Raw genomic sequence first — 57671 nt, 5'->3', positions numbered from 1 at the left:
GTAGGTCTCCGCGACGGGGACGATCAGGCGCCGCTTGTGCGTGCCGTAGTCCATGAGCACGACCTCCTCGGTCGCGCTCGCGCCCGTGAACTGGCGGCGCTCGTTCGCGTACCGCACGGCGATCGCCAGGCCGAGCTTCGACGCGGTGACGGCGGCGCCGTCGAGGGAGACGCGGCCCTGGACGAGCGAGCCGAGCATCGTGAAGAAGCGGCGCCCGGGGCTGTCGATCGGGCTCGAGTACGTGCCGTCGGCGTCGACCGACCCGTAGCGGGCGAGGAGGTCCGTCCGCGGCACGCGCACGTGGTCGAAGTGGAGGCGGCCGTTGTCGACGCCGTTGAGGCCGCCCTTCTGCCCGTCGTCCTCCCCGCCGACGCCGGGCAGGAACGGCAGGCGCCCCTGCTCGTCGCGCTCGCCCTGCGGGTCGCGGATCGGCACGTAGAACGCGTGCACGCCGTGGTCGACGTTCTTCGTGATCAGCTGCGCGAACACGACGGCGGCGGTCGCGTGCACCGCGGCGTTGCGAGGTAGTCCTTCCACGCCCCGCGGAACGGGGTGTGGACGACGAACTCCTCGGTCTCCGGGTCGTACGTCGCCGTGGTGCCGATGCTCGCGACGTCGGACCCGTGGCCGGTCTCCGTCATCGCGAAGGCACCCGGCACGGACAGGTCCATCGCGCCCGGCAGCAGACGGTCCTGCTGCTCCGGGGTGCCGAGGTGCAGGATCGCCGCACCGAACAGCCCCCACTGGACGCCCGCCTTGATCTGCAGCGACGGGTCGGCCGCGGCGAGCTCCTCGAACCCGGCGAGGTTGCCGCCCGGGTCGTCGGCGCCGCCGAGCCGCTCGGGGTAGGCGCGCCAGACCTGGCGACGCTCGACGAGCCCGTGCATCTGCTCCAGCACGTGCTCGCGGTGAACCTCCTTGCTCTGGCCCTCGACGCGCCAGAACGCCGGCTCCCCCGCGGTCGCGCGCGCTGCTGAGCGCAGCTCGGACCACCGGCCGAGGAGTGCCTGCTGGAGGGACGCGACGTCGACCCGGGCGTCGTCGCGCGGGGTGCTGTCGGCGTCCGCGCCGCGGGCGGTGGCGGGACGGTCGGACGTGGCGGTCATGGGATCTCCTTGGTCGGTGCCGGGGCCGCGGTCGCAGCCGTCGCGGAGTCGGGGTGGCGCGCCGCGACGGGGTTCGCGCCGGGGTTCTGGGAGAGCACGCCGACCGGCCCGGACCAGAGCCAGGACGCGACGCGCTCGGTGAGCTGCTCGCGGTCGGGGGTGCCGGGGGCGTCACGGTGGGCGAGCCACCACTCGCCGGCGCCCCGCACGAAGCCGACGGCGCCCGCCGCCCACGCCGCAGCGTCCGCCGGCGGGACGTCGGTGACGCGGGCGAACGGCTCGGCGACGAGCTGGATGACGGAGTCGAGGAACGCGGCGAGCGGTGCTCGAGGCCCGCCCGTCCCGACGCCGAGCGCCTGGCCGGCCGAGTCCTCCGTGCCCGCGACGGCGCTCGTGCGCGTGACGAAGTAGTAGACGTTGGGCGAGCTCTCGATCATCTCGAGGTAGACGCCGACCATCGCGAGCAGCGCACGCTTGGGCGTCTCGGCGGTCTCCGCCGCCTGCGTGAGCGCGTCGTGCATCTGCCCCACGACGGCCGCGCCGAGCGCGACCTGCAGGCCGGTCTTGTCGTCGAAGTAGCGGTACACGATCGACTTCGACGTGCCGGACGCCGCAGCGATCTCGTCCATGGAGACGCCGGGGCCGTGGAGGTGCACCGCCTTGCTCGCGGCACGGATGAGCTCGGCCCGGCGGGCCGCCCGGTGCTCGTCCCAGCGGGTGGAGCGGCCGTCGACCGGCTGCCCCGGCTCGGCGCGGCCGCGGGCCCGCAGGGGCGGGCCCACGCCGCTCGCGTGTGCGTTCACGTCGTCCTCCGTCGCGACGTCGGTGTCACCTCGGTGCCGTGAGCCGTGCCCTCCTTGCGGGGCGCGGCCGTGTGACCCGACTCACGATACCGAGAGTATCAGGTACTGTGGGTCGTGGACACCCGCCCGGTCGGCGCTCCCTCGCCGGCCGCCTGGAGGCGGGACCGGGAGCACCGGCCACGAGTCTCGGCCGGGACCCCCGGCCGGACCCGACGAACGACGCAGCGCAGCGAGTGCGGACGAGGAGTGAGGCGCAGTGGCCATGAGGAAGACGCCGGCGAACGGCTCGGCGAGCACGACCAGCACCGACCGACGGACGAGCGCCGGCTCCACCGGGCCCGTCGAGCAGCGGCCCGGCGTCCGGGACGCGTGGGTGATCGGCGGCAACCGCATCCCGTTCGCCCGCGCGGGCGGGAAGTACTCCCGGTCGAGCAACCAGGAGATGTTCACCGCGGCGCTCGAGGGCCTCGTCGCACGGTTCGGCCTGCAGGGCGAGCGCCTGGGCGAGGTCGTCGGCGGCGCGGTGCTCAAGCACTCGCGCGACTTCAACCTCGTCCGCGAGAGCGTGCTCGGCTCGTCGCTCTCGCCGCAGACCCCGGCCTACGACCTCCAGCAGGCGTGCGCGACGGGCCTGGAGGCGACGATTACGGTCGCGAACAAGATCCGGCTCGGCCAGGTCGAGTCCGGTGTCGCGGGCGGCACGGACACCGTGTCCGACGCCCCGATCGCCGTGAGCGAGGGGCTGCGCCGCGCGCTGCTCGAGGCGAGCCACGCGAAGACGATCGGCGCCCGCGTCAAGGCGTTCGCGAAGGTACGCCCGGCCGACCTCGCGCCGCTCACCCCGGCGACGGACGAGCCGCGCACCGGCCTGTCCATGGGCGAGCACCAGGCGATCACGACGGCGCGCTGGGGCATCTCGCGCGAGGCGCAGGACGAGGTCGCGCTCGCGAGCCACCAGCACCTCGCCGCCGCGTGGGAGTCCGGGTTCTTCGACGACCTCGTCACGCCCCACCGCGGCCTCGTGCGCGACCAGAACCTGCGCACGGACTCGTCGATGGAGAAGCTCGCGGCGCTCAAGCCGGTGTACGGCAAGCGTCTGGCGGGGTCCGGGTCGGAGGACTCGCCCGCAGCACCCACGATGACCGCGGGCAACAGCACCCCGCTCACCGACGGTGCCTCCACCGTCCTGCTCGGCTCGCGCGAGTGGGCCGAGCAGCGCGACCTGCCGCTGCTCGCGCGGGTCGTCGACGCCGAGACGGCGGCCGTCGACTTCGTCCACGGCCACGAAGGCCTCCTCATGGCGCCCGTGCACGCCGTGCCGCGCCTGCTCGCGCGCAACGGCCTCAAGCTCGGCGACTTCGACCTCTACGAGATCCACGAGGCGTTCGCGTCGACCGTCCTGACCACGCTCACGGCGTGGGAGGACGACGAGTACTGCCGCACCGAGCTCGGCCTCGACGGCCCGCTCGGCTCGATCGACCGCTCGCGGCTCAACGTCAACGGCTCGTCGCTCGCGGCGGGGCACCCGTTCGCCGCGACGGGCGGGCGCATCGTCGCGACGGCTGCCAAGCTCCTGGCCGGCAGGACGGCCGAGACGGGCCAGCCGGCGCGTGCACTCATCTCGGTGTGCGCGGCCGGGGGCCTCGGCGTCGCCGCGATCCTCGAGTCCGTGCCCGCCGCCGACCTGCCCGCCTGACCGGCCCCGACGACCGAGAGGACCACCCGTGACCGACTCCTACGTCAAGGCCGTCAACTCCGGCTTCACCAAGACCCTCGCGAAGAAGCTGGGCCTGCCGCGCCCGGCCGTCCTGCGCCGCCACCGCGAGGCGCCCCGCTCACCGTGGGCCCGGTGCTCGTCCTCGGCGGCACGCCCGGCGTGCCCGACGACGCCGACCGCGTCGCCACCGCCCTGCTCGACGGGTTCGGGCTCGACGTCCGCCAGAACGCGGACGACTCGACGCGCTGGGGCGCGATCGTCGTCGTGCTCACCCAGGCGCAGCGCCCCGAGGACGTCGCGGGCGCCGTCATGGGCCTGTCGGCCAACCTGCGCCGCCTCGCGCCGAACGGCCGCGTCGTCACCGTCTCGCGCGCCGCGTCCGACGCCGACGCCCCCGAGCTCGCCGCGACCCGTGAGGGCGTCGACGGCCTCCTGCGCTCGGTCGCGAAGGAGCTCCGCTACGGCGCCACCGGCAACGGCGTCCAGCTCGTCGACGACACCCCCGTCGACAGCACGTCCGTGCTCGCGACGCTCCGGTTCTTCCTCTCCGCCAAGTCGGCCTTCGTCGACGGCCAGCTCCTGCGCGTCGGCCCCGGCGCACCCACGACCCCGGGCGAGCCGACCGCGGAAGCCGGGACTGCGTCGTCGGTCACCTCGGGCGACACGGCCACCGAGGCGGGGGCGGCGGCGTCGGACACCTCGGGCGACGCGGACACCGAGGCGGGGGTGGCGGCGTCGGAGGCGAAGGGCGTGGCGGGCCTGGCGGGAGCGACGCGAGGAACGAGCGGCGCGGATGGTAGCCCGAGCACCGACGCCGCCTCCCCCGCCGGGCTGGGCACCGACGCGACGGACCCGACCGACCCCTGCACGGCAAGGTCGCCGTCGTCACCGGTGCGGCCCGCGGCATCGGCGCGCAGGTCGCCCGGACGCTGGCGCGCGACGCGCGCGGGTCGTCGTCGTGGACGTGCCGGCGGCGGGCGAGGCGCTCGCGCGGGTCGCGAACGAGATCCGCGGCACGGCGCTGCAGCTCGACGTGACGGCCGAGGACGCGGGGGCCCGGATCCTCGAGCACGCGCGGTCGCGGCACGGCGGGCTCGACGTCCTCGTGCACAACGCGGGCATCCTGCGCGACAAGCTGCTCGCCAACATGTCGGCGGACCAGTGGGACGCGGTGATCGCGGTGAACCTCGCCGCGCAGCTGCGCATCACGGAGTACCTGCTCGGCGCGAACGGGTTCTCGGACCGGCCGCGCATCGTCTCGCTCGCGTCGACGAGCGGCATCGCGGGCAACCGCGGGCAGTCGAACTACGCGTTCTCGAAGGCGGGCGTCATCGGCCACACGCGCGCGTTCGCGTCGCGCCTGGCCGAGCTCGGCGGCACGGCGAACGCCGTGGCGCCGGGGTTCATCGAGACGGACATGACGGCGTCGATCCCGTTCGTGCAGCGTGAGGTCGCGCGGCGCGTGGCGTCGCTGCAGCAGGGCGGGCAGCCGGTGGACGTCGCGGAGGCGATCGCGTTCCTCGCCTCGCCCGGTGCGGGCGGCGTGAACGGCCAGGTGCTGCGCGTGTGCGGGCAGAACCTGGTGGGCCGGTGACGGCCGCGACCAGCGCCCCCGCGCGCGTCGAGACGCTGCCCACGATCCCGGGGCTCGGCGGCCTGTTCGCGCGGGGCGTCGCGGGGTCGGCCCGCATGGCCGCGGCCGCGCGCCTGCCGGGCGGCGGTCCGCGCGACCTCACGCTCCCCGAGGTGACGTACCGCGTCGCGGGCGTACCGACCGGGAACGGTGCGGAGCCCGGCGGCCCGGGCAGCGAGGAGCACCTCGCGCGGTACGCGGACGTCGTCGGCGAGGTGCCGGGCGGGACGCTCCCCGCGGGCTACCTGCACGTGCTCGGCTTCCCGCTCGCCACCGCGGTCATGGTCCGCGGCGACTTCCCGCTGCCGCTCGTCGGCATGGTGCACCTCGCGAACTCCGCGTCGCTCGTACGGCCGGTGCGCCTCGGTGACGCGCTCGAGGTGCGCGCGTGGGCGCAGGACCTGCGCCCGCACCGGCGCGGCGTCCAGGTGGACCTCGTGGTGGAGGTGTCGGTCGAGCGGACGGACGACGAGCGCGCGGCCGGCTCGGGCCTGCCCGCGACGACGCTCGCCTACCGCGGGGTGTCGACGTACCTCGCGAAGGGTGTCCGCCTGCCCGACGGCTCGGCGCCGGACGGCCCCGGCGCGAACGGGTCGGCGAACGGCAGCACCAACGGCACGGACGCGTTCGTGCCGCCGCTGCCGACCGCGCGCTGGACGCTCGGCGCCGGGACGGGGCGCACGTACGCCGCGGTGTCGGGCGATCGGAACCCCATCCACACGTCGGCGCTCGGGGCGAAGGCGTTCGGCTTCCCGCGCGCGATCGCGCACGGCATGTACACGGCGGCGCGGGCGCTCGCGGAGGCCGGTCCGGCGCGCGGCGAGACGTACGACTGGACCGTGACGTTCGCCAAGCCGGTGCTCCTGCCGAGCACGGTCGACGTCGCGATCCGCCCGGAGGGTGCCGTCGCCGCGGAGGTGCGGGACGTCGTCGGGCAGGTCCCGGCCGCGGTGGCCGACGGCGCGGGCGACCCTGCCACGGGCCTCGCCTACCAGGGGTGGGACCGCACGGGTCGCCTGCACCTGTCGGGGCGTGTCACGCCCCGTCGCTGAGCGTCGTCGGCCGGCTCGGCCGGCCGCCCTGGGCGTGCGAGAACGGGAGCCCGAGCCTACGGTCGGGGGACCGACGAAGGGAGCACCTCATGGGTCTCGGAGACAAGATCGAGCACGCCGCCGAAGAGGCGAAGGGCAAGCTCAAGGAGGGCACCGGCAGGGCGACGGACGACGAGCGCCTCGAGGCCGAGGGTCAGGGCGACCAGACCAAGGCCAACTTCAAGCAGGCCGGGGACGACGTCCGCGACGCGTTCAAGAAGTAGTCGGTGCCGCCGCCCCGGGCGGCCACCACGACACAGCGACGAGGGCTCCGCCGAGCGGCGGGGCCCTCGTCGCGTCCTGGGTCAGGTCAGGCGGGTCCGTCCGGTGCGGGGCCGCACGCCGCGGCGTCGGCGAGGAAGCCGGCCGCGGCGGTCGCGAAGAGGCCCTCGAGCCCGGACCCGGCGGGGACGGGGCGCGGGTCGTCGACGACGGTCCAGCAGCCGTCGACCACGGCGTACCGCGCACTCGGCCCCTGCTCGACGTACGCGCGCACGGCGTCGACCAGCCGCGCGACCTCGGCGCCCGTCGTCCCCACGCCGACCGACGCGCGGATGGCACCGGCGTCGTAGCCGAGGCGCGCGAGCAGCGGGTGGGCGCAGAAGCGGCCGTCGCGCACGCCGATGCCGTGCTCCGCGGAGAGGTAGGCGGCGACGAGACCGGGGTCGTGACCGGTCACGGAGAACGTCACGACGCCCACGGGGTCGGTGGCGTCGGGCCAGACCGTGACGACCCGCACGCCCTCGATCGAGGACAGCCCGTCGACGAGCGCGGCGCGCAGCGCGGCCTCGTGGGCGTGGAGCGCGGCGGGGTCGAGCGCCGCGAGCGCGTCGCACGCGGCCGCGAGCGCCACCGCGCCGACGACGTTCGGCGACCCGGCCTCGTGCCGGGCGGGCGCCGTCTGCCACTGCGTGGCGTCGAGCCCCACCTGGCGCACGGCGCCGCCGCCCGCGAGGTGCGGCGTACCGGCGTCGAGCCAGTCGCGGCGGCCGACGAGCGCCCCTGCACCGAAGGGCGCGTAGGTCTTGTGGCCGGAGAAGGCGACGTAGTCCGCGCCCGTCTGCGCGAGCGAGAACCCGCGGTGCGGCACGAGCTGCGCGCCGTCGAGCACGACCCGCGCCCCGGCGTCGTGCGCGAGCCGCACGACCTCGGCGAGGGGCAGCGCCTCGCCCGTGACGTTCGACGCCCCCGTCACGGCGAGCAGCGCGTAGTCGAACCGGGCGAGCTCGGTGCGCAGGCCGGAGAGCGTCTCGGCGACGCTCGCACCACCGGCGAGGACGGTCGCGCCGCCGGTGCGCTGCCACGGCAGGAGGTTCGCGTGGTGCTCGACGTCGAGGACGAGCACGCGGCCCGGCGTGCCGTCGGGGTGCGGCGGCACGCAGCCGGCGAGCAGGTTGAGCGAGTCGGTCGTGTTGCGCGTGACGACGGTGACGTCCTCGTCGCGCGCGCCGACGAACTCCCCGATGCGCGCGCGGGCGGCCTCGTAGAGGGCGGTGGACACCTGGGAGAGGTAACCGGCGCCGCGGTGGACGCTCGCGTAGAGCGGTAGGACCTCGGTGACGCGGTCCGCCACCGCGCGCAGGGCGGGCGCGGACGCGGCGACGTCGAGGTTGGCGTACGGCACGCTGCGCCCGTCGACGACGGGGACGAGCGTGTCGCTCCCGACGACGGGGAGCAGAGCCGGCGCGGCGGCGACGTCCGGGGCAGCCGTCTGACAGTCGAGCTCGGCGAGTGTGGTCACGGCACGGTCCTCCGATGTCGGTCGGGGAGGCGCTCCCCGCGCTTGCCGCGCGCCGGTCGGCGTGCGGCCTGGTCGTCACCCGGGGCACCCCGCCGCGGAGGAGGGTTGCCGGCCAGCAAACCGGGGTTTCACGCTGGCACTCATGACCTGCGCACCAGGATGGGCGAGGCGCGCAGGGGTGTCAAGGAATGGGCAGCGTGTCTCGGATGATGGATCGACCTCGGGTCGACGGACCCTCGGGACGCGCGCCCACGGGGCGAGACGGCCGTCCCGGAGGCCGCGCGGCGTGCCGTACGATCCGAGGAACCATCCGGAGCGGCCGAGTGACGTGGCACGTCGACGCCGCAGCAACCCCCCGGGCTCGAGAGGGCCCCGGGCGAGGGTGCTACTGCCACGACCGATGGAGGAGAGCCATGAGCGACCCCGTGCAGGACCAGCCCGCCACCACGGTGCCCCAGGCCCGCCCCGCCGCCGGCTATGCCGGCGACGTCGACCCGCAGCAGGCGTGGGACCTGCTCGCCGCGGACGAGCGCGCCGTCCTCGTGGACGTCCGCACCGAGGGCGAGTGGCGGACGATCGGCGTGCCCGACGTCGCGGACCTCGGCCACGCGGTGCTGTTCGACGAGTGGGTCACGCCGCTCGGTCCCAACCCCGCGTTCCTCGACCGCCTCGCCGAGGCCGGTCTCGCGCCGGGCGACGAGCGCCCCGTCGTCTTCCTGTGCCGCTCCGGCCAGCGCTCGATCGGCGCGGCTCGCGCCGCGACCGCCGCGGGCATCGGGCCGTCGTACAACGTCGTCGAGGGCTTCGAGGGCGCGCAGGGCTTCACCGGGGCGCGCGACGTCGAGGGCTGGAAGGTCCGCGGCCTGCCGGTCACGACGTACGACGACGCCCAGGCCGCCTCCGCGGACGGCGAGGCCGCGCGATGAGCCCGGCGGGCGGCGTCGGGCACGAGGTGCCGGGCGGGGTGCCAGGCGGTTCGGGCCGCAAGCCGCTGCCCGCGAGCGCGCGGCCCGCGACGCTCGCCGTGCGCGGCGGCAACGCGCGCACGGACTTCCAGGAGACGTCCGAGGCGCTGTTCCTCACCCAGGGGTACACGTACGACCGCGCCGCCGACGCGGAGGCGGCGTTCAAGGGCGAGGTCGACCGGTTCGTCTACTCGCGCTACGGCAACCCGACCGTGCACACGTTCACCGAACGCCTGCGGCTCCTCGAGGGTGCGGAGGCGTGCCACGCGACGGCGTCCGGGATGTCGGCCGTGTTCACGTCGCTCGCCGCGCTCGTGCGGTCGGGCTCGCGGATCGTCGCGGCGCGCGCCTTGTTCGGCTCGAGCATCGTGATCTTCGACGAGATCTTCGCGAAGTGGGGCGTGCGGACGGACTACGTCGACGGGCACGTGCTCTCCCAGTGGGAGGAGGCGCTCGCGACGCCCGCGGACGTCGTGTTCTTCGAGACGCCGTCCAACCCCATGCAGGACATCGTCGACGTGCGCCGTGTGAGCGAGCTCGCGCACGCCGCCGGCGCCGTCGTGGTGCTCGACAACGTGTTCGCGACGCCGCTGCTGCAGAAGCCGCTCGAGCTCGGCGCGGACGTCGTCGTGTACTCGGCGACGAAGCACATCGACGGGCAGGGCCGCGTGCTCGGCGGCGCGATCCTCGGGAGCGAGGACTACGTCGGCGGGCCCGTGCAGACGCTCATCCGCAACACCGGGCCGACCCTGTCGGCGTTCAACGCGTGGGTGCTGCTCAAGGGCCTCGAGACGATGCCGGTGCGGGTCGCGGCGCAGAACGCCAACGCCGAGCAGGTCGCGCGATCGCTCGAGGAGCTGCCGGGGCTCGCACGCGTGCGCTACCCGTTCCTCGACTCGCACCCGCAGACCGCGCTCGCGCGCTCGCAGCAGTCCGGCGGCGGCACGGTCGTGACGTTCGACCTCGACGTGCCCGCCGGGACCGACCCCGAGACGGCCAAGAAGAGAGCGTTCGCGTTCCTCGACGCGCTCCAGGTCGTCGACATCTCCAACAACCTCGGCGACGCCAAGTCGCTCGTCACGCACCCCGCGACGACGACGCACCGCAAGCTCGGGCCCGAGGGCCGCGCCGCCGTCGGGATCGCGGAGACGACCGTGCGGCTGTCCGTGGGCCTCGAGGACCCCCTCGACGTGATCGAGGACGTCGAGCAGGCGCTGCGCGCCTGACGCGCCCGGCAGGAATGCCCGTGCCCGACGGCGCACGGTCGCCCTAGCCTGGCGACGTGCCCGCCTACGTCCGCCCGCCGGTCCCGCGCCAGGTCTTCCACGACGCCGAGGGTCGGCCGTACGAGTACGGCGAGCGCTGGGCGGACCGGGACGGCCCGCCGGAGGACGCGTACTCCGTCGACTCCCACCCCGAGCGGTTCGCGCCGGTGGTCGACGTCGCGGACGCGCTCGTGGCGCACCTCGTGGCGACGTACGACGTCACGGTCGAGGCCGCGGACCTGCGCGACGTCGACGTGCCCCCGCACACCGCCGAGGAACCGGCGCACCCGCTGCTCGCGGGGATCCGGCACCTCGCCCAGCCCGTCGAGCGCGTCGTCCGGCTCGTGCCCACCGCGGACGACGCGGCGCCGCTGACGGTCGTCGTCACCGGCTACCCCGGCGTGCAGGTGCGCGCGGGCGTGCTGCACGTGGACGCGTTCCCGGCCTGCGGGTGCGACGCGTGCGACGACTCGGCCGAGTCCCAGGCCGAGATGCTGGAGCACCTCGTGCTTGCCGTCGCCGCGGGCCGTTTCGGAGAAGGCGTGCGGCGGGCGTGGGACGACCCGCGGACCGTATGGGTGAGGTACGCGACGTGGTCCGACGACAACTCGAGCTACGGCGAGGGCCGGCGCCGCCGTCGCGGCCTCACGCCCGCTCGCCGACGTCTGGCCGCCCTGCCGAACGGCCGCTGGAGTGCCTGGCCGCCGCGCGCCTGACCGCGCCATGTCAGAACTGCCCGCTCCCGCACCGCCTCCCTGTGGAGGGAGTTTCGTGCGTGTCGGCGCGGCCCCGTAGCCTCCTCGTAGCGCGCGGCCTGGAGGGTCGCGCGGGACGAGAGACGACCTGACGACAGGGGGTTGGCCGTGCTGCACGTGCACCGGTCCGAGCGCGCCGACGCGCTCGTCGGACCGCTGGCGCGCGTCCTGGCCGACCCGCTGGACGACCCGTTCGCGACGGACGTCGTCGCGGTCCCCACCCGCGGGGTCGAGCGCTGGCTCGCGCAGCGCCTCTCGCACTTTCTCGGGGCGGACGGCGCCTCCGGCGTGTGCGCGAACGTCGACTTCCGCGGCCCGCGTCGCCTCGTCGAGCAGGTCGTGGCCGACCTGACGGGCGTGGAGCCGGAGGACGACCCGTGGCGCCCCGAGCGCCTCGCCTGGTCCGTGCTGGAGGTGCTCGACGCCCACCTCGGCGACCCGTGGGCGGCGCCGCTGGCGCGCTACGTCGGCGAGCCGGGCGACGAGGTGCGGCGCGCCCGCCGCCTGACGCTGGCGCGACGGCTCGCCGGACTGCTCGTCGACTACGCGCGGCAGCGGCCCGAGGTCGTGCGCGCCTGGTCGCAGCCCGCGCGGGGCACCGTGGGCGGCTCGGCCCACGCCGCCCCCGACGACCTCGCGTGGCAGCCCGAGCTGTGGCGGCGTCTCCTCGACCGTGTCCCGGCGCCGGACCCGGCGCGCCGGGTCGAGGACGCCGTCGCGGCGCTGCTCGCCGACCCGACGGCCGTCGAGCTGCCGCCGCGGCTGTCGGTGTACGGGCCGACGCGGCTGCCCGAGGACGAGCTGCGCGTGCTCCGTGCGCTCGCCGAGCACCGCGACGTCCACCTGTGGCTCGTGCACCCCTCCCCCGCGCTGTGGGACACGGTCGCCGCGCACGCGACCGCGCCCCCGCAGATCTCCACCGCCGGAGGGGCGGGGGGCGAGCGACCCCGCCGCGCCGACCTCCCGACGTTCGCCCAGCACCCGCTGCTCGCCTCGACGGCGCGCGACGCCGTCGAGCTGCAGCTCCGGCTCCACGGCGCCGACGAGTCGCACCACGCGGCGGGTCCGCCGCCCGCGACGCTGCTCGGCGCGCTGCAGTCCGCCCTGCGAGCGGACGCACCCGACGGCGCGCACGTCCTCGACCCCGCCGACCGGTCGGTCCAGGTGCTGTCGTGCCACGGCCGGGCGCGGCAGGTCGAGGTGCTGCGCGAGACGCTCGTCGGCCTCTTCGCCGCCGACCCCACGCTGCAGGCGCGCGACGTCATCGTGCTGTGCCCGGACGTGGAGACGTTCGCGCCGCTCGTCACCGCGTCCTTCGGGGCGGTCCCCGAGCTCGGCGAGGACGCGCACCCCGGCCAGCGCCTCCGGGTCAGCCTCGCGGACCGCGGTGCCGCGTCCGCCAACCCGGTGCTCGGCCTGCTCGAGGCGCTGCTGCGGCACGCCGACGGGCGCGTCACCGCGTCGGAGGTGCTCGACCTCGCGGCGAGCGCGCCCGTGCGCCGGCGCTTCCGCTTCTCCGACGACGAGATCGACCGCCTGCGGCAGTGGGCCGTCGACGCGGGCGTGCACTGGGGCGAGGACGGCGCGCGCCGGTCCAGGTTCGGCGTCGACCCGCGGGTGCGGCAGGGCACGTGGGACGCCGCGCTCGACCGCATCCTGCTGGGCGCCGCGATGGCGGACGAGGACGCCCGGTTCGTCGGCCCGGCGCTGCCGCTCGACGACGTCGGCTCGACGGACGTCGACCTCGCGGGCCGGCTCGCCGAGCTCGTCGCCCGGATGTCCGAGGTGCTGCAGGCCCTCGACGGCGTGCACCCGCTCCACCACTGGCTCGACGCGCTCGACCGGGCGGTCACGCTCCTCGCGGAGGCGCCGCCGACCGAGGCGTGGCAGGTCGGCGCGGCGCGGCGGCTGCTCGGTGACGTGCGCGCCGCGGGCTCCGCGCACGGCGACGTCCCGCTCCGTCTCGCGGACGTGCGCGCCGTGCTCGACGACCGCCTCGCCGGGCGCCCCACGCGCGCCGGGTTCCGCACCGGCGCGCTGACCGTCTGCTCGCTCGAGCCGATGCGCTCGGTGCCGCACCGCGTCTGTGCCTGCTCGGCATGGACGACGGCGTCTTCCCGCGCGGCACGGCGACGGCCGGCGACGACCTGCTCGCGCGTCACCCGGAGATCGGCGAGCGGGACGCGCGCAGCGAGGACCGGCAGATCTTCCTCGACGCCGTCGCCGCCGCGGGCGACCACCTCGTCGTCGTGCACACGGGCGCCGACGAGCGCACCGGCGCACCGCGGCCGCCGGCCGTCCCCGTCGCCGAGCTGCTCGACGCGCTCGACCGCGTGGCAGCCGCACCCGACGGGCGGCCCGCGCGCGAGCACGTCGTCGTGCGCCACCCGCTGCAGACCGTCGACGAGCGCAACTTCACGCCCGGCGCGCTCGGGTCCCCCGGGTCGTTCAGCCACGACGCCGCGGCCCTCGCCGGTGCGCGGGAGGCGCGGGCACGCGCCGAGCGCCGGCGCAGGGACGGCGACGACGCACGGTCCGTCGCGACGCTCGTGCACGCTCCGCTCGAGCTGCCCTCCGGCGGTGCGTCCGGGGCGGACGGCGCACGCGACGTCGACCTCGACGACCTGGTCCGCGTGCTCGAGAACGCCCCGCGGTGGTTCGCGCAGACCACGCTCGACGTCGGTCTCGTCGTGGACGAGGACGACGTGGACGACCGTCTCCCGCTCGCCCTGACGGGCCTGTCCGGATGGGGTGTCGGTGACCGGGTGCTGCGCGCCGCGCTCGCGGGCGTCGACCCGGAGCGTGCGAAGCAGGCCGAGTGGCGCCGCGGGCAGGTCCCGCCGCGCGAGCTCGGCCGTGCCGAGCTGCAGAAGGTCGTGCAGTACGTCGGTCCGCTGCGCATGGTCTCGGTCGAGGCTGCGCGCGAGGCCGACACGGCGGCGGGCCGTCCGGCGAGCGCGGACCTGCTCGGGTCGGCCGAGACGCTCGACGTGCGCGCGGAGCTCCCGGACGGCCGGACCGTCGTCGGCACCGTGCCCGGGGTGCACGGCCGGCGCGTCGTGCGGACCGAGTACTCGCGGCTCGGCCCGAAGCACCGGTTGCGCGCGTGGGTGCAGGCGCTCGCGCTCGCGGTGAGCGACCCCGGGCACACGTGGGACGCGGTGACGATCGGCCGCTCACCCCGCGGGCCGGGTGTCGCGTGGTCGACCCTCGCACCGCCGGACGGCGACGCCGCGACGGCGCTCCTCGCGGACCTCCTCGCGCTGCGCGACGAGGCCGCACGCGCCCCCCTGCCGTTCCTGCCGGAGGTCTCGCTGAAGTACACCGAGGAGCGGCGCACGTCCCCGGCGCGCGACGCCCTGATGCGGGCCGGCTGGCTGTGGAACAAGGGGTTCGAGCGCAAGGACCCGTACGTCGTGCTCGCGTGGGGTCGCGACGCCGTCCTCGACGACGTCGCCGGGCACGCCACCACGGCCGACCTCGGCCGGCACCCCGACGACCCGACACGCCTCGGCGCGCTGGCGCGCCGCGTGTGGGACCCCCTGCTGGACCACGAGCTGCGAGGTGCGCGATGAGCGGCCGGACGGCCGCCGCGGCGGCGACGAGCCCGACGCCCGGACCGGTGACCGGTGCGGCGGACGGTACCGTGCCGCGCCCGTCGACACCTCGGCGCTTCGACGCGTTCGGCGACCTGCCCACCGGCACGGTCGTGCTGGAGGCGAGCGCCGGCACGGGCAAGACCCACACGATCGCGACGCTCACGACGCGGTACGTCGCCGAGGGCGTCGCGACGCTGCCCGAGATCATGCTCGTGACGTTCGGTCGCGCCGCGACGTCCGAGCTGCGCGACCGCGTGCGCGAGCGCCTCGTCGCCGTCGAGCGCGGCCTGCGGGGCGCGGACCCCACGCGGCACCACGACCCGGTCGTGGCGTTCCTCGCGGCGGTCGACGACGACGAGCTCGGCCGCCGCCGCGCCCGGCTGCGGGTCGCGCTCTCGCAGCTCGACGCCGCGACGATCACGACGACGCACGGCTTCTGCCAGCAGATGCTGTCCGCGCTGGGCACCGCGGCCGACGTCGACCTCGCCACAGGGTTCCTGCCCGACGTCGCCGACCTCGTGGACGAGGTGACCGACGACCTGTACGTGCGGCTCTTCGCGGACCGTCAGGACCCGCCGCTCACCCCGCGGGACGTGCGGGAGATCGCGCGCACGGCGGTCAGCGACCAGGGGGCCGTGCTCGCTCCCGCCGACGCGCCCGACGGATCGCTCGCGGCTCTGCGGTACGAGGTCGCGGTGGCCGCGCGGCGCGAGGTCGAGGCGCGCAAGCGCGCGATGCACCTGCTCGACTACGACGACCTGCTCGTGCTCCTGCGCCGCGCGCTCACCGACCCGGAGCACGGGGAGACCGCCGCCGAGCGCGTGCGCAGCCGCTTCCGCGTCGTCATGGTCGACGAGTTCCAGGACACGGACCCGGAGCAGTGGCAGATCCTGCGCACCGCGTTCCACGGGCACCGCACGCTCGTGCTCATCGGCGACCCCAAGCAGGCGATCTACGCGTTCCGGGGCGCGGACGTCGTCACGTACCTCCAGGCGGTCGAGGACGCGCAGGAGACCGCGACCCTGAGCCGGAGCTGGCGCAGCGACGGCCCGCTGCTCGCCGGCCTGCACACCCTCATGGAGGGGACCGCCCTCGGCGACCCGCGCATCGTCGTGCGCCGGGTCGACGCCGAGCACGCCGACGCCCGCCTCGCCGGGGGCGCGCCCGTCCGCCTGCGCCAGGTCACGCGGCGCGCGTACCGCCTCGGCGGGTCGTCCGCGCCGTCGGCCCCCGACGCGAGGACGCTGCTCGCGAAGGACGTCGCGGCCGACGTCGCGGGGCGGCTCGCGGGCGCGCCCGGCGAGACCCGCGTGCTCGACGGCGACACCTGGCGCGGGCTCGAGCCGCCCGACGTCGCCGTCCTGACGCGGACGAACGCGCAGGCCGAGGCGGTGCGCTCCGCGCTCGTCGCGCTCGGGGTGCCCGCGGTCGTCTCGGGGCCGTCGAGCGTGTTCGGCTCCGCGGCCGCGCAGGACTGGCTCACGCTGCTCGCGGCGCTCGAGCAGCCCGGACTGCACCGCCGGGCGACCGCGCTCGCCCTCACGCCGTTCGTCGGCTGGGACGCCCAGCGGCTCGCGACGGCCGGCGACGCCGACCACGACGAGCTCGGCGACACGGTGCGCGCGTGGTCCCACCTGCTCGCCGAGCGCGGGGTCGCGGCCGTCGCGGAGGCCGCGGCGCGCCGCGGCGCGACGGAGCGCGTCATGGCCCGACCGGACGGGGAGCGGTACCTGACCGACCTGCGGCACGTCACGCAGGCGCTGCACGAGGCGGCCGCCACCGAGGGACTCGGGACGGCGGCGCTCACCGCGTGGTTGCGCTCACGCATCGCCGAGGTCGGGACCGTGTTCACCGACGAGCGGACCCGCCGCCTCGAGACGGACGCGGCCGCCGTGCAGGTCGTGACGGTGCACGCGGCGAAGGGCCTGGAGTTCGGGGTCGTGTACGTCCCGTTCGCGTGGGAGCGGTTCGAGCAGGAGGAGAAGGAGCTGTTCGCGCTCCACGACGACCACGGGCAGCGCGTGCTGCACGTCGGCGGCGTCGGTTCTCCCGGCTTCACGGACGCCCGCAACCGGTCGCGCGACGAGGAGCTCGGCGAGGACCTGCGCCTGCTCTACGTCGCGCTCACGCGGGCCCGCCACCAGGTGGTCGTGCACTGGACGCCCACGAAGCGCAGCTCCGGCTCCGGCCCGCTCACGCGCCTGCTCCTCGCGGACCGTCACCTGGACGGCGAGCCCGGCCGGCACGCCCGGCCGGACGCGATGCGGGACGACGCGGTGCGCGCCGCGCTCGCGGCGGTCGCCGCCCGCTCGGGCGGGACGGTCGTCGTCGAGCAGGTCGAGGCGCGGCCGAAGGGCACGCCGTGGTCGGCCGCCGCGCCGGGCGCGAGCACCCTGGAGCTGGCCCGGGCGGGTCACCTGCCCGACCGCGAGTGGCGCCGTGCGTCGTACTCCGCGCTGACCGCCGCTGCCCACCACGGCCCGGTCGGCGGCGTCGAGTCGGAGCCGGAGGACCCCGGCGTCCAGGACGAGCCCGAGGACGGCACCGCCGACGACGTGCCCGGGGCTCCCGAACCGACGGCGGCCCCCGCCGGCGGCCCCGGTGCCGACCTGCCGTCCCCGTTCGAGGGCCAGCCCGGCGGCACCGCGTTCGGCACGCTCGTGCACGAGATCCTCGAGTACGTGGACACGGCCGCCGACGACCTGGACGCCGAGCTCCTGGCGCGCTGCGCGCAGGCCGCGACGGTCCGCGTGCCCGGCGTCGAGCCCGTCGCGCTCGCCGCGGCGCTCGGTCTCGCGCTGCGCACGCCGCTCGGCCCCGTCGCGGGAGGGCGCACGCTCGCCGACGTCCACCCGCGCGACCGCCTGCCCGAGCTGGAGTTCGAGCTGCCCCTCGCGGGCGGGGACGAGACGCACGGCGTCCGCCCGTCCACGCTGCGCGACCTCGCCGGCGTGCTCCGCGCCCACCTCGACGACGACGACCCGTTCGTCCGCTACCCCGACCTGCTCGCCGCGCTCGCCGACGAGTCGTCGTCCGGCCCCGGACCCGGCACGTCGACCCGCACGGCGACCGGCTCCACCGCCGACGGCGTGCCGCTGCGCGGCTACCTCACCGGGTCGATCGACGCCGTGCTGCGCGTCCCCCGCCCGGACGGCGGGCGGCGCTACCTCGTCGTCGACTACAAGACGAACCGCGTCGGCCCGCCCGGCGTGCCCCTGACGGTCGGCGACTACCGCCCCGAGGCGACGCGCGACGCGATGCTCGCCTCGCACTACCCGCTCCAGCTCGTGCTCTACCTGGTGGCGCTCCACCGGTACCTGCGCTGGCGCGACCCCGCGTACTCCCCCGACCAGCTCGCGGCCGCCTACCTCTTCGTGCGCGGCATGGCCGGTCCGGGGACGCCCGTCGGACCGGACGGGACGCCCCACGGCGTGGTCGCGTGGACCCCGCCGCCCGGGCTCGTCCCCGCCCTGTCCGCCCTGCTCGACGGAGACGCCCCATGACCGCGCCCGGAGCCGCTCCCGCCGCCGCGCCCGTGGACGAGGGCGACCCGCGTCTCGCCGTCGGCGTCCGACCGTGGCTCGCCGCCTTCACGCCGCGCGCGTCGTCTCGGCGACCGACCTGCGCGTCGCCCTGCGGCTCGGCCGGCTGACGGGCGAGCAGGACGAGCGCGTGCTGCTCGCCGCGGCGCTCGCGGTGCGCGCGGTGCGCAGCGGGTCGGTGTGCGTCCGGCTCGACGACCTCGGCGCGCTGCGCCTGCCCGAGGACGAGGAGGCCGCGCGCGCCGAGACCGAGCACCTGCCCTGGCCGGGGGCCGAGGAGTGGGCCGAGGCCGTGGCGCGCAGCCCGCTCGTCGCCGCCGGCGTGGACAGCCCGGACGACCGGCCGACGCGCTGGGTCGGCGGGATGCTCTACCTGGACCGGTACTGGCGCGACGAGCTGGTCGTGCGCCGGGACGTCGACGGCCGGCTGGCGGCGCACGACCTGCCCGCGGACGACGCGCGCCTCACCGCCGCGCTGTCCCGTCTGTTCCCCGCGGAGCAGGACGCGCGCCAGCGCCTCGCCGCCGCCCACGCCGCGCACCGGCGCCTGACCGTGCTCACGGGCGGGCCCGGGACGGGCAAGACGACGACGGTCGCCCGGCTGCTCGCGGTCCTGCACGACGCCGCGGCGCCCGCCGACGGCTCCCGCCTGCGCGTCGCGCTCGCCGCACCGACGGGCAAGGCCGCGGCCCGTCTGCAGGAGGCGGTCCGCGACGTCGTGTCCGGGTTCGAGCCGGACGACCGCGACCGCGTCGGCGTGCCCGTCGCGTCGACCCTGCACCGTCTGCTCGGCCACCGAGCGGGCAGCCGCACCCGGTTCCGGCACGACGCGCACCACCACCTGCCGCACGACGTCGTCGTCGTGGACGAGACGTCGATGGTGGCGCTGCCGCTCATGGCACGCCTGCTCGAGGCGCTGCGGCCCGCGCCCGGCTCGTGCTCGTGGGCGACCCGGACCAGCTCGCGTCCGTCGAGGCGGGCGCCGTGCTGGGCGACCTCGTGCACCGTCCCCCGCAGCACGCCGCGCCGTCGTCGCCGGCGATCGCGGCCCAGGCGGAGCCCGCCCTCGCCGACGCCCCGGCGCCCGAGCAGGGCGAGGTGGACGACCGCGCCGCGCTGGGCAACGGCGTCGTCCGCCTCCGCACCGTCCACCGGCAGGGCAGCGACTCGTCGATCCTGCCGCTGGCAGCGGCGATCCGCGACGGCGACGCGGAGGAGGTCCTGGCGCTGCTGCGCGCGGGCGACGCGTCGGTCGAGTTCCTCGAGACGCCCGACGACGAGCCGGACGAGGCGACGCTCGCGGCCGTCCGCGCGGACGCGGTGGCCGCCGGGGAGCGACTCGTGGCCGCGGCGCGCGCGGGCGACGCCGCCGGCGCCCTGACGGCGCTCGCGCAGCACCGCGTCATGGTGGCGCACCGGCGGGGCCCCGCGGGCCGGGGCCGCTGGGCGGGCCAGGTCGAGGCGTGGGTCGAGCACGCGACGGGCCAGCACGCGACGGACTCCCCGTGGGTCCCGGGCCGCCCGCTGCTGGTCACGACGAACGACGCCGAGGTCGGTCTCTACAACGGCGACACGGGGGTGCTGGTCGCCGACGGCGGGAGCTCGAGCAGCGGCGTCGTGGCGGTGTTCGGCGACCCGCGCGCGCCGCTGCGGGTCCGCACGCACCGGCTCCCCCCGGTCGAGACGGTGCACGCCATGACCGTGCACCGGGCGCAGGGGAGCCAGTTCGACCGGGTCACGCTCGTCCTGCCGCCGGCGACCTCCCCGCTGCTCACGCGCGAGCTGCTGTACACCGCGGTGACCCGCGCGCAGACGTTCGTCCGCGTCGTCGGCTCCGAGGCCGCCGTCCGCACCGCGGTGACCACCGCCGTGCACCGGGCGAGCGGGCTGCGCGCGCCGCTCTCCGGGCGCTGAGCGACGTCGGCCGAGCGGCCGCGCACGTGTCCCGGGCCGCTCAGTCGAAGCCCGGGTACTCCCACGGCTCGACGTCGAACAGCGCGCGCGTCGCGGGGGCGCCGCGCACGAGCTCGTCCACGACGTGGCGGTGCAGCACCTCCGCGCCGCTGCGCGTGTACGCGCTGCTGAACAGCTCGCCGGGCTCGACGCGCGTGCAGTACATGAGCGGCATGCGGCCCTCGGACCGGTCGTACCCGACCCACCGCGTGTACACCGACAGCCCTCCGACGACGTCGAGACCGACGACGGACCGGTCGTCGCCCTTGAGCTCGTGCCAGGTCCGCTCGTCGATCGGCATGCCGTCGAAGTCGTAGAACAGCACCACGTCGGCGTGGAAGTTGATCTCCTCGTCCACGGTCGCCCCCTCGCCCCAGGGCCTCTCGTCCTCCGGCACGTCGTCGCGTCGTCGCGGTCGGCACACCGCCTCGTCCCGCGATCATGCACCCCACCACGGTCGGGCGCCATCGGGCGCGGAATACGGCCGGCGGGCGACGCGGTTGTCGCTGAGGATGAGCACCTCCGCCGGCGCTGCGGCGCCCACCAGCCCCCGCCTGTCCGTCCTCGACCTCGTGCCCGTGCGCTCGGGCCAGACGAGCGCCCAGGCGGTGCGCGCCTCGCTCGACCTCGTCCGTCTCGCGGACCGGCTGGGGTTCGAGCGCTACTGGTTCGCCGAGCACCACAACATGCCCGCGGTCGCGGCGTCCACGCCGCCCGTGATGATCGGGGCGGCGGCGTCGGTGACGGACCGCATCCGGGTGGGGTCGGGCGGCGTCATGCTCCCGAACCACGCGCCGCTCGTCGTCGCCGAGCAGTTCGCCGCGCTCGAGGCGATCGCCCCCGGGCGCGTCGACCTCGGGCTCGGGCGCGCACCCGGCTCCGACCCGGTCGTCACGCAGCTCCTGCGCATCACCGGCCCGACCGCCGACGTCGACCGCTTCCCGCAGCACGTCACCGACATCATGTCGCTCATGAGCGCGCAGGGCGCGCAGCTGCGCCTGACGAGCGGGCAGGTCTACGACGTCCGGGCGACGCCGGCCGCCGAGAGCGCGCCGACCGTGTGGCTCCTCGGGTCGAGCGACTACTCCGCGCGCCTCGCGGCCGAGCTCGGCCTGCCCTACGTGTTCGCGAACCACTTCTCGGGTCAGGGCGTCGACGAGGTCCTCGCGCTCTACCGCGACGGCTACCGGCCGAGCGAGGCGCACCCCGAGCCGCGCACGTTCCTCACCGCCAACGTGGTGGTGGCCGAGACCGCGGAGGAGGCGCACGCCCGCGCGCTGCCGCAGCTGCGGATGATGGCGCGCCTGCGGTCGGGACAACCGCTCACCGCACTGGAGACCGTCGAGGAGGCGCAGGCGTCACCGCTCGGCGCGCTCGCCGAGGACGCCGTCGAGTCCATGCGCTCGCGCTGGGTCATCGGCGCGCCCGACGACGCCGCGGCCGAGCTGCGACGGCTCGCCGGTCGCCACGGTGTCGAGGAGGTCATGGTGGTGCCCGTGGCCGCGTCGCGCGCGGACGAGCCGCTCGACGCGACGCCGGGCCGCGAGCGCACGCTCGAGCTCCTCGCCGGCGCACTCGTCGCGGACGGCGTCCCGGCCACCCCGGCGAGCGCCGCGCCGACCGCCTGACCCCGCCGGCCGCCGTCGGGCATCCCGGGGCTGGCGGACCGCCCGCCGCCGGCGGACCGCCGAACCCCGGGCCGTGCGCCCCTCACGGTGCCGAACCCCGGGTTGTGCACCGTTCTCCGCGCCGATCGGCGCGCAACCCCGGGTTCGGCACGGCGCGGCGCGGGGTAGCGTCGCCGTCATGACCACGACGTTCGACGACGCGACCTGGCACTCCTCCGAGGACGGCTACCCCACCGAGCTCGGGGCGGACGCCGCCGCGACCCACGTCGGGGTGTTCCTCGCGTGGGCCGTGCTCGCCGGCCACGCGTCGGCCGGGCTCGAGCGCGACGCCGCGGACGCCGTCGCTGCGCTCCGCGAGCGCACCACGACCGGTGGCCGGCTCGTGCTCGACGTGTGCGACGGCCGCCTCGACGCCGACGCGCTCGACGACGACGCCGCCGCGTTCGCCGCCGCCTACTACACGGGCGGCGACGACGAGGACGAGGAGGCCGGCCTCTACCTCGAGGACTACGTCGACGCGGTGAGCCCGGGCGACGGCGACCCGCTCGACGTCTACCGCGTGCCCGACACGTGGGACACGTACGACCTCGTCGGCCCGCTCGTCGACGCCCGCTTCGCCCAGTGGCAGGACGAGGGGCGTCCCGCCGTCCTGCGCCACCGCGCCTGAGGCCCGCCGTGCCCGCACCGGTCCCGGTCACGCGTCTCGCCTCGGTGCTGCGCGCCGACAACCCCGGGCCGATGACGCTCGACGGCACCCGCTCGTACGTCGTGCGGGCACCAGGTGCCCGCACGTGCGTCGTCGTCGATCCCGGGCCGGACGACGACGCACACCTCGACGCGCTCGCCGCCGCCGGCCCGGTGGAGCTCGTCCTCGTCACGCACCGGCACGCCGACCACACGGCCGGGTCCGTGCGGCTGCGCGCGCTCACGGGCGCCCCCGTCCGCGGCGCCGACCCCGCGCACTGCCACGGCGGCGAGCCGCTAACCGACGGGCAGACGATCGAGGCCGCCGGCGTGCGGATCGACGTGCTCGCCACCCCCGGCCACACGGCGGACTCGGTCTGCCTCGTCCTGCCCGACGACGGTCCGGTCGCCACCGAGGACGACGCACCCGGAGGCGACGTACCCCGGCACGTACCGTCGGGCACGGTGCTCACGGGCGACACGGTCCTCGGGCACGGCACGACCGTGATCGCCGCGCCGGACGGGTCGCTCGGCCGATACCTCGCGAGCCTCGGCCGGCTCGAGGCCGCGGCGGCGGGCCGACGGACGACCGGGCTCCCCGGCCACGGTCCGGTGATCGACGACCTCGGCGAGCGGGTGCAGGCGTACCGCGCCCACCGTCTCGAACGCCTGGCCCAGGTGCGCGCCGCACTCGCCGACCTCGGCCTCGCGCCGGACGACGATCTCGCCGTGGCGCGCGTGACGGCGCACGTCTACGCCGACGTCGACCCGTCGGTGCTCGGCGCGGCGCGGCAGAGCGTCGCGGCGCAGCTCGCCTACCTGCGCGACGCCTGAGCGTCCGAGGTCGAGTGTCCGACGCCCACGGCACGATGGAGCGCATGACGACACCTCGGCTCGGCATCGCGTTCGTCCCCACCCACGCCCCGGAGAGCCTGCGCGCGCTCGCGACGGCGGCGGAGTCCGCCGGTCTGGACGACGTGTGGGTCTGGGAGGACTGCTTCAAGCAGAGCGGGCTCGCGTCCGCGGCGGCGGCGCTCGCCTGGACGGACCGCGTGCGCGTGGGCCTCGGCCTCATGCCGGCCCCGCTGCGCAGCACGGCGATCACGGCGATGGAGGTCGCGAACCTGGGCCGGATGTTCCCCGGACGGTTCGTCGCCGGCGTGGGGCACGGTGTCCAGGAGTGGATGGGGCAGGCTGGCGTGCGCGCCGACTCACCGCTGACGTTGCTGCGCGAACACACGGAGGCGCTGCGTCGCCTGCTCGCGGGCGAGGAGGTCACGACGGCCGGGCGCTACGTGACGCTCGACCGCGTGCGGCTCGACTGGCCGCCCACGGAGCCGGTGCCGCTGTGGCTCGGCGGCGTGGGTCCCCGGTCGCTCGAGCTCGCGGGCGAGCTCGGCGACGGTCTCATCCTCGCCAACGCGTACACGCCGGAGGAGGTCCGCGACGTCGTCGAGGTCGCGCAGGCCCCGGCGCGCGCGGCGGGGCGGTCGGCCTTCGACGTGCAGGCCACGCTCATCGCCGCGACCGGTGACGGTGCGCAGGAGCGCGTGGACGGGGAGCTCCCGCTGTGGGGGCGCAAGCCCGGAGAGGGAGTGGGCGCCGCCGGGGACGCCGCCACGATCGCGGGTGCGGTGCGCGCCCTCGCGGGCGCGGCGCGACGGCGGTGGCGGTCCAGCCGACCGCGGACGAGCCGGACCTCGACGGGTTCCTGCGATTCCTCGGGAGCGAGGTACGTCCCCTGCTCACGGCCTGAGCGTCGGCGGCGGGTCACGCCCGGCCGCACCGGGCAGCCGTCGTCAGCGCGCGGCGGTGCGTGCGCGGCGGCGTTCGCGCAGCCCGTGCACGAGCGCCGCCGTCGCGGCCACGAACGCCACCGCGGCGACGGCGAGGGCCAGGCGGACCGGGAACGTGGCGTACAGATCGGTCACCTCGGCGACGGGGATGCCCCAGCCGGTCGCGACCTGACGTGCCTCCGCGGCGAGCTCACCGGCGCGCCCGGGGACGTGGGCGACGGCGCCGAGGACCCATCCCAGCAGCTCCCCCAGCAGGGCCGGGACGGAATATGCGCTGGTCAGGGCGTAGATCACGCGGGCACCCTACCGGTTCACGACGACGCGAACCAGGACAAACCCCTGGCGGCTCCACCGGCGGCGTCGCGACGACCGAGGGGGCGTGAGGTGTCGGCCGCTCGCCGGACCCTCAGCGCAGGAGCTTGGCGAAGCAGAGCGCGATGCCGTGGGCGTCGCGGTCGTACGGCGCGTACGGCAGCACCGTCCGGAACCCGAGCGACCGGTACAGCCGGATCGCTCCCGGCTGTCGGATGCCCGTCTCCAGCAGGAGCGTGCGCGCGCCGCGCCGCCGGGCCTCGGCCTCCACCGCGGCCAGGAGTGCCCGGGCGACGCCCGACCCGCGCGCTCCCTCGCGCACGAAGACCTTCTTCACCTCGAACGCCTCGCCGTGGACGGCCCGCACCTCGTGCGCGACCTGCTGGAGCGAGGCGCAGCCCACCGCCGCGTCCCCGCGCCGTGCGACGAAGGTCGCGACCGTGTCCTCGCCCAGGCGAGCGTCGACGGCCTCGAACCCGCCCGCGGCGTCGAGTCCCGTGAACAGCTCCGGGTAGAGCGCGGCGGACGACGTGTCGTGCATCTCGCGGCGCAGCGCTGCGGCGTCCGGATCGTCCCAGGCCACGGCCAGCACCTCGACCGCGGCGGGTGCGATCGAAGCACGCGCGCCCGTGCCGTGCGCGCCCGCGGCACCGCTCGTCGGGCCGACCGGCGCGGGGCGGCGTCGCGCCGCAGCGGAGCCGTCGTCGTGCAGACCGGCGAGGTCCAGGGCGAAGCACCGCGACAACGGGTCGCCCGCGTAGTGCCCGTAGGTTTCAGTGGGCGTGTAGCCCAGGTCGAGGTAGAGGTCGACGGACTCCGGCTGACGCGTGCCCGTCTCGAGCACGAGCCGCCGCAGCCCGGACGTCGCGGCGTGCGCGTGCAGGGCCTGCATGGCCGTCCGCGCGTGCCCGCGACCCCGGTGCTCGGCCGCGACGTAGAGGCGCTTGACCTCCCCCGTCGTCGGCGGGTGCTGGCCACCACGCCCGTCGGGAGTCCCGGAGACGTCGCGCAGCGCGACGCACGCGACCGGCGTCCCGTCGTCGTGCACGACGAACGCGGCGAGGAGCCCGGCCGCGTCGAACGCGCCGCTGTCCGGCTCGCCGTAGCGCTCGGCGAGCTCGGCCTGCTGCCGGGCGAAGAGCGCGAGCGCGTCCGCGTCCTCGCCGCCGACCACAGCCACGGTGATGCCGGCGCCGGGCGCCGGTCGGGCGCGACCCGGCGTCCGCGCGTCGTCCGCCGTGCGCGCGGCGACGCTCACGCCCGGACGAGCGTGCTCAGCACCGAGGTGAAGAACCCGAGTCCGTCCGTGCCGGCGCGCGGGCCGGCCGCGGAGGCGGGGCCGAAGCCCGGCTCGACGGCGTGCTCCGGGTGCGGCATGAGCCCGACGACGTTGCCCGCAGCGTTCGTGATGCCGGCGATGTCGCGGCGCGAGCCGTTCGGGTTCCAGCCGTCGTAGCGGAACACGACGCGGCCCTCGCCCTCGAGCTCGTCGAGCGTGCGGTCGTCGGCGACGAACTGGCCGTCCTGGTTCTTCAGCGGGATCGTGATCCGCTGGCCCTGCGTGAAGTCGCGCGTCCAGGCCGTGTCCGCGTTCTCGACGACGAGCACCTGCTCGCGGCAGAGGAAGTGCAGGTGGTCGTTCTTGATCATGGAGCCCGGCAGCAGGTGCGCCTCGGTGAGGACCTGGAAGCCGTTGCAGATGCCGAGCACCGGCAGGCCGCCGCGCGCGGCGTCGACGAGGGTCTCCATGACGGGGGCGAAGCGGCTGATCGCCCCGGCGCGCAGGTAGTCGCCGTAGGAGAAGCCACCGGGCAGGACGACGGCGTCGACCCCCTGCAGGTCGGCGTCCGCGTGCCACAGGGACACGGCCTGGCCACCCGCGAGGCGCACGGCACGGGCCGCGTCGCGGTCGTCGAGCGTGCCGGGGAACGTCACGACGCCGACGCGGGCGCCACCCAGGGAGGCCTCGGGGGCGGCGACGGTCGTGGCGGTCATCAGGCGAGGCCCCCGGACAGGACGGTGCCGGCCGCGTCGGTCGCGGCGTCGGCGACGCGCACGACGTCCTCGATGACCGGGTTGGACAGCACCTTTGCCGCGGCCTCCTGGGCGGCGGCGAGGACCTCGGGCGTCACGTCGCCCTCGACCTCGAGCTCGAACCGCTTGCCCTGACGGACGGAGGTGAACTGCGTGAAGCCGAGGCGCGGCAGCGCCCCGACGACGGCCTTGCCCTGCGGGTCCAGGATCTCGGGCTTCGGCATGACCTCGACGACGACGCGTCCCACGGGTGCTCCTAGGGGAGGTGTATTCGGGAGAGCCGGGGCTCCGGGATCCCGGTCACGCGGCGTGCGCGGTGCGCACGGCATGAGCGAGCGGGAGCCGACGGCGGGATTCCGCGCGCCAGTCTACCCGCGCGGTCGCCACGGTCGGGCCGCGCTCCACGAACGGGCATCGGCGGTCGGGTGCAGGTCGAGGGCGTGTCGGAGGTGCCGGGTAGTGTCGAACACACGTTCGAGAAGCACGCTCGAGCGCGTGCGAGGGCGGGGTCCCGCCCCTTCCCCGCCCTCGCACGGACACCGTCCGGACCGCCGTGCACGGCACGGCCTGACGCCACAGCGGAGAGGAGACCGCCCGATGACCGCATCACCTGCTCCACGGAGGTCCGTCGCGGCGACGCACGCCGGACCTCCGTCGTCGCGGCGACCGTCGGTGCAGACGGTCGCCGCGGTGCTCGCGCGCGACGGGACGTGCACGTTCCCCGGCTGCCGGGTCCCGGCGTTCCGGTGCGACCTCGACCACGTCGTGGCGCCCCGCCCGGGCGACGAGCAGGGCCACGACGCGGGCAACCTCGTCGCGCTGTGCCGTCACCACCGCGTCGTGCGGGCACGGGACGGCTGGCGTCCCGCGCTGCTCGCCGACGGCACGGTCCGCTGGACCGCGCCGAGCGGGCACACCTACGTGCGTCCGAGCGCGTGGCGCAGCGCGTGACCGCGGTGCGGGTCAGGCGAGGGAGGAGCCCGTCAGCCGCTCGTACGCCTCGAGGTAGCGGTCACGGGTCCGCGCCACGACGTCGGCCGGCAGCGACGGCGGCGGGGCGTCGGACGCGCGGTCCCAGCCGGACGCCGGCGAGGCGAGCCAGTCACGGACGAACTGCTTGTCGAAGCTCGGCTGCGACCGACCCGGCTCCCACTGGTCCGCGGGCCAGAACCGCGACGAGTCCGGGGTGAGCACCTCGTCGCCGAGGACGACCTGCGCCGCCCCGCCGGTGCCGTGCGTCCCGAACTCGAGCTTGGTGTCCGCGAGGATCACGCCGCGCTCGCGCGCGATCTCCTCCGCCCGCGCGTAGACCGCGAGCGTCAGGTCGCGCAGCCGTGCCGCGTCCTCGGCGCCGATCTGCCCGGCGACGACCTCGAACGAGACGTTCTCGTCGTGCTCGCCGACCGCGGCCTTCGTCGCGGGCGTGAAGATCGGCTCCGGCAGGCGAGACCCGTCGACGAGGCCCTCCGGCAGCGGTACGCCGCACACGGCACCGCCCGCCCGGTACTCCACGAGCCCGGACCCCGTGAGGTAGCCGCGCGCGACGCACTCGACGGGGAACATGTCGAGACGACGGCAGATCATCGCTCGCCCCGCCACGACGTCGGGCACGAGCCCGTCCCCCGGCTCCGCCGACACGGCGGTGGACACGACGTGGTTCGGCACGAGGTCGGCGAGCTGGTCGAACCACCACAGGCTCAGCTGCGTGAGCACGACGCCCTTGTCGGGGATGCCGGGCGAGAGCACGTGGTCGAACGCGCTCACACGGTCGCTCGCGACGACGAGCACCACGTCCCCGAGCGGGTGGACGCCCCCTACGGCAGGCAGGTCGGGCTCGTACAGGTCGCGCACCTTGCCCGAGTAGACGTGCTTCCAGCCGGGCAGCTCGAGTCCCGCCGTGTCGAACGCGTCGGTCTCGCCGAGGGAGAGCGGGGGGACAAAGTCCTGGGGCGTGTCCGTCACGCGCCCTAGTGTCGCACCATGCACTTCACGCCCGCCGCCCCGTCCGGACCCGTCCCGCCGGACGGGACGCCGATCTCGGACGGCGCACCGGCGACCGCCGCCGGCGCGTTCGACGACCCGCGCGTCACCGCGTTCCTCGAGACGTTCTCGACCTTCCTCGAGACGGTGAACGAGCAGGGCCACCGCCGGCAGCGCGCGGCGGGCGGTCTGACGGTCGCCGGCGCGCTGCGCGAGCACCTCGGCACCGACCCCCTCGCGCTCGCCGTCGTCACCGAGACGGTGGGCACCCTGCGCACGGTCGACGCGGACGTCGCCGTCGAGGTGGTGACGGCGCGGCACGGCGGCGGGCGGCTCCTCGGCGTGGGCGGGGGTGAGCAGCGCATGCACGCGTCGCTGTCCGAGATCGTCGAGCACTCGGCGCGATGGGGCCACTTCCCCGTCGGAGCCGTCGACTACGCCCGCGCGGCGACCGGGCCGACGTCCGAGCGGCGGACCGTGGCCTTCGGCCTGCACCTGTTCACCTACGCCGGGACGCCTGTCGCGGTGCTGCAGCGCGCGGCGAGCCCGCGGTACGGGAACGCGGCGTCCCTCGAGGTCATGTGCACGGACGAGGACGCCGCGCTCGCCCTCCTCTCCGAGCTGCGCACGGCGATGGTCGAGCACAGCGTGCTGCGCGGGCAGGTCGTCACCTTCACGACCACGCCGTCCGAGTACGGGCCGACGTCCGCCGGCATGACCTTCGTGCCCCGCGACCGGGTGCCGGCCGCCGACGTCGTGCTGCCGCACGGCACGCTCGACCGGATCAAGCGCCAGGTCGTCGGCGTCGCGAGGCACCGGGCCGAGCTCGAGGCCTCGGGCCAGCACCTGAAGCGCGGCGTGCTCCTGTACGGGCCGCCGGGGACCGGCAAGACGCACACCGTGCGCCACCTGGTCGGCGAGTCCCCCGGCACGACGGTGATCCTGCTCGCGGGCGGCTCGTTGGGCCTCGTCCGGCTGGCGGCCGAGACCGCACGGGCGATGCAGCCCGCCCTCGTCGTGCTCGAGGACTGCGACCTCATCGCCGAGGACCGCTCGTTCCACGACGGGCCGCAGCCGCTGCTGTTCGAGGTGCTCGACGCGATGGACGGGCTCGACCGCGACGCGGACGTGGCGTTCGTGCTGACGACGAACCGCGCCGACCTGCTCGAGCGGGCGCTCGCCCAGCGGCCCGGTCGCGTCGACCTCGCGGTGGAGATCCCCCTGCCCGACGACTCCGCACGCCGGCGCCTCTTCGAGCTCTACCGCGGGACGCTGCCGTTCTCGGCGGCCGCGCTCGACGACGCCACCGCACGGACCGGCGGCGTCACGGCGTCGTTCGTCAAGGAGGCGGTGCGCCGGGCCGTGCTGCGCGCGGCCGAGGCGGGGCACGACGTCGGCGACGACGACCTGCGGTCGGCAGTCGCGAGATGACCGGCGACGCCGAGCGCGTGACCCGCTCGCTGCTCGGCTCCGCCGGGGACTGAGCGCGCCGGGGCGCGGCGGGGCGGCCGTCAGCGGCCGAGGGCGACCTCTCCGGCCGCGGCCGCGGCGGCGATGTCCGTCCGGTGCTGCGAGCCGGCGAGCTCGATCCGCTCGACGCCGGCGTACGCGCGCCGGCGCGCCTCGGCGAGGTCGGCGCCGCGCGCGACGACCGACAGCACGCGACCGCCGGAGGCGACGAGCGCGCCGTCGGCGTCCACCGCGGTGCCGGCGTGCAGCACGTGCACGCCCTCGACCTCCTCGGCCGCGTCGATCCCCGTGATCGGGTCTCCGCTGCGCACGGCGCCCGGGTAGCCCTGCGCCGCGACGACGACGGTGACGGACGCGTCGTCGGACCAGGCGAGGGGCGGCAGCGCGGCGAGCCGGCCCTGCGCCGCCGCGAGCATGACGCCCGACAGGGGCGTGACCAGGCGGGTGAGCACCGACTGGGTCTCCGGGTCGCCGAAGCGCGCGTTGAACTCGACGACGCGCGTCCCGCGGCTCGTCAGGGCGAGCCCGACGTACAGCACGCCGACGAACGGCGTGCCGCGCCGCGCCATCTCGTCGATCGTCGGCTGCGCGACGCGCGTGACGACCTCGTCCACGAGTCCCGGCGGCGCCCACGGCAGCGGGCTGTAGGCGCCCATGCCGCCCGTGTTCGGACCGGCGTCGCCGTCGAGAGCGCGCTTGAAGTCCTGGGCGGGGGCGAGCGGCACCACGGTCGAGCCGTCGCTCACGCAGAACAGCGACACCTCGGGCCCGTCGAGGTACTCCTCGACGACCACCCGACGCGCCTCGCCCGCGCCGCCGGCCGTCGGGGCACCCAGGCAGGCCCGCGCGTGCTCGAGCGCCGCGTCCCGGTCGTCGGTGACGACGACGCCCTTGCCCGCGGCCAGCCCGTCGTCCTTGATCACGTACGGGGCGCCGAAGCCGTCGATCGCGGCGGCGACCTCGTCCACGTCGGTGCACACGTGCGCGAGCGCGGTCGGGACGGACGCCGCCGCCATGACCTCCTTCGCGAACGCCTTGGAGCCTTCCAGCCGGGCCGCCTCGGCCCCTGGGCCGAACACCGGGACACCGGCGGCGCGCACGGCGTCGGCGACGCCGGCGACGAGCGGCGCCTCCGGGCCGACGACGACCAGCTCCGCACCGAGGCGCGTCGCCAGCGCGGCCACCGCCGCGCCGTCGTCCTGGTCGACCGTGTGCAGCTCCGCGAGGCCGGCGATCCCCGGGTTCCCCGGGGCGGCGTGCAGCTCGTGCGGCTCCGCGCCGAGCCGCTCGGCCTCGTGCGCGAGGGCGTGGACGATGGCGTGCTCGCGGGCACCGGTACCGACGACGAGGATCTTCACGGGCGCCGAGTCTACCGACGGCCCTCGCGCGACCGGCCGGCGTCCCGCGTCGCGAACGGGAGGCCGGCCGGGCGGCGGGTGCACGTGGACCGGCAGGGCCGGTCAGGGTGCGTCAGTGGATGAGGTCGTGCCGCGGGATGATCGCGTCGCGGCTCGGACCGACGCCGATCGCGGAGATCCGCGTCCCCGACATCTCCTCGAGCGCGAGGACGTAGCGCTGCGCGTTGACGGGCAGGTCCTCGAACGTGCGTGCCCCGGAGATGTCCTCCGACCAGCCGTCGAGCTCCTCGTAGACCGGCGTCGCGTGGTGGAACGCCGTCTGGTCGAGCGGCATCTCGTCGTGCCGCACGCCGTCGACGTCGTACGCGACGCACACCGGGACCTTGTCGAAGCCGGTGAGGATGTCGAGCTTGGTGAGCACCATGTCGGTGATGCCGTTGACGCGCGTCGCGTAGCGGGCGATGACGGAGTCGTACCAGCCGCAGCGCCGCGAGCGCCCCGTCGTGACGCCGTACTCGCCACCGGTCTTGAGGAGGTACTCGCCGTTCGCGTCGAACAGCTCGGTGGGGAACGGGCCCTCCCCCACGCGCGTGGTGTACGCCTTGATGACGCCGATGACCGAGGAGATGCGCGTCGGCCCGATGCCCGAGCCGGTGAGCGCGCCGCCCGCGGTCGCGTTGGACGACGTGACGAACGGGTACGTGCCGTGGTCGACGTCGAGCATCGTCGCCTGGCCGCCCTCGAAGAGGACGTTCCTGCCCGCGTCGAGCGCCTTGTTCAGCACGACCGACGTGTCGGCGACCATCGGCTTGACGCGCTCGGCGTACTGGAGCAGCTCGTCGACCGTCTCGTCGACCGTGATGGCGCGACGGTTGTAGGCCTTCACGAGCAGGTGGTTCTTCTGGTCGAGGGCGCCCTCGATCTTCTCGGCGAGGATCTTCTCGTCGAACAGGTCCCACATCCGGATGCCGACGCGGTTGATCTTGTCGGCGTACGCGGGCCCGATGCCGCGCCCGGTGGTGCCGATGCGGCGCTTGCCGAGGAACCGCTCGCTGACCTTGTCGATCGTGCGGTGGTAGCCGGCGATGACGTGGGCCGAGCCCGAGACGAGCAGCTTCGACACGTCGACGCCGCGCGCGACGAGGTCGTCGAGCTCCTGGAACAGCACCTCGATGTCGACGACGACGCCGTTCGCGATCACCGGCGTGACGCCCGGCGACAGGATGCCCGACGGCAGCAGGTGCAGCGCGTACTTCTCGTCCCCGACCACGACGGTGTGGCCGGCGTTGTTGCCGCCGTTGAACTTGACCACGTAGTCGACGCGGGAGCCGAGGAGGTCGGTCGCCTTGCCCTTGCCCTCGTCGCCCCACTGCGCTCCGACGAGCACCACGCCTGGCATGGATTCCCCACTTTCGCACTGCCTGTTCCTCGGCCGGTCCGGGAGTGCGCGGAGCTCGCGCGGCGGGGTCCGTGCCCGACGGCGCAGCCCCCGCGGGTCCGAGGCGTCGCCCGGGCGGCAGTCACCCGGGGACCGCGACGAGTTTACCGGTCGTTGACCTTCGGGGCGCACGGGCCTGTGGGCGACGGTGCGCCTCGGCGCGGGACGGGCACAATGAGGGGATGAGCGACGCGCACCAGAACCTGCTGGACGGACCGGCGCCGGTCCACCTCCCGGACGAGTACGCCGCCGTGCGGGAGGCGATCGAGGCGGGGACGGACCCGTACGAGATCGCGGCGCGCGAGCCGTCGTCGTCCCTCGCGTGGGCCTTCCTCGCGGAGGACTACCTGCACGAGAACGGCTCGCGAGGTGCCGTGACCGCGTACGCGTTCGCGCGGACCGGGTACCACCGCGGCCTCGACGCCCTGCGGCGCGCGGGCTGGCGCGGCCAGGGCCCGATCCCTGCCGACCACGTCCCCAACCAGGCTTCCTCCGCGCGCTCCTCGCGCTCGCGGAGTGCGCCGCGTACATCGGCGAGGTCGACGAGGCCGAGCGCTGCGAGGCGTTCCTGCGCAGCTCCGGCACGTCGGCCGACGAGGTGCGCGCGCTGCGCTGAGCGCGCGTGCAGGCGCGCGGGCCCGCGTCTAGAGTCGACAGCATGATCGAGATCGCCACCTCGCCCGCGACGACGACCCTCGTCATCGCCGGGGACCTCGATCTGGCCGAGCGCGACCAGTTCCCCGAGATCGCCGCCCGGGTCGTGGGCCTGCGGCGCCAGCTGCTCGTCATCGACATGTGCCGGGTGACGTTCATGGACTCCACGGGCGCCGCCTTCCTCATCTCCCTCGCGGACGCGGGCCGCAAGCGGGGCGGGGCGACGGTGCTGCGCGGCTGCGACGACCGCGACCTCTTCGTGCTCGAGGTCTGCGGTGCGCTCGAGCTCTTCCGCATCGACGCCGACCACCGCTGCGAGCCCGCGACGCCGCCCTCGGGGTTCGCGGAGGTCGAGCCGCAGTCCTGACCGGCCGGCCGCGCCCTCAGCGCGGCGTGGGCTGCGGTCGCAGCGTCGCCCACACGAGCTTGCCGGACGCCGTCGGGCGCCATCCCCAGTCCGCGAGCCGCTCGACGATCTGCATGCCGAAGCCGCCCATGCGGTTCGCGTGGCCGTCGGTCGGCACGGGCGGCGCGGGGTTGGCGTCCTCGACCTCGACGCGGATCCCGTCGCCCGTGTCGAACAGGCGCAGGGCGAGGTGCCCCCAGCCGTGGAGCACGCCGTTCGCGACGAGCTCCGAGACGACGAGCTCGGCGTTCGCGCTGTCGGTGACGCCCCATGCCTGGCAGGTGCGCACGACGGCGTGCCGCGCGCGCCCGATGGACGCGGCCTCGCTCGGCAGCAGCCACCGGCGGCTGCGCGGGCTGAGGACCGCGGCGTGCGGGTCGCGCTCGGGGTCCGGGATCCGCACGACGACGAGCGCGACGTCGTCCTCGGGCGCGTCGGCGAGCCGGGACAGCAGCTCCTCGCCGACGCCCGCCGCGTCGACCGCCGTGACCGCCCGCGACGCCGCGACGAGCGCCTCCAGCCCCACCCGGAGCGCGCGGTCGCGCCGCTCGATGAGGCCGTCGGTGTAGAACAGCAGCGTGTCGCCCGGGTGGAGGGACACCACGCCCGTCGCGCGGGTGCGGCGCCCACCGAAGCCGATGAGCGCGCCGCCCGCGTCGTCGAGCTGCGTGACCGTCCCGTCGCGCAGGAGCAGCGGCGGCAGGTGCCCGGCGCGCGAGTACTCGACGCGCCACGCGTCGCCCGGGTCGGTCACGTCGGGTCGTGTCAGGGCCGCGTAGACCAGGCTCGCCGAGCGCGGGATGCGCATGCCCTGGACGAGCTGGTCGACCCGCTCGAGCACCGGGCCCGGGGTCGTCAGCTCGTACGCGTACGAGCGCACGACCGACCGCAGCTGCCCCATCGCCGCCGCGGCCTCGACGTCGTGCCCGACGACGTCCCCGATGACGAGACCGATGACGTCGGGCGCGATCTGCAGGACGTCGTACCAGTCGCCGCCCACCTGGGCGTGCTCGGAGTTCGGCGCGTAGTACGTCCAGACGTCGAGCCCGGTGACGTCCGCCTGCTCGGGCAGCATCGCGCGCTGGAGGGTCTCCGCGAGGCGGTGCTCGCGGGCGTACAGGCGCACGTTGTCGATCGCCGTGCCGGCACGGCGGGCGATGACCTGGATGAGGGTGCGCACGCCGTCCTGCGCCTCGCGGTCGACGCCGGCGGACCCGTCGCCGCCCGTGCGCGCGTCCCCGCTCGTGACGAGCAGGCCCAGGATGCGACGGCGACCGGGGACGCCGGAGACCGTGACCGACGTCGGGCGGTGCTCGAGGCGCGCCAGACGGTGCTGGAGGTCGCGCTGGAGCCAGCCCGACGCGGACCACTGCGGGTACGTCGCGGTGAGGTCGAGCGCGACGGGTCCTTCGACGCGCCCGTCGAGCACGTCCTGGACGCGGTCCGGGACGTCGACGAGGCGGGCCCTCGGCGTGGAGGCGTCCGCGACCGCCGCGTCGCCGAGCGCGTCCGTCTCGTGGACGTGCGGCACCGGCTGGAATGCGCCCGGGGAGTACCTGCCGTGGCGCTGGCCGCGCCCGCTCGGCGGCGCGGCCGAGTCGACCCCCTCGGCGAAGCGCAGCCCGTCGTCGTTGAGGTAGAAGCCCGCCCAGTCGACGGCGTACCCGGCGAGCAGCGCGGTGATGTCGCGCAGCGCGAACGGCTGGTCGAGGTCCGCGAGGAGGTCGGAGCTGCGCGCCACGACGTCCAGGACCGCGCGCTCGCGCCGCTCCAGCGCGAGCGACGCGACCTGCGCGGCGTAGCGCTCGACGTGCTCCGAGACGTCGACCTGGACGCCGACCCAGTGGGTGGTCGCCCCGGCGGCGTCCCGCAGCGGGGACAGCGAGAGCTGGGACCACACCGCCGAGCCGTCCTGGCGACGCGTGCGCAGTGTGTGGGTGATCTCACGGCCGTCCAGGATGGCCGCGCGCAGCGAGTCCTTGTCCAGCGGCTCGGCGAGCAGCGTCGTGAGCACGCGCGGGCTGTGCCCGACGACCTCGTGCGCGGCGAACCCGGTCTGCCGCTCGAAGGCCGCGTTGACCCAGAGGATCGGCATGCCCTCGGCCTCTGCGCCGGTGACGAACATCGCGACGCCCGCGGACTCCATGGCCCGCGCGCACAGGTCCCGGACGTGCGCGGGCAGGCCGGTGCCGAGGCTCGGCGATCCGCCCATCATCACCTCCGGCGCCTCGTGCGCCCGGTTCGCGCACGGTCGACCTGCACCGTACAGCGCGTGCCTCTGGATGCACACGCTCCGGTCGCGTTACTGTCCCGACTGGACATTCAACCGTAGATTGGTGCTTCCCGAGACCCGTGGGGTCAGGGATCGCTGAAAGGAGCGCCGGTGCGCGAAGGTACCTCCTCGGCCGCCGACCGACCGGTCGGCGTCACGGGCGACCCCGCACAGGGGAGCGAGCCCGCCAGCGTCCACGTCATCGTGGGCGCGACCCGGGCACGCATCGTGCTGTCCGGCGAGATCGACGCCGAGCTGGGCGCCGACCTGCAGGAGGCGACCGCTGCCGCCGAGGACTCCGGCCTGCCCGTCGAGATCGACGCCCACCACGTGACGTTCATGGACTCGTCCGGCGTCGCGTTCCTCGCCCGCCTCGCGTCGCGCGGGCCGCACCGCGTGCGCGTGCTGCGCGCGCCGCCCACCGTGCGGTTCCTCCTCGAGGTCACCCGCATCGGCGAGCTGCTCGACATCGTGGACGCCGACCCCGGCTTCGACCTGGGCAAGGAGACCGAGGGCGACGACACGAGCGGGGCCCCGGCGCCGGCCTGACGCGGCCGCGCAGGACCGCGACGGCCCGCACCGGCCGCGCACGACGACGAGAGCCCCCGGTCCGTGGACCGGGGGCTCTCGTGCGCGGGGCGTCGGGTGACGCCGGGATCAGCGGATCTTCTGGCCCGCCGAGCGCAGCTGCTGCGAGGCCTCGACGATGCGGGCCGCCATGCCGGCCTCGGCCAGCTTGCCCCAGGCGCGCGGGTCGTAGGCCTTCTTGTTGCCCACCTCGCCGTCGATCTTGAGGACGCCGTCGTAGTTGCCGAACATGTGGCCGACGACGGGGCGCGTGAACGCGTACTGCGTGTCGGTGTCGATGTTCATCTTGATGACGCCGTGGTCGACCGCCTCGGCGATCTCCTCGGCCGACGAGCCCGAGCCGCCGTGGAAGACGAGGTCGAACGGGTTCTCCTTGCCGATCTCGTCACCGACCGTCCTCTGGATCTCGGCGAGGATCGACGGGCGCAGCTTGACCGCACCCGGCTTGTACACGCCGTGCACGTTGCCGAACGTCAGCGCCGTGAGGTAGCGGCCCTTCTCGCCGGCGCCGAGGGCGCGGACCGTCGCGAGGCCGTCCTCGGCCGTCGTGTACAGCTTCTCGTTGATCTCGGCCTCGTGGCCGTCCTCCTCGCCGCCGACGACGCCGACCTCGATCTCGAGGATGGTGCGCGCCGCCTGCGAGAGCTCGAGCAGCTCCGCCGCGATGACGAGGTTCTCGTCCAGGGGGATGTCCGAGCCGTCGAACATGTGCGACTGGAACGTCGGCAGGCCGCCGTTCTTCACCTGCTCGGCCTCGATCGCGAGCAGCGGGCGGACCCACGAGTCGAGGTTCTTCTTGACGCAGTGGTCCGTGTGGATCGCGATCTGCACGGGGTAGTTCTTCGCGACCTCCGTCGCGTACGCGGCGAGCGCGAGCGATCCGGCGATGCGGTCCTTGACCGTCGAGCCCGAGGCGTACTCGGCGCCACCCACCGAGACCTGGATGATGCCGTCGGACTCTGCCTCGGCGAAGCCTGGAGCGCGGCGGTGACGGTCTGCGACGACGTGATGTTGACGGCCGGGTAGGCGAACTTGCCAGCCTTCGCCCGGTCGATCATGTCGGCGTAGACCTCGGGAGTTGCGATGGGCATGCGGAGCTCCTGTGGAGTCGTGCGGGGTGGTGTCAGGCAAAGTCTGGCACGGATGCCCGCCGCGGGTCAGGGCCGTTCGGCCTGTGGTCCCTCGCGTCCCGGCGCGGCGCCGCCGTCGGCACCCGTCGCGGGCACCGCGTGCTGGGCCGCCCAGGCGTGGAGCGCGATCGCCCCCGCCGCCCCCGCGTTGAGCGAGCGCGTCGAGCCGAGCTGCGTGATGTGCAGCACCTCGCGGCACGCCTCGACGGCCTCCGCCGTCAGCCCGGTCGACTCCTGGCCGAGCAGCAGCACGCACGCCGGCGGGAGCGCGTACCCCTCGAGCGGCACCGAGCCCGGGAGGTTGTCGACGCCGAGCAGCGGCAGGTCCTCCCCCGCCGCCCACGCGGCCAGCTCCGCCACGGACGCGTGGTGGTGCACGTGCAGGTAGCGGTCGGTGACCATCGCGCCGCGCCGGTTCCACCGCCGCCGTCCGACGACGTGCACGCCCGCCGCGTTGAACGCGTTCGCCGTGCGCACGACCGAGCCGATGTTGAGGTCGTGCGCCCAGTTCTCGATCGCGACGTGCAGGAACCGGTCGGCAGGGCGGCGCCGGTCCATGTCCGCGACGATCGCCTCGACCGTCCAGTACCGGTAGGCGTCGACGACGTTGCGCCGGTCGCCGTGCGCGAGCAGCTCCGGGTCGTAGCGCGGGTCGACCCGGTCGCCGCGGTCCGAGGAGGGCGCGCCCGACGCGTCGACGCGCGGCCACACGTCCGGCCCGCCGGGCCACGGCCCCACGCCGACCACGCCGACCTCGGGCGCATCCGCGCTGCCGGGCGCGTCGTGCGACGCGCGCCTCCCAGAGCATCGCGAGCACGACGACCGCGGCCCCGCGAGCGCGAGCAGCACCGGGCCGGCGACCGGGCCCGTCGGGGCCAGCAGCGCGCCGTCGTCCTCCTGCCAGGGCCACACGCGCGCAGCGAGCCGACCATGAGCCCGGCGAGGACGGCCATCGTCACCTGGCGGCGGTGGTGCAGGAGCCACTGGAGCAGCTTCACGAAGGACCCGAGGCCCACGGCCGCGCCGAGCGCGAACGCCCCGACGAACGCGAGGTCGCGGTCGGACACGGCCTCCTGCACGGGCACGTACAGCCCCATCGCGAGCAGGACGAACGAGCCCGAGACGCCGGGCAGCACGAGCGCGTTGATCGCGATCGCGGCGCCGAGGACCACGAACCACAGCGACGGGTCGTCGACCTGGCCGGGCGGCAGGCTCGTGAGCAGGAAGGCGGCGACGGCCGCGACGACGAGCACGAGGGCGTCCAGCGGCCGGAACCGTGCGGGCATGAGCCGGAGCGGGACGGCCACGGACACGGCGATCATGCCGAAGAACACCGACCGGACGGGGACGGGGTGCGACTCCAGCAGCGGCGCGATCAGCTGCAACGACAGGAGCAGGACGACCACCATGCCGAGCAGCACGGGGACCAGCAGCGCCCAGTCGACGACGCGCAGCGCCTGCGCGGCGGGGCGAGCCCGCGGCGCCGGACGAGACCGGTGACGAGCTCGCGCCCGGCGTGCAGGAGCTGGCCCGCCGCGTCGATCAGGTCGTCGTAGAGCCCGACGACGAGCGCGATCGTCCCGCCGGAGATCCCCGGGACGGACTCGGCGGCGCCGACGAGCCCGCCGCGGACGGCGGAGGCGGGCGCCGACCGCCACGAGGTGCGGGGGCGGGCGAGGTGGGCGGGGTGCTCGTCGTGGTCGGTGGGCTGCGCGGGCGTGGCGCCGTGCTTCGCGTGGTCGTCGCGGGCGGTGTTCGTCACCCGCGAAGGGTAGCGGGCGGGCCAGTAGGCTGGCCGCGGCCACCATCCCGTCAGAAGGAGCGCAGCGTGACCGAGCGGACCATCGAGTCGTGGCTCACCGACATGGACGGCGTCCTGGTGCACGAGGGGCACGCGATCCCCGGTGCCGCGGACTTCGTCAAGGCGCTGCGGGATCGTGGGCGCCCGTTCCTCATCCTCACGAACAACTCGATCTTCACGGCGCGCGACCTGCGGGCGCGGCTCGCGACGTCCGGCATCGACGTGCCGGAGGAGTCGATCTGGACGTCCGCGCTCGCCACGGCCCAGTTCCTCACGGACCAGGTGCCGGACGGCAGCGCGTACGCGATCGGCGAGGCCGGCCTGACGACGGCGCTCTACGAGGCGGGATACACGCTCACCGAGTCGAGCCCCGACTACGTGGTGCTCGGCGAGACGCGCACGTACTCGTTCGAGGCGATCACCAAGGCGATCCGGCTCATCCTGGGCGGCTCGCGGTTCATCTGCACGAATCCCGACACGACGGGGCCGTCGCAGGAGGGCCCGCTGCCCGCGACGGGCGCGGTCGCGGCGATGATCACGTCGGCGACTGGACGCAAGCCGTACTTCGTCGGCAAGCCCAACCCGATGATGTTCCGCTCGGCGCTCAACCGCATCGACGCGCACTCGGAGACGACCGCGATGATCGGCGACCGGATGGACACCGACGTCGTCGCGGGCATCGAGGCCGGCCTGTACACGTACCTCGTCATGACGGGCTCGACGCGGATCTCCGAGGTCGAGCGCTACCCGTTCCGGCCGAGCAAGGTCGTCGACTCGGTCGCGGACCTCGTCGACCTCGTCTGAGAGGTCCCGCTCCCCCGCTGCACGACGACGACGCCCGGCCACCACGAGGGTGACCGGGCGCCGTCGTCCGTGCGTCAGGCGGTGACGACCACGCGTGCCCGACGGCGCGCGGCCGCCCCGATGAGGACGAACCCGGCGAGCACGAGCGTCGTCGCGAGGAGCGCGAGGTCCGCGTCGTCGGACCCGGTGCTCGCGAGACCGGAGTACACGTCGCACTCCACGTCCCCGCCGACGGGGAACGAGACGGTGACGGGCGCGAGCGCCGTGCCGGCCTCGTAGAAGCCGGCGAACGCCGCCGCCCCGGCCGCGGTGAGCGTCGCGGGTGCGCCGCTCCACGTGATGGTCGAGCCGGACGTGGACCTCGCCCCCGACAGGTCGAGGCTCGCGAACGCCACTCCGTTCGAGCTGGAGCGGTTGCCCTCCATGTCGCTGCTCTGCACGTCGACCACGAGCGTGCCCGTCGAGCCGGCGACGACGACGCGCGGGTTGGCGATCTTCAGGTCGAGGATGCCGTCGTGGCCGGAGAAGGCGACCGTGCCGCCGTAGCTCGCGCGCCCTTCCCGAGGTCGGTGTTGAACGAGCCCTTGCCGCCGCTCCAGGTGAACGTCGTCCCGTCGTCCCGGACGCCCGTCGTGGAGACGGCGCCCTTCGCGATCGGTCCGGTCACGTAGGCCCGGAAGCGTTCGCTGACGCCCCAGGTGAGCGTCGCGCCGTTCACGCCCTGCGCGAAGCACTGCTCCGCGGCGGCGCCGGATCCGGCGCCCTGGCCGCCGGCGGCGGTCTCCTCGGCCCCGACGACCGTGAGGGGCGCCGACGCCGTGTGGTGCGCGCCGATGAGCAGGAGCGTGTGCTCGCCCGGCTCGAGGTCGGTCGGGACGGTGACGGTCGAGCTCGCCGCGCCGCCGGCGTTCGCGGTGACGCCGGTCGCGAGCACCCGGGGCTCCGAGTGGATCTCGGTCCGCATCCCCGTCTCGTTCGCGTCGAACCCGACGCCGCTGATCGTCACCTGGCCGCCGGGGACCACCTGGGCGACGGACAGCGTCGCCCTCGCCGGGTCGACGTCGCCGCCCGACCCGCCGTCGGGGTCGCCGATCTCGCCGCCGTCACCGCCCGGCTGCTGGGCCGGGACGCCGACGGTGAAGGTGACCGGGTCGAGCGCCGTGCCCGCCGGGTAGAACCCGGAGAACGCGGCCGCACCGTCGGCGGTCAGCGTCGCCACCGCGCCGCTGTACGTCACCGAACCGTCCGCGCCGGTGGCCGGTGCGCCGAGCGCGAGGGTCGCGAACGCGACGTCGTCGCGGTCGAACGTCGACCCGTCGAGGCCCTTCGACGTCGCGTCCACGAGGAGCCGGGCGGAGGTCGCTCCGGTGATCTCGACGACCGGGTCCGACAGGCTCAGGTCGAGGAGCCCGCCGTGACCGGTGAAGCGCACCGTCCCCGCGTACCCGACGGTCCCGCGGCCCGTGCCCGACGACCACGTCCCGCCCTCGGCCTGGCCGAAGCGGAACACGCCGTCGACGACGGTGGCGCCGTCCGAGGCCGTGGCGCCGCCGTGGGCGATGGGCCCGACGATGTAGTCGCGGAAGGACTTCTTGACGCCCCACGTGAGGCTGCCCGCGGTTCCCGGCTCGACGGGCTTCGCCGTCACCGCGACGGAGGCCGGGGTGGAGGTGGAGCCCAGGAAGGCGTCCTCGTCCCCGGGCACGAACGTCGCGGTCACCGTGTGCGTGCCGACCGCGAGGCCCGTGGTCGTGAGGGACGCCGTGCCGTCGACGACGGCCGTCGTGCCGAGCGCGGAGCTCCCGGCGTCGAACCGCACGGAGCCGGCCGCGCCCCCGGGCGAGACCGTCGCCGTGAACGTCACGCCCGCGCCCTCGACGACGCGCGACGCCGACGCCGTGAGCGCCGTCGTCGTCCGCTGCGCCTCGGGAGCGGGCTGCGTGATGCCGAGCGGCGTGAACGTGTCCAGGGAGCGGTCCGTCGCCGACAGGCCGTGCGCGGCCGAGGTCGCGACCACGTACTCCGTGCCCGGGTCGAACGATCCCGCGGGGACCGTGAGCGTCGTCGTGAACGCGCCGTCCACGACCTGCGCCGGCCGCACCCACGCGAGCTGCAGCCAGCCCGACGCCACGAGCGGACCGGACCCGTCCCAGATCGAGGCGTCGCCCAGCACCACGTACGCGCCGAACCGCGCCGCGTCACCGACGAAGCCGGTGCCCGAGACCGTGAACGTGTTCTCCACCGCGGGGTCGATCCCGGACGACGGCGACACCGCCACCACCGGGTCCGCCACGAGAGGCGCCTTCACCGTCAGGGTCGTGCTGCCGGCGACACCCAGCACCGAGGTCACGCCGACGACGAGCTCGCCGTCCGCGGCCTCGGCCGGGATCGTCACGACGACGGTGTCGCCGTCCCGGGTGTACGTCGCCGACGACCCGCCGAGCGTGACGCCCCTGACGGCGTCGTCCGCGGTGAGGCCGTCGACGGTCAGCGTGACCGTCCCGCCCGGCTCGACGGTCGACGCCGCGGGCGTCACCGTCAGCGCGGCGGGGACGTCGTAGGCGACGGGGACGAAGAGCTCCTGGGCGGCGTTCGTCACGCCGCCCGCCGGGTAGGTGTAGACGCCGTGGCGTCCCCCGTCGAGCGCGGCCGGGTTCCGCACGACGAGCTCGGCCTCGAACGTGCCGTCCTCGGCGATCTCCGTCCAGGCCGCGCGGATCGCCCCCTGGTACTGCGGCGGCACCTGCTCGAGCACGGACTCGGCGAGCGCCCACGACTGCGAGCCGACCTTGCGGGCCGACGACGCGACGCCCTCCGACGGCCGCCACTGCTCGGCGAAGCTGCCGAACACGACGTACGTGCCCTGCGGGAGGGTCGCCGGGATCGGCATGCCACGCCCACCGACGTTGCCCGCCGGGTCGAAGCCGGTGCCCTTGACGACGATCGTGTCGCCCACGGACACCGCGGTGTCGCCGAGCGGCGTCGTGCCGTCCGCCGCGAACACCTCGACGGCGGGCTCCCAGACCGGCTCCTGGGGCTCGGGCTGCGCGACCGGGACCGGCGTGAACGTGTCCAGGCGACGGTCGGTCGCGGACAGCCCGTGCGCCGCCGACGTCGCGACGACGTACTCCACCTCGGGGTCGAACGACCCGGCGGGGACGGTGAGGGTGGTCGTGAACGCGCCGTCCACCACCTGGTCCGGGCGCACCCACGCGAGCTGCAGCCACCCGTTCGCGACGAGCGGGCCGGAGCCGTCCCAGATCGACGCGTCGCCCAGCACGACGTAGGCGCCGTGCTGCGCGGCCGGGCCGACGAAGCCGGTCCCCGAGATCGTGAAGCTGTTCTCCACCGCGGGGTCGACCGGCCCGGACGGCGCGACCGTCACCTGCGGGTCCGCCACCGGCTCGGGCTCCGGCTCGGGCTCCGGCTCTGGCTCGGGCTCCGGCTCGGGCTCCGCGGCCGTGACGGCGTGCGTCACGGCGGACGACGTCGAGCCGAGGAAGGCCGCGGGGTCGGCGGGCGTGAAGGCCGCGGTGAGGCTGTGGTCGCCGACGGCAAGGCTCGTCGCCTCGAGGCGCGCGACGCCGTCCGTCACGGGGGCGCTGCCGAGCGCGGTCTGCCCGTCCCGGAACTCGACGGTGCCCGCGGCGGCCGGCGCGACGGTCGCGGCGAGCGCCACCGCGGCTCCCTCGACGGAGCTGCCCGCCGGGTCGGCAACGAGCGTCGTCGTCGTCGCGGCCGCGGGGTCCGCCGGCTCCGGCACGGTGAGACGGGCGGTGAGGGTCGACATCGCCTCGCCGACGTAGCCGGCGAACTGGGGGTCGACAGTGCCGACGCCCGCCGCGAGCGCTCCGTCCGCCGTGACGACGAGCGTGTCGCCGTCCCGTGCCGTGGTCACCTGCACGTCGCGACCTTGACGTCGTCCGAGGTGGTGCCCGACGACACGAAGTCCGCCGTGAGAACCCCCACGCCCGGGCTCGTGACGGCGAGCCGGAGGTCGGAGACCGTGACGTCGAGGACGCCTCCGTGCGCGGAGTAGTGCACGGAGCCGCCGAACCGGACGTCTCCCACGGCCGTCTGCAGGTCCATGGCCCCGGACGCCGACGGGTACACCGACTGCCCGCCCTCGAGCGGGGGCGTGATCGTCCCGGAACCGCCGACGTAACCGGTCCACGAGTCCTTGAAGTTCCAGGTGGCCGAGCCGCCCTGGACGTCGGCGGCCGCGGCCTGCGCGGGGGCGACCACGCCCCCGACGGCGAGGCCGGCGGCGAGCGCGCCGGTGAGGAGTGTCGCGAGGCCGCGCCGGACGCGTCCTGGCAGTGATGTGCGCACAAGGTCTCCCGTGCTGGTCGTGAGGAGCTGGTCGTGAGGAGCTGGTCGTGAGGAGCTGGTCGTGAGGTGCAGGTCGCGGCCGCCCCGACACCGAGCCGGGGGGTCAGGCGTTCTGACACCGTGTCGGCTCGGACCATATAAGGCATGCCTCACCAAAGCAAGGTAAGCCTGACCTCTTCTTTGTGACGTGCGCCCGGAGAGTGCTCCGCGACGTCGCAGGTCACGCGCACGACGACGCCGCGACCGGGACGGTCGCGGGGCGTCGGGAGAGCGGGAGGTCGGCGGCCCAAGCCGCCGCGGGCCTAGGCCAGGCCGAGGTCCGCCAGGTCGAAGAGGTAGTGGTACGGCACGCCGAGCGCGCGGATCTTCTCGTCCGCGCCCGTCGCGCGGTCGACGATCGTCGCGACGCCGACCACCTCGCCGCCGGCCTCGCGCACGGCCTCGACGGCCGCGATCGGCGAGCCGCCGGTCGTCGTCGTGTCCTCGACGACGACCACCTTCCGGCCGGCGACGTCGGGCCCCTCGATGCGACGCTGCATGCCGTGCTCCTTGACCGCCTTGCGCACGACGAACGCGTCGAGGTCCTGCCCGCGCGACGCGGCGGCGTGCAGGAGCGCCGCGGCGATCGGGTCGGCGCCCAGCGTCAGCCCGCCCACGGCGTCGATCTCGGCCGTGCCGAGCCCCTGCTCCTCGAGGAGGTCGAGCATCTGGTGCCCGATGAGCGGCGCCGCACGGTGGTGCAGGGTGACCCGGCGCAGGTCGACGTAGTAGTCCGCCTCCTTGCCGGAGGAGAGCGTGACCCGGCCGTGCACGACGGCGAGCTCGCGGATGAGGTCGAGCAGCTGCTCGCGCGGGGTCGAGGACAGGTCGCTGGTCACGACCGCCAGGGTAGTCGTCCCGGACGGGGTGCACCGCCCGCCGTCCAGGTCCGCGGGCGGCCGTCTACCGGTACTTGCCGATCGCCCGCACCGCCGACCGCGGGAGCACGCGCAGGAGCGCGGACGCCGCGCGGTAGCGCGTGGAGGGCGTCGAGATGACGACGCCGCGGCGGACGTCCGCGAGCGCGGTGGCGACGACCCGGTCGGCCTGGAGCCACGCGACGTCGGGCAGGCCGGACATGTCGAGGTCCGCGCGCTCGTGGAACTCCGTGTGCGTGAACCCCGGGCACACGACGGTCGCGGTGACCCCGGTGCGTCGAGCTCGACGGCGAGGCCCTCGGTGAACGAGCGCACCCAGGCCTTCGCGGCGGCGTACGTGCCGCCCGCGGTGAGCGCGGCGACGGACGCGACGTTGAGGATCGCACCGCGGCCGCGGGCGGTCATCTGCCCGGCCGCGGCGTGCGACAGCACGAGGACGGCCCGGACCATGACGTCGAGCGCCGCGGTCTCGACGGCGAGGTCGCCGCCGACGAACCGCTGGTGCGTCGCGAAGCCGGCGTTGTTGACGAGGAGGCCGACGGGCCGCTCCTGCTGGTCCCCCGCGGCGGCGAGGCGCTGCGCGACGCGCGCGACGTCGTCGGGCACCGAGAGGTCCGCCGGGAGCACCTGCACGTGCACCCCCGCCGCGGCGCGGATCTGCCCCGCGAGCTGCTCGAGCCGCCCCTCGTCGCGGGCGACGAGGACGAGGTCGTGCCGCGCGGTGGCGAGCTGCCACGCGAACTCCAGGCCCAGTCCCGCGCTCGCGCCGGTGATGAGTGCTGTCGCCATGGCCACAGCCTACGGGGACGCGTGCGGGCCGCAGCCGGGCACGAGGCGGCGCCGCCAGGCGTCCCGCGAGCGCCGTCCGGCGGTGTCACGGTCGGTCGCTAGCCTGGGTCCCGTGCGCCTCGCGACCTGGAACATCAACTCCGTCCGCGCCCGGGTCGACCGGGTGCTCGCGTTCCTCGACCGGTCGGGCACCGACGTCCTGGCGCTCCAGGAGACGAAGTGCACCCCGGCGCAGTTCCCGGTCGCGGCGTTCGAGGCCGCCGGGTACGAGGTGGCGTGCGCGGGCGTGAACCAGTGGAACGGCGTCGCCGTCCTCTCGCGCGTGGGCCTGGACGACGTCGCGACGTCCTTCCCTGGGCAGCCCGCCTTCGGCGACCCGCCGAGGGTCGAGCCGCGCGCGCTCGGCGCGACGTGCGGCGGGGTGCGCGTGTGGAGCCTGTACGTGCCGCACGGGCGCGAGGTCGGCGACCCGCACTACGCGTACAAGCTGCACTGGCTCGAGGCGCTGCGCGAGCAGGCCGAGAAGTGGCTCGCCGACGACCCGGCGGCGCAGGTCGCTCTCGTCGGCGACTGGAACGTCGCACCTCTCGACACCGACGTCTGGGACGTCGCGGCCTTCGCGGGAAAGACGCACGTGACGCCGGCCGAGCGCGACGCGTTCGCGGCGTTCGGCGCGTCCGGGTACTCCGAGGTGACGCGCGAGGCGGTCCCGGCCGAGCACACCTACACCTACTGGGACTACCAGCGCCTGCGCTTCCCGCGGAACCAGGGCATGCGGATCGACTTCCAGTACCTCTCCCCCGCGGCGCGGGCCCGCGTGCAGCGCGTCGTGATCGACCGGGACGAGCGCAAGGGTTCCGGCGCCTCGGACCACGTGCCGGTCGTCGTCGACCTGGCCGACGGCTGAGGTCGCGACGCGTCGTCCGGCGTCCACCGGCGCGGCCCGAGCGTGCGGGCCGGGTCGTTACGGTGTGTGCATGACCACGCCCCCGACCCCGCCGTACGGGTCGCCCGACGAGCCCCAGGACCCGTACGCGCCGCGTCGTCCGCAGCAGCAGCCGCTGTCCCCGTACGCGCTGCCGTCCGACGAGGCGGCACCCCCGGCGGCACCGCACGCGGCACCGCAGGCCGGGCCCGCGTGGGGCACCCCGGAGGGGTCGCCCTACGGGCCCTCGTACGGCGCGGGGCACGCCGGCCCCGTGCCGCCGGTCCACGGCGCACCGACCGCGCCGTACGGCAGCCCGCCCGGCGGCGGCCACACCGGCGCGTACGGCTCCCCGTACGCGCCGGTCTACGCGCCCCCGGTGCCCACCAACGGGCTGGCCGTCGCGTCGATGGTCGTCTCGATCGCGTCGCTCGTGCTGTGCATGGGCGTCCCCGGGATCGTCGGGCTCGTCCTCGGGATCGCCGCGCTGAACCAGGTCCTGCGGGACGGCACGCGCGGCAAGGGGTTCGCGATCGCGGGGATCGCCGTCGGCGCGGTCGGCACGATGATCCTCGGGCTGCTCCTGCTCGGGCTCGCCGTGGACGGGGTGTGACAGTGCCGGACGACCTCTTCGCGCCGCCCGGCGGTCCCGCCGCGCCCCACGGGCGGACCGGACCCGACGCCGGTCCCCCGGGGACGCCACCACCGCCTCCCCCGCCCGGGCCGACCCCGCCCGGGGTTTCCTCGTCCCCGCCCGGGACGGGCCCGGCGGCCGCCCCGGCCGCCCCGGGCGCCGCTCCCGGCTTCGCCGCCGGCGCCTACCACGCGCCGGGGTGGCAGCCTCCGGCGCCCCGCACCGAGCCGCTCGCCGTGGCGAGCGTGCCCGCCGGCGCCCTCCTCGGACCGGTCGGCATCGGTCTCGGAGCCGCGGCGCTGTCGCGCGTGCGCGCGCACGGCACGCGCGGTCGCGGGCCGGCGGTCACGGGGATGGTCGTCGGCGCGGTCGCGACCGTCGGGTGGGTCGTCGGCGCGGTCGCGTGGTGGCAGCTCGAGGAGGCCCGCTCGCCCCTCGCCGGCGACGTCGCGGCACCCACGACCGTGCACGCCCGCCAGCTCGTGCTCGGCAGCTGCCTCGACGAGCTGCCACCGGACGGCGAGGTCGCCCGCGTCCGTGTCGTGCCGTGCGCGGACGAGCACCGGGCACAGGTGGTCACCCGCACCGACTTCGGCGCGGACGAGGTGTGGCCGGGCGACGAGGCGGCGACGCGCCGCGTGGCGCGGGTCTGCGGTCCCGAGGTCCTCGGCCCCGATCCCACCGGGCTGGAGCGGGTCGTGTGGGTCCCGACCGAGACGTCGTGGCGCGACGGCGACCGGACCGGCCTGTGCCTGGCCGCGAGCGACGACCCGTTGCCGGCCGACCTCGTGGGCTGACGCCCGTCAGCCGGCGTCGCCCGCGCCGACGGCGACGGCGCCACCGACGGCGGCGCGCCGGCGAGGCCGGACGTGGGGGGCGGACCGTTCGCCGGGGGCGTGAACGACGGCGTCGGCGTCGGCTTGGGCATGGGCATGGGCGTCGGCTGGCTGCTCGACCCGCCGGGCGCGCCGCCGTCCTCCGACCCGTCCTGCGGCTGCGCCGCGAGCGCTCGACCGTCTCCGGTGTCGTGGTCCCGTCCGCGGTGAGCCCGACCGAGGACTGAAACTCCCGCAGGGCGGCGACCGTTGCGTCGTCGAGCTCGCCGGTGACCTCGATCGTCGCGCCGTGCGCGCGCAGCCGCTCCTGCACCCAGCGCGCGTCGCGCTCGATCTCGTCGGCCGGCGTCGGCTGCTGCGTCGGCGAGGTCGCCGAGGACGGGCTCGGGGTGGACGCCGGGTCCTCCTCGGCGGGCGGCTCGGGCGACGGCTCGGCCAGGACCTCCCCGGGCGCCGTCGGCTCCTCCGGCTGCTCGCGCGGCGTCGTGTCCCCGCCGCGCTCGTCCGAGGAGTCGCCCTCCCCCTCGGGGCGCGGCGGGATGCGCGTCACCGTGGGACGGGGTGCCTCGGCGCGCGGGATGACGACCGGTGCTCCCGGCCCACCGCCCTGGGTCCCGCCGGAGGTCGCACCGGGCACGACGACGACCGGAGGGCCGCCGGTCGCGGCACCGACCATGCCCGCGGCCGCGATGACGAGCGTCACCGCGCCGGCGCCGGCGACGACCGCGCCCCAGGGCAGGGACGAGCGCTGCGCGTGTCCCCGACGGGCGGTGCGCGCGGGACGGCGGCGCTCGGTGCCGCCGTCCGGTCCGGCGTCGGAGCGGTGGTCGGACGGGTGGACGGGAAGTCCGGGACGACGGGGCACATCGCCTCCTTTCCTGCGCGCTCGGGCCCGGCGGGAGCGCAGCGCGCAGCCCACCGGACGGTCGGTCGGGCACAACACAGTGCCCCATGGCGGGGCACCCTGTCACGCCCGCCGTCCTGACCTGGGGCGACGTGGACGCCAACGCGGGCCGGACGCCGCCCCCGCGCGGACGCGCCCCCTCCCCCGTGCGGCGCAACCACGGTTCCCCCGTACGGCCGAAGACCGCGGACCTCCCCCGCCGCGAGGGTGGGACCACCGCACGGGTCCCCGTGCGGACCGTCCACGGGAAGGAGACACCGTGCCTGTCGCCACGCCTGTCGTCCAGGTCACCGGGCTGCGCAAGTCCTACGGGGCGTTCGACGCCGTCCACGACGTGACGTTCTCGGCCGAGCCGGGACGCGTCGTCGGCCTGCTCGGGCCGAACGGCGCCGGGAAGACCACGACGCTGCACGTGCTGCTCGGCCTGGCGTCCGCCACCGCCGGCAGCGCGACGATCCACGGCCGCGCGTACCACGACCTCGCCGACCCGGCCCGCACCGTCGGGGCGCTGCTCGACGCCGGGGGCCTGCACGCGGGCCGCACCGGCCGGGACCACCTGCGCGTCCTCGCCGCCGCGGGCCACCTCCCCGCACGCCGGGTCGACGAGGTGCTCGCGCTCGTCGGCATGACGCCCGCCGCGGACCGGCGCGTGCGCACGTACTCGCTCGGCATGCGCCAGCGGCTCGGCCTGGCCGCCGCCCTCCTCGGCGAGCCGGACGTGCTCGTGCTCGACGAGCCCGCGAACGGGCTCGACCCGGCCGGCATGCGCTGGCTGCGCGACCTGCTGCGCGCCTTCGCCGACGACGGCGGCGCCGTGCTGCTCGCGAGCCACGTGCTGTCCGAGGTGCGGCAGGTCGCGGACGACCTCGTCGTCGTCGGGCAGGGCCGCGTCGTCGCCACCGGCACCCTCGACGAGCTCGTCGCCGACCGTTCGCTCGAGGACTACTACCTCGACCTCACCGCCACCACCGAAGGAGTGCGCTGATGTACCGCGCCGAGATGCTCAAGCTCCGCAGCACGCGCGCCACGTGGGTGCTCGCGTCCGTCGCGATCGGCGGCATGCTGGTCGTCCAGGCTTCCTCATCGCCCTCCCTCGGGTCCTCGACGGCCTGCTGGGCGCCACCGGTCCGGCGGCCGGCCTCCCCGCCGAGCTCGGCCCCGACCTCGGCGCGCTCGCCGACCCGGCCCTGCCCGCGTTCCAGCGGTCGGTCCTCGACCTGCTCGCGGGCGGCGGCGGGGGCGGCGGCTCGACCGGCCTGACGGCTGTCTGCATGCTCCTGCTCGGCGCGCTCGCCGTGACGACGGACTTCCGCACCGGCGGCGTGGTGCCGACGGCCCTCGTGCAGCCGTCGCGCCTGCGGGTGCTCGCCGGCAAGGCGGGCGCGACCGCGACGGTCGCCCTCCTGGTCGGCGCGGGCCTCGTCGTCGTGAGCGCCGCCGGGCTCCTCGTCGCGCTCACGACGACGCCGGACGCGCGCCTCGCGCTCCCCGCGGGCGAGGTGCTCGGGATCTGGGCGCGGGGCCTCGCGGTCCTCGTCCTGCTCGCCTGGTTCGGGCTCGGCCTCGGCACGCTCGTGCGCGGCCAGGTGGCGACGATCGTCGTCGTCGGCGCGCTCGTGCTCCTCGAGCCGCTGGTCCGTGGCGCCGTCGCGCTGCTGTCGGGCGGCACGTCGGCCGCGGCCGAGTGGCTGCCGCTCGGCCTCGGGTCGCTCGCGTCGGCGGGACCGGGTGCCGGCGGGCTGCTCGCCGGTGCACCGTTCGGTGCGGCGGTCGCGCTCGCGGGCCTCGCCGCCTGGGCCGCGGTCCTGCTCGGCGGCGGCGCGTGGTCGTTCGTGCGGCGCGACGTCGTGTGAGCCCCGGATCGCGACCCGCGACACCTAGGGTGGTCGCGACCGCGCCGCACCGGCGGCGCGGTCGCGCACACCGCGTCCACCCCGTCCACCCCGTCCACCCCGTCAGCAGCCCGGGAGGCCCACGTGAGCGAGGCGTCGCGCCGGATGCTCGCCGCCGTCGGCGTCCGCACCGCGACCGGCCGCGACGCGGTCCTCGCGGGCGTCGTCGCCGTGGTCAGCGTGGCGCTGCTCCTCGTCGTCGAGCGCGTCGTCGCGTCGGAGCCGGGCACGGCGTTCGGCGCCGGCCCGGGGGTCGTCGTCGTGACGACGGCGGAGCGGGTCGTCGTCCTCGCGGTCCTCGTGGCGCAGTCCGCGTGCCTGGTGCTGCGCCGCCGGTCCCCGCTCGCGTGCCTGGCCCTCACGGTCGCCGGACAGGTCGTGCTCCTGGCGGTCCTGCCGGCATACGTGTCCTTCCAGCGCCCGCGACGCCCGTCGCGGCCTACTCCGCGGGGGCCTACGCCTCGCGGCGCCGGGGTCTGCTCGCGGCCGCGGGTGCCGCGGCCGTGCAGACGCTGCTCGTGTTCGCGCTCGGCGGGGCCGCGGCGCTCGGCGGGACCGACGCGGCGTACGCCGGGCAGGTGCTCGGCCTGCTGCTCAACGCGCTCGTGACCTACCTCGGCGCGGCCCTCGTCGGGGAGTACGTCGCGACGCGCCGTTCGCTCCTCGCCGAGCTGCGCGACCGGGTGCGGCAGGCCGAGCGCGAGCGCGAGGTGCTCGCCGCGCAGGCCGTCCTCGAGGAGCGCGGGCGCATGGCCCGCGAGCTGCACGACGTCGCCGCGCACCACCTGTCCGGCATCGTCGTGCAGGCGGCAGCCGCCGAGCGGCTCGTCGAGGCCGACCCCGAGCGGGCCAAGGAGTCGCTGCGGCGCATCCGCGCGCAGGGCCGCGAGACGCTCGACAACATGCGCCTCGTCGTGGGGCTCCTGCGTGCCCCGGCTCCGCCGAGGACGTCCCGCAGCCCACGCTCGCGGACGTGCCGGCACTCCTCGACGACGCGCGGGCCGCGGGCGCGGTCGTGTACGACGCGACGCGCGGCGAGCCGTGGGACCTGCCGCCGCCGGCCCAGCTCACCGTCTTCCGCGTGCTGCAGGAGGCCCTGTCGAACGCCCGCCGCCACGGGACGGGACGAGCCGTCGAGGTGCTGCGCGAGTACGGCCCGGCACGGCTCGACGTGACCGTCCGCAACACCGTCCCGCCCGGTGCGGCGCCCGCCGTGGGCCCCCGTCCCGGCCACGGCATCATCGGCATGTCGGAGCGCGCGGCCATGGTGGGGGGAACGCTCACCGCGGGCCGGACGCCCGACGGCGCGTGGCGCGTGCGCCTCACCGTGCCACGGCCGGTGCGCGACGACGACCGCCGGACCGCGACGACCGAGGAGGCCCCGTGACCCGCGTGCTGCTCGTCGACGACCAGGCGGTCGTCCGCGCCGGCTTCACCGTGATCCTCGAGAGCGAGGGCCTCGAGGTGGTGGGCGAGGCGTCCAACGGCGCCGACGCGTCCGTGTCGCGCGCCGCGTCCGCCCCGACGTCGTGTGCATGGACGTGCGCATGCCCGGCGGCGACGGGATCACCGCGACGCGCGCCCTCGCCGGCCCGGACGTCGACGACCGGGTGCCCGTGCTCGTGGTGAGCACGTTCGACCTCGACGACTACGTGTTCGGCGCGCTCGAGGCCGGGGCCAGCGGGTTCCTGCTCAAGGACGCCGAGCCCGAGGTGCTCGTCGACGCCGTGCGGCGCGTGGCGTCCGGCGACGGGCTCGTCGACCAGACCCTGACGCGCCGGGTCATCGACGAGTTCGCGCGCCGACGCGCCCCGCACGGCCCCGACGCCGCCGCCGCGGGGCTGCTCACCGCGCGCGAGCACGACATCGTCGCGCTGCTGTGCCGCGGCTCGTCGAACGCGGAGATCGCCGCCGCGCTGTTCCTCGAGCCCAGCACCGTGAAGTCGCACCTGAGCCGCATCATGACGAAGACCGGCGCGCGCGACCGCGTGCAGCTCGTCGTCTGGGCGTACGAGCACGGCGTCGTCACGCCGAACGCCTGACGCCCCGGTCGCGGCCGGACGGGCTCACGGACGCACCGTGGGCGTCAGCCGCGCTCGGGGGACCCCGCGGCGAGGTCCTCGGACTCGTCCGGCTGCTCGACGCACACCCACAGCGCCTTCGGACGCACCTCCACGTCGAGCCGTCGTGCGCGGTCGATGACGTCGCCGTCGAGCTGGCGGGACTGGGGGCGGTCCGAGACCACGGAGATCCGGCGGCCGCGGACCACCTCGCGGCTGGGGACGCGACGGTCCCCGCGGAACAGGCCGACGACGAGCTGCACCCAGTGCCGGACGCCGCGCGGCGCGATGATCGCGACCTCCAGCAGTCCGTCGTCCGGGTCGGCGTCGGGCAGCAGGTTGGTGCCGGCCGGCAGGCGCCCGACGTTGCCCACCACGACGGTGCGGGCCCGGCGCCGGCGCACCGGCTGGTCGTCGACGTGCACCTCGACCTTCATCTCGGGGTCGGCGAGGTGCTTGACCGCGCCCACGAGGTACGCGACCCACCCGGCGCGCGCCTTGAGCGCGGTCGGGGCGTCCTGCATCATCGCGGCGTCGAGCCCCATCCCGGCCATGACGGCGAAGACGCCGCCGTCGCTCTCGCCGAGGTCGATCTCGCGCCGGCCGCGCTCCATCGCGAGCCGGATGCCCTCGACCGACTGCGTGGGGACGCCCAGGTTGGTCGCGAGCAGGTTGCCCGTGCCGCCGGGCAGGATCGCGAGCGCGGTCCGGGTGCCGGCCAGGCCCGCGACGCACGCACGCACGGTGCCGTCGCCGCCCGCGACGAACACGACCTCGGCGCCCTCCTCGACCGCGCGGCGCGCCTGCCCCGTCCCCGGGTCCTCCGCGGTCGTCTCGAACCACGCCGGCTCGGGCCACCCCGCGGCGGTCAGCCGCTCCACGATCTCCGCACGCAGCGCGTCGAGCCCCTCGACCCGCACGGGGTTGACGATCACGGCGGTGCGCAGGGGGCCGGAGGACTCGCGCTGCTGCTCGGCGGGCTGGACGTTCGACGACTCGGGCACGGGCTGAGTATGTCCCGGTTCCGCGGGTCGTGCCCGACGACGGGCGGAGCCGGCCGGGCCGACATCGGCACGCCGGGCCGAGATCGGCAGGACGGCTCAAGATCGGCAGCCCCGACGTGCCGATCCCGGTCGGGGCTGCCGATCTCGCGCGCAGGCGCGGATCAGGCGGTGAGGACCTCCGGCGCGAGCGTGAGCCCCGCGCCGTCGGGGTCGCGGTCCACGCGCACGACGTCGCCGTCCGCGACGTCGCCCGACAGCAGCAGCCGCGCCAGCCTGTCGCCGATCTCCCGCTGGACGAGGCGGCGCAGCGGCCGGGCCCCGTAGGCGGGGTCGAACCCCTCGAGCGCGAGCCACTCGCGCGCCGCCGGTGAGACGTCGAGCGTGATGCGACGGTCGGCGAGGCGAGCCGCCAGGTTCGTCACGCTGAGCTCGACGATCCGGCCGAGCTCCTCGAGGCTCAGCGGGTCGAACACGATGACGTCGTCGAGGCGGTTGAGGAACTCCGGCTTGAAGGCGGACCGCACGGCCGTCATGACGCTCTCGCGCTTCGCCGCGTCGTCGAGCATCGGGTCGACGAGGAACTGCGACCCGAGGTTGGACGTGAGCACGAGGATGACGTTGCGGAAGTCGACCGTGCGGCCCTGGCCGTCGGTGAGGCGCCCGTCGTCGAGCACCTGCAGCAGGATGTCGAAGACCTCCGGGTGCGCCTTCTCGACCTCGTCGAGGAGCACGACCGAGTACGGACGACGCCGCACGGCCTCCGTGAGCTGGCCGCCCTCCTCGTAGCCGACGTACCCCGGAGGGGCGCCGACGAGGCGCGCGACCGAGTGCTTCTCGGAGTACTCGCTCATGTCGATGCGCACCATGGCGCGCTCGTCGTCGAACAGGAAGTCCGCGAGCGACTTCGCCAGCTCGGTCTTGCCCACGCCCGTCGGGCCGAGGAACAGGAACGAGCCCGTCGGACGGTCCGGGTCGGCGACGCCCGCGCGCGAGCGCCGGACGGCGTCGGCCACCGAGCGCACCGCCGCCTGCTGGCCGATGAGGCGCCGACCCACGACGTCCTCCATGTGGAGCAGCTTCTCCGACTCGCCCTGGAGCATGCGGCCGGCCGGGATGCCGGTCCACGCCGAGACGACCTCGGCGATCTCGTCCGCGCCGACCTTGTCGGCGATCATCGGCCCCTGCGCGGGGTCGGCGACCGCGTCCGCCGCGTCCTCGGCGGCCTCCGCCCGCTCCGCCTCGTCGACCTCGCGCTGCACCTGCGGGATCTCGCCGTACTGGAGGCGGCCCGCGGTCTCGAGGTCGCCCTCGCGGATCGCGCGCTCCACCTGGACGCGCAGCTCGTCGAGCTTCGCGCGCAGGTCGCCCACGCGGTTGTGGCCGGCCTTCTCGGCCTCCCAGCGCGCGGTGAGCGCGGCGAGCTCCTCGCGACGGTCGGCGAGGTCGGCCCGGAGCCGCTCGAGACGCTCGAGGCTCGCCGGGTCCGTGGACTCCGAGAGCACGACCTCCTCCATCTCGAGCCGGGTGACGGCGCGCTGGAGCTCGTCGATCTCCACCGGGGAGGAGTCGAGCTCCATACGCAGGCGCGAGGCCGCCTCGTCGACCAGGTCGATCGCCTTGTCGGGGAGCTGGCGGCCGGTGATGTACCGGTCGGAGAGCGTCGCGGCGGCGACGAGCGCGGAGTCGGCGATCGTGACCTTGTGGTGCCCCTCGTACCGCTCCTTCAGCCCGCGCAGGATCGCGACCGTGTCCTCGACCGACGGCTCGCCGACGAAGACCTGCTGGAAGCGGCGCTCGAGGGCGGGGTCCTTCTCGATGCGCTCGCGGTACTCGTCGAGCGTCGTCGCACCCACGAGGCGCAGCTCGCCGCGCGCGAGCATGGGCTTGAGCATGTTGCCCGCGTCCATCGAGGAGTCGGAGCCGGAGGCGCCCGCGCCGACGACGGTGTGGAGCTCGTCGATGAACGTGACGACCTCGCCGTCGGAGGACTGGATGTCCGCGAGCACGGCCTTGAGCCGCTCCTCGAACTCGCCGCGGTACTTCGCGCCGGCGACCATCGAGGCGAGGTCGAGGGACACCAGCCGCTTGCCCTGGAGCGACGTCGGGACGTCGCCCGCGACGATGCGCTGCGCGAGCCCCTCGACGACGGCGGTCTTGCCGACGCCGGGCTCGCCGATGAGCACGGGGTTGTTCTTGGTGCGGCGCGAGAGCACCTGCACGACGCGGCGGATCTCGGCGTCGCGCCCGATGACGGGGTCGAGCCGGCCCTCGGCCGCGGCCGCGGTGAGGTCGGTGCCGTACTGCTCGAGCGCCTTGTACGTGCCCTCGGGGTTGGGGCTCGTCACGCGTGTGTTCCCGCGCACGGCGGGCAGGGCGGAGCGCAGCGCGTCCGCCGTCGCGCCGGCCTGCTGCAGGATCGTCGCGGCCTGGGACGAGCCGGCCGCGATGCCGACGAGCAGGTGCTCGGTGGAGACGTACTCGTCGCCGAGCGCCTGCGCCTCCTTGCCGGCGTTCTCGAGCATCACCGTCGTGGCGCGCGACGGCGTCGGCTGCGCGACGGCGGAACCGCTCACGGTGGGCAGCGCGACGAGCGCGGCGCGGACCTTCTGGCCGATCGCCTGCTTGTCCGCGCCGACCGCGTCGAGCAGCCCGACGGCGACTCCGCCGTCCTGGGCCAGCAGCGCCGCGAGGACGTGGGTGGGCTCGAGCTGGGGGTTGCCGGCGGCCGAGGCGCTCTGGATCGCCTCGCCGACCGCCTGCTGCGACATCGTCGTGAACTTCGTTTCCATCGGTGCTCCGGGGGTGATCAGGAACGGGGTCTGACCAGGGAACGGTCCCGGAGTTGAGTGTATT

Annotated in this window: 44 protein-coding genes, 10 pseudogenes and 1 riboswitch (1 of these 55 only partly in view); of the genes and pseudogenes, 31 read left to right on the top strand and 23 right to left on the bottom strand. The window is 75.7% G+C overall.

The window, feature by feature from the left end; translation table 11 throughout:
- Both BJF88_RS11600 and BJF88_RS11595 read right to left on the bottom strand, forming a co-directional pair.
- A pseudogene (locus BJF88_RS11600) lies at positions 1-1106 on the bottom strand (acyl-CoA dehydrogenase); it reaches 1029 nt to the left of the window's first position.
- Positions 1103-1876 (bottom strand): TetR/AcrR family transcriptional regulator, encoded by a 774-nt coding sequence (locus tag BJF88_RS11595; protein ID WP_075828954.1) that lies wholly within the window; start codon positions 1874-1876, stop codon positions 1103-1105. The pseudogene BJF88_RS11600 and the gene BJF88_RS11595 overlap by 4 nt, the downstream one beginning before the upstream one ends.
- 295 nt (positions 1877-2171) lie before the next feature.
- On the opposite strand from BJF88_RS11595, the gene BJF88_RS11590 reads away from it, so the two are divergent.
- The 4 genes and pseudogenes from BJF88_RS11590 to BJF88_RS11575 all read left to right on the top strand — a co-directional run bounded on the left by BJF88_RS11590 (position 2172) and on the right by BJF88_RS11575 (position 6574).
- Positions 2172-3605: an acetyl-CoA C-acetyltransferase gene (locus BJF88_RS11590; protein WP_075828895.1), complete on the top strand. Its 1434-nt coding sequence runs from the start codon at positions 2172-2174 to the stop codon at positions 3603-3605.
- A gap of 390 nt (positions 3606-3995) precedes the next feature.
- Positions 3996-5220, top strand: a pseudogene (locus BJF88_RS23635) (3-oxoacyl-ACP reductase); the annotation flags it as partial.
- A complete protein-coding gene (locus tag BJF88_RS11580) occupies positions 5217-6311 on the top strand; it encodes a MaoC/PaaZ C-terminal domain-containing protein (protein ID WP_075828894.1) in 1095 nt (364 codons plus the stop codon). The pseudogene BJF88_RS23635 and the gene BJF88_RS11580, both read left to right, overlap by 4 nt.
- Positions 6312-6400: 89 nt before the next feature.
- Positions 6401-6574: a CsbD family protein gene (locus BJF88_RS11575; protein ID WP_075828893.1), complete on the top strand. Its 174-nt coding sequence runs from the start codon at positions 6401-6403 to the stop codon at positions 6572-6574.
- Positions 6575-6660: 86 nt separating this feature from the next.
- On the opposite strand, the gene BJF88_RS11570 is transcribed toward BJF88_RS11575, so the two are convergent.
- Positions 6661-8091 carry an aminotransferase class V-fold PLP-dependent enzyme gene (locus tag BJF88_RS11570; RefSeq protein ID WP_075828892.1) on the bottom strand — a complete coding sequence of 477 codons (1431 nt, stop codon included), beginning with the start codon at positions 8089-8091 and terminating at the stop codon, positions 6661-6663.
- A 33-nt stretch (positions 8092-8124) separates the two neighbouring features.
- A riboswitch (SAM riboswitch) is annotated at positions 8125-8239 on the bottom strand.
- Positions 8240-8504: 265 nt separating this feature from the next.
- Between BJF88_RS11570 and BJF88_RS11565 the strand changes: the two genes are divergently transcribed.
- From BJF88_RS11565 to BJF88_RS22140, 8 genes are all read left to right on the top strand, one after another.
- The gene (locus tag BJF88_RS11565) at positions 8505-9017 is read left to right on the top strand and encodes a rhodanese-like domain-containing protein (protein WP_075828891.1); all 513 of its coding nucleotides are present in this window, start codon (positions 8505-8507) and stop codon (positions 9015-9017) included.
- Entirely contained in the window at positions 9014-10282 is a 1269-nt protein-coding gene (locus BJF88_RS11560; RefSeq protein WP_075828890.1) for an O-succinylhomoserine sulfhydrylase, read from the top strand. Before BJF88_RS11565 ends, BJF88_RS11560 begins: the two co-directional genes overlap by 4 nt.
- A gap of 56 nt (positions 10283-10338) precedes the next feature.
- Positions 10339-11037, top strand: a complete 699-nt coding sequence (locus tag BJF88_RS11555; RefSeq protein WP_075828889.1) for a DUF6226 family protein — start codon at positions 10339-10341, stop codon at positions 11035-11037.
- A gap of 147 nt (positions 11038-11184) precedes the next feature.
- A complete protein-coding gene (locus tag BJF88_RS22155; protein ID WP_369824586.1) occupies positions 11185-13809 on the top strand; it encodes an exodeoxyribonuclease V subunit gamma in 2625 nt (874 codons plus the stop codon).
- Positions 13710-14651, top strand: a complete 942-nt coding sequence (locus tag BJF88_RS22145) for a hypothetical protein (RefSeq protein ID WP_255371980.1) — start codon at positions 13710-13712, stop codon at positions 14649-14651. Before BJF88_RS22155 ends, BJF88_RS22145 begins: the two co-directional genes overlap by 100 nt.
- On the top strand, positions 14648-18178 hold the full coding sequence (locus BJF88_RS11545) for a UvrD-helicase domain-containing protein (RefSeq protein WP_083649075.1): 3531 nt from the start codon (positions 14648-14650) through the stop codon (positions 18176-18178). Before BJF88_RS22145 ends, BJF88_RS11545 begins: the two co-directional genes overlap by 4 nt.
- Before the next feature lie 73 nt (positions 18179-18251).
- Complete coding sequence (locus BJF88_RS11540) at positions 18252-19598, top strand: AAA family ATPase (RefSeq protein WP_255371972.1); 1347 nt, start codon at positions 18252-18254, stop codon at positions 19596-19598.
- Entirely contained in the window at positions 19559-20131 is a 573-nt protein-coding gene (locus tag BJF88_RS22140) for an ATP-binding domain-containing protein (RefSeq protein WP_255371971.1), read from the top strand. Before BJF88_RS11540 ends, BJF88_RS22140 begins: the two co-directional genes overlap by 40 nt.
- 40 nt (positions 20132-20171) lie before the next feature.
- Here the strand turns inward: BJF88_RS22140 and BJF88_RS11535 are convergent, their stop codons facing one another.
- Positions 20172-20567, bottom strand: coding sequence for a hypothetical protein (locus BJF88_RS11535; protein WP_139316033.1), 396 nt, complete (start codon positions 20565-20567; stop codon positions 20172-20174).
- 115 nt (positions 20568-20682) lie between these two features.
- On the opposite strand from BJF88_RS11535, the gene BJF88_RS11530 reads away from it, so the two are divergent.
- The 4 genes and pseudogenes from BJF88_RS11530 to BJF88_RS11515 all read left to right on the top strand — a co-directional run.
- On the top strand, positions 20683-21798 hold the full coding sequence (locus BJF88_RS11530; protein ID WP_075828887.1) for an LLM class flavin-dependent oxidoreductase: 1116 nt from the start codon (positions 20683-20685) through the stop codon (positions 21796-21798).
- A 178-nt stretch (positions 21799-21976) separates the two neighbouring features.
- Positions 21977-22465, top strand: a complete 489-nt coding sequence (locus BJF88_RS11525) for a hypothetical protein (RefSeq protein ID WP_075828886.1) — start codon at positions 21977-21979, stop codon at positions 22463-22465.
- Positions 22466-22473: 8 nt separating this feature from the next.
- Complete coding sequence (locus BJF88_RS11520) at positions 22474-23316, top strand: MBL fold metallo-hydrolase (RefSeq protein ID WP_369824584.1); 843 nt, start codon at positions 22474-22476, stop codon at positions 23314-23316.
- A 35-nt stretch (positions 23317-23351) separates the two neighbouring features.
- Positions 23352-24044, top strand: a pseudogene (locus BJF88_RS11515) (LLM class flavin-dependent oxidoreductase); the annotation flags it as partial.
- A gap of 237 nt (positions 24045-24281) precedes the next feature.
- Here the strand turns inward: BJF88_RS11515 and BJF88_RS11510 are convergent.
- The 4 genes from BJF88_RS11510 to purS all read right to left on the bottom strand — a co-directional run bounded on the left by BJF88_RS11510 (position 24282) and on the right by purS (position 26872).
- Positions 24282-24572 (bottom strand): hypothetical protein, encoded by a 291-nt coding sequence (locus tag BJF88_RS11510; protein WP_075828885.1) that lies wholly within the window; start codon positions 24570-24572, stop codon positions 24282-24284.
- 112 nt (positions 24573-24684) lie between these two features.
- Entirely contained in the window at positions 24685-25848 is a 1164-nt protein-coding gene (locus tag BJF88_RS11505; RefSeq protein WP_083649074.1) for a GNAT family N-acetyltransferase, read from the bottom strand.
- Positions 25845-26585 carry a phosphoribosylformylglycinamidine synthase subunit PurQ gene (purQ, locus tag BJF88_RS11500; RefSeq protein WP_075828884.1) on the bottom strand — a complete coding sequence of 247 codons (741 nt, stop codon included), beginning with the start codon at positions 26583-26585 and terminating at the stop codon, positions 25845-25847. The genes BJF88_RS11505 and purQ overlap by 4 nt, the downstream gene beginning before the upstream one ends.
- Positions 26585-26872: a phosphoribosylformylglycinamidine synthase subunit PurS gene (purS, locus tag BJF88_RS11495; protein ID WP_075828883.1), complete on the bottom strand. Its 288-nt coding sequence runs from the start codon at positions 26870-26872 to the stop codon at positions 26585-26587. The genes purQ and purS overlap by 1 nt, the downstream gene beginning before the upstream one ends.
- Positions 26873-27296: 424 nt before the next feature.
- On the opposite strand from purS, the gene BJF88_RS11490 reads away from it, so the two are divergent.
- Positions 27297-27575: an HNH endonuclease signature motif containing protein gene (locus tag BJF88_RS11490; RefSeq protein ID WP_075828882.1), complete on the top strand. Its 279-nt coding sequence runs from the start codon at positions 27297-27299 to the stop codon at positions 27573-27575.
- 12 nt (positions 27576-27587) lie between these two features.
- On the opposite strand, the gene BJF88_RS11485 is transcribed toward BJF88_RS11490, so the two are convergent.
- Positions 27588-28508: a phosphoribosylaminoimidazolesuccinocarboxamide synthase gene (locus BJF88_RS11485; protein ID WP_075828950.1), complete on the bottom strand. Its 921-nt coding sequence runs from the start codon at positions 28506-28508 to the stop codon at positions 27588-27590.
- A gap of 96 nt (positions 28509-28604) precedes the next feature.
- Between BJF88_RS11485 and BJF88_RS11480 the strand changes: the two genes are divergently transcribed.
- Positions 28605-30035 (top strand): ATP-binding protein, encoded by a 1431-nt coding sequence (locus BJF88_RS11480; RefSeq protein ID WP_075828881.1) that lies wholly within the window; start codon positions 28605-28607, stop codon positions 30033-30035.
- A gap of 80 nt (positions 30036-30115) precedes the next feature.
- Here the strand turns inward: BJF88_RS11480 and purD are convergent, their stop codons facing one another.
- Together purD and BJF88_RS11470 are read right to left on the bottom strand one after the other, a co-directional pair.
- Entirely contained in the window at positions 30116-31432 is a 1317-nt protein-coding gene (gene purD, locus BJF88_RS11475) for a phosphoribosylamine--glycine ligase (protein ID WP_075828880.1), read from the bottom strand.
- 112 nt (positions 31433-31544) lie between these two features.
- The gene (locus tag BJF88_RS11470) at positions 31545-32831 is read right to left on the bottom strand and encodes an adenylosuccinate synthase (protein WP_075828879.1); all 1287 of its coding nucleotides are present in this window, start codon (positions 32829-32831) and stop codon (positions 31545-31547) included.
- A gap of 221 nt (positions 32832-33052) precedes the next feature.
- Between BJF88_RS11470 and BJF88_RS11465 the strand changes: the two are divergent.
- Positions 33053-33486: pseudogene (locus tag BJF88_RS11465) on the top strand (DUF3151 domain-containing protein).
- Positions 33487-33528: 42 nt separating this feature from the next.
- The gene (locus BJF88_RS11460) at positions 33529-33891 is read left to right on the top strand and encodes an STAS domain-containing protein (protein ID WP_075828878.1); all 363 of its coding nucleotides are present in this window, start codon (positions 33529-33531) and stop codon (positions 33889-33891) included.
- A gap of 16 nt (positions 33892-33907) precedes the next feature.
- Here the strand turns inward: BJF88_RS11460 and BJF88_RS11455 are convergent, their stop codons facing one another.
- Positions 33908-36220, bottom strand: a complete 2313-nt coding sequence (locus BJF88_RS11455) for a SpoIIE family protein phosphatase (protein WP_369824583.1) — start codon at positions 36218-36220, stop codon at positions 33908-33910.
- Between the two features lie 93 nt (positions 36221-36313).
- On the opposite strand from BJF88_RS11455, the gene BJF88_RS11450 reads away from it, so the two are divergent.
- On the top strand, positions 36314-36751 hold the full coding sequence (locus BJF88_RS11450) for an STAS domain-containing protein (protein WP_083649072.1): 438 nt from the start codon (positions 36314-36316) through the stop codon (positions 36749-36751).
- 108 nt (positions 36752-36859) lie between these two features.
- Here the strand turns inward: BJF88_RS11450 and fbaA are convergent.
- The 4 genes and pseudogenes from fbaA to BJF88_RS11430 form a co-directional block, all read right to left on the bottom strand.
- Positions 36860-37881 (bottom strand): annotated as a pseudogene (fbaA, locus tag BJF88_RS11445) (class II fructose-bisphosphate aldolase).
- Positions 37882-37947: 66 nt separating this feature from the next.
- Positions 37948-38667, bottom strand: coding sequence for an RNA methyltransferase (locus BJF88_RS11440; protein WP_075828947.1), 720 nt, complete (start codon positions 38665-38667; stop codon positions 37948-37950).
- Between the two features lie 194 nt (positions 38668-38861).
- A pseudogene (locus BJF88_RS11435) lies at positions 38862-39329 on the bottom strand (DUF368 domain-containing protein); the annotation flags it as partial.
- Positions 39296-39682 carry an undecaprenyl phosphate translocase family protein gene (locus BJF88_RS11430; RefSeq protein ID WP_075828877.1) on the bottom strand — a complete coding sequence of 129 codons (387 nt, stop codon included), beginning with the start codon at positions 39680-39682 and terminating at the stop codon, positions 39296-39298. The pseudogene BJF88_RS11435 and the gene BJF88_RS11430, both read right to left, overlap by 34 nt.
- Before the next feature lie 102 nt (positions 39683-39784).
- Here BJF88_RS11430 and BJF88_RS11425 point away from each other — a divergent pair, with 102 nt between their 5' ends.
- Positions 39785-40525 (top strand): HAD-IIA family hydrolase, encoded by a 741-nt coding sequence (locus tag BJF88_RS11425; RefSeq protein WP_075828946.1) that lies wholly within the window; start codon positions 39785-39787, stop codon positions 40523-40525.
- Between the two features lie 74 nt (positions 40526-40599).
- On the opposite strand, the pseudogene BJF88_RS11415 reads toward BJF88_RS11425, so the two are convergent.
- The 4 genes and pseudogenes from BJF88_RS11415 to BJF88_RS11400 all read right to left on the bottom strand — a co-directional run bounded on the left by BJF88_RS11415 (position 40600) and on the right by BJF88_RS11400 (position 46563).
- Positions 40600-44315, bottom strand: a pseudogene (locus BJF88_RS11415) (HtaA domain-containing protein).
- Between the two features lie 104 nt (positions 44316-44419).
- The gene (locus BJF88_RS11410; protein WP_075828874.1) at positions 44420-44857 is read right to left on the bottom strand and encodes an HtaA domain-containing protein; all 438 of its coding nucleotides are present in this window, start codon (positions 44855-44857) and stop codon (positions 44420-44422) included.
- Positions 44858-45159: 302 nt separating this feature from the next.
- Complete coding sequence (gene pyrE, locus BJF88_RS11405) at positions 45160-45735, bottom strand: orotate phosphoribosyltransferase (RefSeq protein WP_075828873.1); 576 nt, start codon at positions 45733-45735, stop codon at positions 45160-45162.
- A gap of 64 nt (positions 45736-45799) precedes the next feature.
- Positions 45800-46563 (bottom strand): annotated as a pseudogene (locus tag BJF88_RS11400) (SDR family NAD(P)-dependent oxidoreductase).
- Positions 46564-46675: 112 nt separating this feature from the next.
- Here BJF88_RS11400 and BJF88_RS11395 point away from each other — a divergent pair.
- From BJF88_RS11395 to BJF88_RS11385, 3 genes are all read left to right on the top strand, one after another.
- Positions 46676-47470: an exodeoxyribonuclease III gene (locus BJF88_RS11395; protein WP_075828872.1), complete on the top strand. Its 795-nt coding sequence runs from the start codon at positions 46676-46678 to the stop codon at positions 47468-47470.
- 70 nt (positions 47471-47540) lie between these two features.
- The gene (locus tag BJF88_RS11390) at positions 47541-48101 is read left to right on the top strand and encodes a DUF4190 domain-containing protein (protein WP_075828871.1); all 561 of its coding nucleotides are present in this window, start codon (positions 47541-47543) and stop codon (positions 48099-48101) included.
- Positions 48102-48358: 257 nt separating this feature from the next.
- On the top strand, positions 48359-48919 hold the full coding sequence (locus BJF88_RS11385; RefSeq protein ID WP_075828945.1) for a DUF4190 domain-containing protein: 561 nt from the start codon (positions 48359-48361) through the stop codon (positions 48917-48919).
- Between the two features lie 223 nt (positions 48920-49142).
- Here BJF88_RS11385 and BJF88_RS23630 read toward each other — a convergent pair.
- Positions 49143-49634: pseudogene (locus tag BJF88_RS23630) on the bottom strand (peptidoglycan-binding protein); the annotation flags it as partial.
- Between the two features lie 487 nt (positions 49635-50121).
- Here BJF88_RS23630 and BJF88_RS22135 point away from each other — a divergent pair.
- From BJF88_RS22135 to BJF88_RS11350, 6 genes and pseudogenes are all read left to right on the top strand, one after another.
- Positions 50122-50847: an ABC transporter ATP-binding protein gene (locus BJF88_RS22135; RefSeq protein WP_075828869.1), complete on the top strand. Its 726-nt coding sequence runs from the start codon at positions 50122-50124 to the stop codon at positions 50845-50847.
- A gap of 43 nt (positions 50848-50890) precedes the next feature.
- Positions 50891-51715 carry a hypothetical protein gene (locus BJF88_RS11370; RefSeq protein WP_075828868.1) on the top strand — a complete coding sequence of 275 codons (825 nt, stop codon included), beginning with the start codon at positions 50891-50893 and terminating at the stop codon, positions 51713-51715.
- A 123-nt stretch (positions 51716-51838) separates the two neighbouring features.
- Positions 51839-52363: a hypothetical protein gene (locus BJF88_RS11365; RefSeq protein WP_075828867.1), complete on the top strand. Its 525-nt coding sequence runs from the start codon at positions 51839-51841 to the stop codon at positions 52361-52363.
- Positions 52258-52929 (top strand): sensor histidine kinase, encoded by a 672-nt coding sequence (locus tag BJF88_RS11360; protein ID WP_139316032.1) that lies wholly within the window; start codon positions 52258-52260, stop codon positions 52927-52929. The genes BJF88_RS11365 and BJF88_RS11360 overlap by 106 nt, the downstream gene beginning before the upstream one ends.
- Positions 52893-53141: a hypothetical protein gene (locus BJF88_RS11355; protein WP_075828865.1), complete on the top strand. Its 249-nt coding sequence runs from the start codon at positions 52893-52895 to the stop codon at positions 53139-53141. Before BJF88_RS11360 ends, BJF88_RS11355 begins: the two co-directional genes overlap by 37 nt.
- Positions 53138-53796 (top strand): annotated as a pseudogene (locus BJF88_RS11350) (response regulator). The gene BJF88_RS11355 and the pseudogene BJF88_RS11350 overlap by 4 nt, the downstream one beginning before the upstream one ends.
- Before the next feature lie 44 nt (positions 53797-53840).
- Here the strand turns inward: BJF88_RS11350 and BJF88_RS11345 are convergent.
- Together BJF88_RS11345 and clpB are read right to left on the bottom strand one after the other, a co-directional pair.
- Positions 53841-54818, bottom strand: a complete 978-nt coding sequence (locus tag BJF88_RS11345) for a diacylglycerol kinase family protein (RefSeq protein WP_075828864.1) — start codon at positions 54816-54818, stop codon at positions 53841-53843.
- 161 nt (positions 54819-54979) lie between these two features.
- Positions 54980-57607 carry an ATP-dependent chaperone ClpB gene (gene clpB / locus BJF88_RS11340; protein WP_075828863.1) on the bottom strand — a complete coding sequence of 876 codons (2628 nt, stop codon included), beginning with the start codon at positions 57605-57607 and terminating at the stop codon, positions 54980-54982.
- Between the last annotated feature and the right edge of the window lie 64 nt (positions 57608-57671).

The organism is Cellulosimicrobium sp. CUA-896, assembly GCF_001942335.1.
In the GTDB taxonomy this organism is placed as follows: Bacteria; Actinomycetota; Actinomycetes; order Actinomycetales; family Cellulomonadaceae; genus Cellulosimicrobium.
The sequence above is the reverse complement of the archived record's forward strand: the minus strand, read 5'-3'. Positions and strand labels throughout refer to the sequence as shown.

Coding starts and splice junctions, on each gene's coding strand:
- BJF88_RS11460 (WP_075828878.1), top strand. CDS start 33,529: ATGATCGAGATCGCCACCTCGCCCGCGACGACGACCCTCGTCATCGCC.
- BJF88_RS11425 (WP_075828946.1), top strand. CDS start 39,785: ATGGACGGCGTCCTGGTGCACGAGGGGCACGCGATCCCCGGTGCCGCG.
- clpB (WP_075828863.1), bottom strand. CDS start 57,607: ATGGAAACGAAGTTCACGACGATGTCGCAGCAGGCGGTCGGCGAGGCG.
- BJF88_RS11470 (WP_075828879.1), bottom strand. CDS start 32,831: ATGCCAGGCGTGGTGCTCGTCGGAGCGCAGTGGGGCGACGAGGGCAAG.
- BJF88_RS11560 (WP_075828890.1), top strand. CDS start 9,014: ATGAGCCCGGCGGGCGGCGTCGGGCACGAGGTGCCGGGCGGGGTGCCA.
- BJF88_RS11545 (WP_083649075.1), top strand. CDS start 14,648: ATGAGCGGCCGGACGGCCGCCGCGGCGGCGACGAGCCCGACGCCCGGA.
- BJF88_RS11525 (WP_075828886.1), top strand. CDS start 21,977: ATGACCACGACGTTCGACGACGCGACCTGGCACTCCTCCGAGGACGGC.
- BJF88_RS11590 (WP_075828895.1), top strand. CDS start 2,172: ATGAGGAAGACGCCGGCGAACGGCTCGGCGAGCACGACCAGCACCGAC.
- BJF88_RS11530 (WP_075828887.1), top strand. CDS start 20,683: ATGAGCACCTCCGCCGGCGCTGCGGCGCCCACCAGCCCCCGCCTGTCC.
- purQ (WP_075828884.1), bottom strand. CDS start 26,585: ATGACCGCCACGACCGTCGCCGCCCCCGAGGCCTCCCTGGGTGGCGCC.
- BJF88_RS11480 (WP_075828881.1), top strand. CDS start 28,605: ATGCACTTCACGCCCGCCGCCCCGTCCGGACCCGTCCCGCCGGACGGG.
- BJF88_RS11565 (WP_075828891.1), top strand. CDS start 8,505: ATGAGCGACCCCGTGCAGGACCAGCCCGCCACCACGGTGCCCCAGGCC.
- BJF88_RS11575 (WP_075828893.1), top strand. CDS start 6,401: ATGGGTCTCGGAGACAAGATCGAGCACGCCGCCGAAGAGGCGAAGGGC.
- BJF88_RS11390 (WP_075828871.1), top strand. CDS start 47,541: ATGACCACGCCCCCGACCCCGCCGTACGGGTCGCCCGACGAGCCCCAG.